The organism is Brotaphodocola sp. (assembly GCF_050873365.1).
Lineage (GTDB): Bacteria > Bacillota > Clostridia > Lachnospirales > Lachnospiraceae > Brotaphodocola.
The window spans coordinates 1-42,676 of record NZ_JBNMIQ010000028.1 but is presented as its reverse complement, the minus strand read 5'-3'; the positions used below and the strand labels follow the sequence as shown (position 1 = coordinate 42,676).

Here is a 42,676-nt window from a genome sequence, read left to right as displayed (position 1 = left end):
AGTCGACGCTCGCGGAGACTTGGCGCGTGATTTTGGTCAGCTCTGCTGACATCTTCTTATCAAAATCACTGCGCATCCACGCGGAGCGTATAACTCAGAAGGGGATTGTCTCCCCTCCTGAGAAAGTTTGTGATACCCCCCACCTATAGAGGAGGGGGACATCCACTCTGAGTTATAAGATTTCTCGGAGGGGAGCGAATTCCCTTCTGAGAGATCTGCTCTGTGTATCAATGTCTGGATTCTGTGTGGGGAAATGTGCGAGTGATGCCTGGCGAGTAACTTGGTTTGGGAATCGCTCGAAATGGAATCCTTTTCCTTGGAAAAACGGGAAAAAACGAGCAAAAATAGGGAAAAGAAAAAAATAAAAAAAGTTTTGCAAAAAGTGTTGACAAATACCGATGTGTGTTTTATAATGATACTCGCGTTGTTCGACAGCGGTTGGAACGAAAACAGAGCTGGAACAAGCGATTTCAAAACATCCGGGGTGTGGCTCAGCTTGGCTAGAGCGCCTGGTTTGGGACCAGGAAGTCGCAGGTTCGAATCCTGTCACCCCGACTGTGTGAGACAACACAACAAAGTAGATTGTAATGATCTGCGGGCGTAGTTCAATGGTAGAACACCAGCCTTCCAAGCTGGATACGTGGGTTCGATTCCCATCGCCCGCTTCCGAAAAACTTTTGTTTTTCGAGAATGAGTCTGTAGCTCAGCTGGATAGAGCAACGGCCTTCTAAGCCGTGGGTCGGGGGTTCGAATCCCTTCAGGCTCATTACATACCGAAAGGTATGGAAAAATGATATATGGTGGGTATAGCGCAGTTGGTTAGCGCGCCAGATTGTGGCTCTGGAGGCCAAGGGTTCGAATCCCTTTATCCACCCTGAGAAATCCCTTTACGGGATTTTTTTTGTATCAGAGAAAAACAGGAAAATATGATAGGAAAGACAGTAAATTTGTTTTTCTGAATATTTTTATATTTTTATCATGTTTTATCGTGGAAATCAGCGGGCGTGGCGGAATGGCAGACGCACCAGCCTTAGGAGCTGGCGGGGAACCGTGCAGGTTCAAGTCCTGTCGCCCGCATTGAAAAATGGCTTAAAATCGAGGTTTTTCAGAATTCGTGTTGCATTTCGTGTTGCAAATTTTCTGATTATAAGGTATAATTACCTCCTATGGTAAAAATGATATGAATTATTGGGCTATCGCCAAGCGGTAAGGCACAGGACTTTGACTCCTGCACTCGCGGGTTCGAATCCCGCTGGCCCAGCTAAAACTGAAATGATAATATGGTATAGGGTATAGTTAATGCCATACGGAAAACGAGAGAGTACGGGAACGTTGATTTCCCGTACTCTTTTTCTCTTTATAGGTGTTAGGTCAATGTTCGCACACATTTTATATAATGTTGCTTCCTTTATGTATGGCTATGTATGGCATGAGATATTTTTTTGAGGGAGATGAGTTGTAGTTGGAAGAACTGGGCGATTTCAGCCTGAGTGATTCAGAAATTCAGTTAGAGGATGCTTGAATAACAAAGTTTGAACAACAAAAAAGCTGATACAAAACTCTGTACCAGCTTTTCTCACTTTGATGACCTCATCGGGAATCGAACCCGAGTTTACGCCGTGAGAGGGCGTCGTCTTAACCGCTTGACCATGAGGCCGAAGTCGAGGCGACAAGATTTGAACTTGCGACCTCTGCGTCCCGAACGCAGCGCTCTACCAAACTGAGCCACGCCTCGATTTCTCTTCGTTTCTGAGCTTTTGTTTTGTGCTCTCGAATCGAACTCCTATATACTATCACGGATTTCGCCTTTCGTCAAGCAAAAAAATAAAAAAAATTAAAAAAATTTCAAAATTCCCGAAAAACCTTGAAAAAACGTTGTTTTTCGCAGGTTCTTCGAGGCTTTTTCGGCTTAAAAATCTTGAAATCCCTGAAAATCTCCGGAAATCTCCCCAAAAATCCCGAAAAAAAATTTCAAAATCGGCTCAAATCGTTTTCAAAAAAGTTGGAAAAAATCAAAATCATCATAAAGTCATCATAAAATCATTGTGCGAATTATAAGGCGAAAGACAAAACTATCGAAAATTGCATATAAGGGATATACAGCTTTATGTATTTGGAAAATGCATTTCCTATTGATAAAATAGAATCATAAAAAATGCATGGAATTAAAAATAGATTAGTCAGAGGGCAGAGGGAGAGATTCAGTAGATGGAAAAGAAGATAGAAGAACTGGTTAGACACTTGAGAGAGTTTACGACGCCGGAGCTGTGTGACGGAGCAGGTCTGTATCACTCGATGAGTTATCAGATCAAGCAGAGAATCGGAAGAAAGAAGATTGTGGGACCGGCTGTGACTGTCGATGTGCCGAGTGGAGAGGGTGCGATCGTCGCCGATGCAATTCTCAAGCTCGAGCCGGGTTCTGTGCTCGTGGTCGCAGGAAAGGGAAACTGTGACTGTTCCTACTGGGGCGATCACCGAAGCATCTGTGCCGACATGATGGGCGCGGAGGGTGTCGTGATCGACGGTGCGTTCCGTGATCTTGAGGACTGTGAGCGCGCAGGATTTCCGATCTATGCGAAGGGACTGACCTGCGGAACAGCTGCCAAGAGCGGTGCAGGCGCGATCAATGTGCCGGTCAGCTGTGGAGGCGTTTGCGTGAATCCGGGAGATCTGATTATCGGGGATGTGAACGGAGTCTGCGTGCTTCGACCGGATGAGGCGGAAGCCGTGATGGAGCGTGCGATGAAGAAACGAATTCTTCAGGAAAAGGTGATTCAGGAAATGAGACAGACCGGAGTTGTGAATCCGAAGGTAAAACTCAGAAATCCGGAAGATTAGAATTTCAAAATTTATTGGTCAGAGTATGATTGACAGAAGTTGATTGAATCGGATCAATTCAAAATAGAAACGAAAATAAAAACGAAATTTGATAAAAACGAAACTTGAAGGAACTTGATTTCAGAAAGGCAGAAGAGGGAGAAGACAGAGATGGCAAAACTGACAAATCATGGGGTATGTTTATCGGAACATTATGAGGTGACACCAGCGGGCGAGGAGAAGCGCGCAGAGGGAAGAAAGAAGACGATCGCGTATCGAATTCTCGAGGCGCACAATCACAGTGGGAATATGGATCAGTTAAAGTTGAAGTTCGATGCGCTGGTGTCCCCGGACAACAACTACGTCAATATTTTGCAGACGGCGCGTGCGAGCGGAATCAAGAAATTCCCGGTTCCGTATGTGCTCTCTAACTGCCACAACACGCTCTGTGCGGTCGGCGGAACGATCAATCAGGATGACCATGTCTTCGGACTTGGAAATGTGAAAAAATATGGCGGAATCTTTGTTCCTCCGTACCGTGCTGTTCTCCACCAGTATATGAGAGAGATGATGGCAGGCTGTGGCAAGATGATCCTCGGTTCGGACAGCCATACGCGCTACGGAGCCGTCGGAACGATGGGAATCGGCGAGGGCGGTGGCGAGGTAGCAAAGCAACTGCTCGGCAGAACGTATGACATTGCGTGCCCGCCGGTGATTGCAGTCAAGCTGACCGGTGCGCCGAGAGATGGCGTGGGACCGCAGGATGTGGCTCTGGAGCTGATTTCCGCGACATTCGCGAACAACTTTAACAAGAACAAGATTCTGGAGTTTGTCGGCGACGGGATTGCGAACCTCAGCATGGAATACCGAATGGGAATCGATGTGATGACGACGGAGAGCGCAGCACTCTCAAGCATCTGGTGCACCGATGAGAAGACGCAGGAATATTTCGAGGATCACGGACGTGCGCAGGAGTATCGTCCTCTTCGCCCGAAGGCAGGCGCTTACTACGACGGTCTGATCGAGATCGATCTGTCAAAGACCGAGTGTATGATCGCGCTTCCATTCCATCCGAGCCATGCCGTGCCGATCCGCGAATTTAAAGAGCACATGGAGGAGATGCTTCTCGAGGTGGAGAAGAAGGGTCAGGAGATCAAGGGAAAGAATGGCAAGCCGTTCTCGATCATGTCTCATATCCGTGATGGCGAGTTTTATCCGGATCAGGCACTGATCTCCGGTTGCTGTGGCGGTCTGTTTGAAAATATTGTCGCAGTTGCAGATATCCTCAAAGGTTATGGAATTTCAGGAGAAAAGCTGAATCTCGGTGTCAATCCGGCGAGCCTTCCGATCATGGCAGATCTGATGGATCAGGGAATTGCGGGCGAGCTTGCAGTCTGCGGAGTCACCCTGCGCCCGGCGATCTGTGGTCCGTGCTTCGGTGTGACCGATGTGCCGGCGAACAATGAGATCAGCATCCGCCACATGACGAGAAACTATCCAAACCGCGAGGGATCAAAGCCGGGACAGGGACAGATGGCGGGAGCCTGCCTGATGGATGCGCGCTCGATCGCAGCGACCGTCCGAAACGGTGGACGTCTGACTCCGGCAACCGATCTCGTCGATGTCGAGTACCGTCACCTGAAACCACATTTTGACCCGCAGATTTACAAGAATCAGGTCTTTGACAATTTCGGAAAGGGCAATCCGGACGAGGAGCTTGTGATGGGACCGAACATTGCGGACTGGCCGGAGATGTTTCCGCTGACCGATCATCTGCTTCTGCGCGTTGCAGGCTCGTACAAAGGCTCTGTGACAACCGATGAGCTGATTCCGTCGGGCGAGCCGTCGTCGTTCCGCTCAAATCCGGAAAAGATTTCCGAGTACACAATGATCAGCCGTGACAAGGACTACGTCGGACGCGCAAAGGCAGTGCGCGCGCTCGATGAGGCGCGAAGAAGCGCAGTGAGCGAAGCCCGTGGAGAAGAGGAAGAATGGGAAAAACAGGGAGAAAATAAAACCGGTTTGGAGCATGGCACAGAAGGTTCGATCACCGGAGCGCAGGATTGCGATGCGATTTTGTCGGCGCTGATGAAGAGAGAACACTGCACGGCAGACAAGGTTACAATCGGAAGCCTTATGGTCAGTGACCAGATCGGTGATGGCTCCTCAAGAGAGCAGGCGGCGAGCTGTCAGAAGGTGCTCGGTGGATTTGCAAACCTTGCAAATGAGTATGCGACGAAGCGATACCGCTCAAACCTGATCAACTGGGGTCTGCTTCCGCTTCGCACGGAGGAGAGCCTCGATCTTCCGAATGGAACGTGGATTCTCGTCGAGAACATTCAGAAAAAACTGGAATCCGGCGAGAAAGAGTTTTCCATCGAGGTGCTCGGAAATGGAGCGGACTCTGCCCGCATTGCCGAGGAGGGAAGCGGAAGAAAGATTTCCTGTACGCTTGACAGTCTGACGGAAGATGAGAGAAAGATTTTATCAGCGGGATGCCTGATTAACTATTATAAAAATTAAAAAGAGATTTTTATGCCCCCGTTTCGATTCCCCAAATGGGAATGCTTGCACAGCCCTGCAAAAAACGGTATACTAATTGGATAGTGAATAATCATGATACATTGATCGGATGGATTTTTTGATTGATTTTGATTTGATTTATGAAAACAGAAATTCGCTGTTCATGTGCCGTTTTTTGCGGGGGCGCGTGACGCGATAGCACAGAAGAAAACGGGGGCAATTTTATGGATTTTCGGGAGCTGGTTTATGTCGTTACCGTAGCGGATCTCAAGAGCATCACCGCGGCATCGAGGAAACTCTACATCTCACAGCCCTCCCTCAGCTATATCATTTCCAAGGTGGAAAAAGATCTGGGGGTGAAGCTGTTTGAGCGCAAGAATTATCCGTTGACACTTACCTACGCCGGTGAAAAGTTCGTGGACACGGCAAGAAAAATTCTGATGATGAATGACAATATGAGGCGGGAACTGATGGATATCAGCTCGGGACAGAAGGGAATGATCAGTTTCGGAATGCCGACGGAGCGTGCGGGATATATGCTTCCGAAGGTTGTCAGTGAGTACCAGAAAACGTATCCGAAAGTCGAGCTTCGCGTGATGGAGGAAAAGTCAGATGAGTTGATTCAGGCGCTTGTGCGGGATGAGATTTCGTTCATGATTCTTCCGAGAGATGGAGGAGAACTTCCGTCAGGGCTCAAGACGGAGCTGATTTATCAGGAAGAGCTCTTCTTTGTGACGGCGAGAGATCTTGTCACCGATGAGATGCGCGGGGGAGAGGATGGAAATGAGGCATGCCCGCAGGCGATGGCACAACTGCCGTTTATTCTGCTCAAGCGGGGACATGCGCTCAGAAAGAAGACGGATGAGCTGATGAAACAGCACGAGATCTCCCCGCATATCGCAATGGAAGTGTCGAGCTGTCTGTCAGCCGTTCAGCTTGCAGCAGTCGGACTCGGTGTGGCGATCGCGCCGAAACGTGCGGTGGAAGTCCTCTCAAACGGTCTTACGCAGGCGTGCTGTCTGCGCGTTCCAAAGCCCGGGAGCTGGAATGTCAATGCCGTCTATAAAGAGGAACTTTATCTGGATCAGGCGGAACGCCATATGATTGATCTGATGAAGCAGGTTTTCGGTCAGAACCAGAGTCCGAGGATCTGATTGGTTCCAAATGATATAAGTTGTATAAGTGATATCGTTTTTACAGATGAATTACGGTTGCGCCGAGTGCTTCTGCATCTTCTGCCTGATGGGTGGAGATCAGGAGCACTTTTTTCTTTGCAAAAGGTTTCAGAAACTCAATCACTTCCAGCCGGGTCTCTTCGTCAAGCCCGGTGAACGGTTCGTCCATCAGAAGAATCGAGGACGGGGCGAGAAGCGCCCGACAGAGCGCCACACGTCGTTTTTGACCGCCACTTAGTGTTGAGGTAGGACGAAATACCGCTTCGGGTGGAAGAAGGGCACAGAGAGCCTGATACGCGTCCTGACGGGAGAAGGTGTTGTGGGAGACGAGCATCACATTGTCAAGCGCACAGAATTCCTCGCAGAGCCGGTCTTCCTGAAACACGGCGGAGAAGCGGGGCAGAGGAGTTGCGGAAGTGTCCGCCGGTTGCCTGTGCAGACTCACCGTTCCGCTGTCTGCGGAGTCGAGACCGAGAAGAATCCGAAACAGCGTCGTTTTTCCTCTTCCGGACGGAGCCATGAGACAGAAAATTTTTCCCGATGCGAGACTCAGCGAGAGATCCGAGAGGATCGTCTGCTCACCGAAAGATTTGCGGAGATTCTGAATTTCCAGAGCGAAGGGTTTGCCTTCGGTCTTTGCCCGGAGGGCAGAACGTGTGGAAGTTTCAGAAAACAAGGCGGATGGGGCAGGTGAGGATGAAGAGGGTGCCGGTGAAGCAGGTGTCTGGAAAAACGCTTCCGAGGTCCGATGCGTGCGAGAAAGACCGCGCCGGTTGAGCATTTCTGCCAGACGCAGGATTCCTAAAAAAATCTGTTCGGTCAAAAGACAGATCAGGATGATCATCAGCGTCCACGCGAAGAGATCGGCGGTTGCCAAATAGATTTTTGACATGTAAAGGTGCTCTCCGATGGTGTGGGAGGGAACGCCGATGACCTCTCCCGCAATTCCGGATTTCCAGCCCATTCCGAGTGCGATCCGACAGCCACTCGAGAGATAGGGAAAGAGTGCCGGAAGATAGAGAAAACGGATGCGATTCGGGAGGGAGAGGTGAAAGACCTTTGCCATCTCAAGCAGTTTGGGATCGGTGCCTGCAAGACCGGAGCGTGTATTGACATAAATGATCGGAAACACGACAAAGAAGGAGATGAAGATCGAAAGGTTTTCCGAGCCTGCCCAGATCAGTGCGAGGATCACGAACGAGGCGACCGGCACGGATTTCATCAGTAAGAGCGGGGGATTAAGGATTTCGCCAAGAAGCGGAAAGCGGAAAGAGAGACTTCCGATCAGGATTCCCGCAAAAAAGGCGAGAAGGAATCCGCCCATGATTTTTGAGAACGACATCGCGATCGAAAGCCAGAAGTCCGAAGTGAAAATCTGCATAAAAAGGGAGCGGATCACGTCCGCCGGCCCCGCAAGAAGAATGTCGTTTGCGACGATGGTTGCTGTGATCTGCCAGATGGCAAGCCACGCGAGCACAATCGCCAAAGTTCTCAGAGATAACCGGTGATGCATGAAAACCGCTCCTTTTGTTTGAAATTTTTTTGTGATTGTCTATTGTTTATAACATTATGTTATAACGTTATAGCGTTATAGCGTTACGACATTGCGACCGTTCGCTTCGTTTTAGTTCTGCTCAGACAGATAGTAGAAATCATCTGCCGGAAGTGTTCCTCCAACGGAAGCCGGGTCCTGATCATACAGAACCTGTAAATAACCGCTCAGTGCAGTCTTCATCTCCTCGCCGGTGAGGCAGGTGATGTTGCAGAACGGAAGGGCCTTCTGTGCGACCGGTGCCTTCTCGATGATGCCTGCGCTCACGATCAGATCTGCGGTCTCCTCCGGATTTTCATTTGCAAACGTAGCGGAAGCGCTGTGATCATTTAAGAAGGTTTCAACTTCTTCCGGATGCTCCTTGAGGAACGGGGTGCGGACAACGGTGACGCCGGTTACGAGCTGGCTTCCGTTCTCGCCCTGGACATTCTGCCACTGCTCCGTCAGATCGAGAACGATCTTTAAGGCCTCATTCTGCATGCAGGTTGCGGTGACAAACGGCTGAGGAAGAACGCCGATTGCGTCTGCATTCTCTTTCAGAACAGCAGAAACCTCAGCCGGCTCAGATTTGAACTCGAGAGTGACATCGCTGTCGCTGAGTCCATTTGCGCTCAGCAGGTAATGGAAAACGTAGTCCGGGGTCGTTCCCTTTCCGGTCATGTAGATCGTCTTGCCCTTTAAGTCTGCGATCGACTGGATCGAATCATCGGAAGCAACGACGTCGAGAACACCGAGGGTATTGATGTCAATGACAGAGATACCGCCCTTTGTCTTGTTGTAGAGAACGCTTGCGGTGTTTGCCGGAATCAGAGCGATGTCGAGATCGCCGGATGCAACCTTGCCGAGAAGCTCATCGGCAGCGGTGACCATCGTAAACTCATAATTTCCACCCGCTTCTCCGTTCTCATTCTCATCCATCAGATGAACAAGACCCATCGAGGTTGGTCCCTTCAAAGAGCCGACACGGACGAGACCGTCTGCGCTGTCGGTCGTCTCGGCAGACTCCTCAGATTCAGAGGCAGATCCTGCGGACTCAGAAGTCTCGGAATTCTCGGAAGCGGATTCTGCGCTGGATTCCACTGCCTCGGAAGATGCGGTTGTCTCAGCGGTCTTCTGACCGGAACATCCGGCAAGGACGGCTCCGGTTGCCAGTGCCAAAAGAAATGGTGCGTATTTTTTCATAATTTTTCCTCCTTGTAAAAAACAAATGCCTGCGCCCATTATAGCACCATTTAAAATTTGTGTACAGAATACAAGGCGGAAAAAACATGAGAATAAATGACTAATGTCTCCGGTCGTGAAGTTTTTCTGCCGGAAGTTTCTCGCACAAAAGTTCCCAGAGCGCATCTGCCGACACGGTTGCCTGACCGTCCGGGAGCAGGAATGCCTGACGCTCGGAGGAGTAAAAATAGATCGCTCCGTTTACCCGCCATGCGCCGAAGAGATTTCCCCAGTTTAAGCGGAGTGTGCCTTCGGAGGTGTTCGGGGAGATCACTGTGATGCCGTCCTCTGCCCGGGTGAAATTCAGCGTGTAGACGAGGCGAGGCGGATCAAGTTTCAGTTTTTTCGCCTGTGCCCGCACGGAGAGATAGAAGTTGAGCAGGTATCCGACGGGGAGGAGGACACCAACGCCGAGGAGAACATTTCCCATGAGAACTGCCTGATCGGCGTGAGAGCGGAAGACATAGCAGATCAGCGCAAAAAATCCCATGATGCAGAAAAAGAGGATCGGCGAGCGGAGGCGTTTCTGGCGGATCAGGGTGTCAAACATCGCAAAATCGCGAAACATCGTCGGTCCGACACGACAGGGGATCGTGATGGTTTCCTCGGAGTGATCCGGGGCGGAAGTGTTTTTGTTCATAATAAAAAGTCCTTTCTTCTGAAAATTTTGAAATCTCTGAAATTGGAGTTTGCAACTCAAATGACCGTTTATGCATGATACAAACGATGCCAAAATTTGACTTGCGTTTTTCATTTCTTCCCCATCATATCGCAAAGTGTAGAAAACAACAATGAAAATGGAAAAAATATTCGTCATAAATACAAAATAAATACTAATATATTAGTTGACCAATGCCGAAAACCATAGTATAATGAGGCTAACAGAAGAAAAGACACACATAAACGAACAAAACAAGAAGCACGCATCGCGCAATACAAAATATGCAACAAACGATGTGCAACAGGTAACAAGTAACAAACAATAAGTAACACGCAATAAGTAACGAGCAACAAACAACAAGCAATAAGTCTGAGCCACGAGCGACCGATAAAAGGTGACAGGCAGAGCGCAACAGACAACAAAGAAATCAAATCTATAAGAATGTGTAAGGAGGAAATGAACAATGAAGATGACATTTCGCTGGTACGGAGAAGGCAATGACCCGATCTCTTTAAAGCAGATCAAACAGATCCCGGGAATGAGCGGTCTGATGGGACTGCTTGACTACAAGGCAGCAGGTGAGGTTTGGACCGAGGAGGAGATCAAGCCGTACATGGAGCACGTTCATGAGGCTGGTCTTGAGTGCGAGGTTATCGAGAGTGTTAATGTCCATGAGGACATCAAGATGGGACTGCCGACCCGTGATGAGTACATCGCAAACTACATCACCACGATCCGCAACCTGGCAAAGTATGGCGTAAAGGTTATTGTATACAACTTCATGCCGGTATTTGACTGGCTTCGTACCGATCTGGCTCGCCTGATTCCGGAGGATGGTTCTAACAGCCTGTACTTCGATGAGAAAGAGCTTGGAGAGATGACTCCGCTTGATCTGGTAAAGAAGACCGCAGAGGACAGCAACGGCTTTACTCTTCCGGGCTGGGAGCCGGAGCGTCTGGCTGAGCTTGAGAAGACCTTAAAGCAGTACGAGAGCATCACTCCGGACGATCTGCGTGCAAACTACAAGTATTTCCTGGATGCGATCATCCCGGTATGTGAGGAAGTTGGCGTGAAGATGGCTTGTCATCCGGATGATCCGGCATGGCCGATCTTTGGTCTTCCGCGTATTGCACACAGCCAGGAGGACTATGACAAGATCTGTGCGCTTCATGAGTCTCCGGCAAACGGACTGTGCCTGTGCACCGGTTCTTTAGGTTCTAACCCGGACAACGATATTCCGGCAATCATCCGTCACTTCGGTGAGAAGAACCGCATCAATGCGATGCATGTCCGCAACGTAAAATACCTTGGCTATCACAAGTTCCGTGAGGCAAGCCATCTGTCTTCCGACGGCGATCTGGATATGTTTGCAATCATGAAGGCAATCTATGACACCTGCCCGGATACCTACATTCGTCCGGACCACGGAAGAATGATCTGGGATGAGGTTGGTCGTCCGGGATATGGCCTGTATGACCGTGCACTCGGAGCAACTTACCTGAATGGTCTGTGGGAAGCCATTGACAAGATGAGCAAGAACGGCGATAAGTAATAAAATAAGTAACAGAGAAAAACAAACGCAGACTGCTGTCGGGAAAAGGGGGAGTTCGGTATGAAGATTGCAGACCGCCATCCAAGGGAAAATGGAAGAGATTATGCGATGCGTGTCATTCGTGACGGCATCATCAGTCTGGAATTGGAGCCGGGATCTGTGATCAGTGACCGGGAACTCGCGACAGAGATGAACCTTTCCCGGACTCCGGTCCGCGAGGCACTCCTTGAGCTGGCGAAGGTCAAGATCGTGGAGATCTATCCGCAGAGGGGGAGCATTGTGGCGCTGATCGACTACAATCTTGTCGAGGAGGCGCAGTTTATCCGGAGTGTGCTGGAGACGGCGGTGGTACCGCTTGTCTGCCAGAAAGCGACTCCGGATGACATGAAGGCTCTTCAGGAAAATATGGATCTTCAGGATTTTTATCATGAGCACAACGGCGAGGAGAAACTTCTTGAGCTTGACAATGAGTTTCACCGGATGCTGTTTCAGATTGCAGGGCGGATGCAGGCATACGAGATGATGCAGAGCATGACGGTTCATTTTGACCGTGTGCGTAGTATGGCAGTTGCCTCTGTGAAGGAACAGCACTGGATTGAGGATCATCGCCAGATCTTAAAGGAGATTCGTGAGAATCACCCGGAGGAAGCGAAAAAGTGGATGGAAAAACATCTGAGCCGTTATCAGGTCGATGAGACAGAGGTGCGGGCAAAATATCCACAGTTTTTCAAATAGATTTTAAATAGAATTCAAATAGGTTTTCAATAAATTAAAATTACAAATAGAATTTAAATAGCATTCAAACAGATTTCAAACAGGTTTCGAGCATTCTATTGATTTAGAGGAGAAATAAGAGATGAAACTGACACTGGAAGGATTAAAAGAGAAGAGCAGTTGGGAAGCAGTCGGTGTGGCTCTCCCGTCCTATGACGTAGCATCTGTTGCAGAAGAGACAAAGAAAGCACCGGTATGGGTACATTTTGGAGCAGGAAATATTTTCCGTATCTTCATCGGCGGACTGGCTGACAAGCTGATCTCCGAGGGTGAGATGAACAAGGGAATCACCTGCGTGGAGACCTTTGACTTTGACGTGATCGACAAGATTTATCGTCCGTATGACAACCTGGTTCTCGGCGTTACGCTGAAGGCAGACGGTTCTACCGACAAGCAGGTGATCGGTTCTCTGACCGAGGCAATCAAGGCACAGGCTTCTGACGAGGCTGAGTGGAATCGCCTGAAAGAGATTTTTGTAAATCCGGTTCTCCAGATGATTTCCTTCACGATCACGGAGAAGGGTTATGCGCTGAAGAATGCAGAGGGTCAGTACTTCCCGTTCATTCAGGCTGATATTGACAACGGTCCGCAGAAGCCGGGCTCTGCAATGGCAGTTGTATGTGCCCTGCTGTTTGAGCGTTACAAGGCAGGAAAGTATCCGTTAGCAGTCGTATCGATGGATAACTGCTCTCACAACGGTGAGAAGCTGATGAGCTCGATTCTGACGATGGCAAACGAGTGGGAGAAGAAGGGCTTTGTCGATGCAGGTTTCGTAGCATATCTGTCCGATGAGAAGCAGGTTGCATTCCCGTGGAGCATGATCGATAAGATCACCCCGCGTCCGGCTGAGTCTGTATGTGAGGAACTCAAGAAGGCTGGCATCGAGGATATGGACCCGGTGATCACCTCCAAGCGCACCTACATCGCTCCGTTCGTAAACGCAGAGGGACCGCAGTACCTTGTCATTGAGGATAAGTTCCCGAACGGTCGTCCGGCACTGGAGAAGGCTGGCGTATACATGACCGATCGGGACACTGTAAACAAGGTAGAGCGCATGAAGGTAACGACCTGTCTGAACCCGCTTCACACCGCTCTGGCAGTATACGGTTGTGTACTTGGCTACACCCTGATCGCAGATGAGATGAAGGATGCAGAGCTGAACCGTCTCGTTCATGAGATCGGACCGGTTGAGGGAATGCCGGTTGTAACAGACCCGGGTATCCTCTCCCCGAAGGATTTCGTCGATGAGGTTATCAACATCCGTATTCCGAACCCGTTCATGCCGGATACGCCACAGCGTATCGCAACCGATACCTCCCAGAAGGTAGGCATTCGTTACGGCGAGACGATCAAGTCCTATGTTGCAAAATACGGCGATGCAAAGAAGCTGACCGCAATCCCGTTAGCAATCGCTGGTTGGTGCCGTTATCTGCTCGGTGTGCAGGATGATGGCGAGAAGTTCGAGCTGTCCGCAGATCCGATGGCAGGAGAGCTGACCGCAGAGCTGGCAGGCATCGAGGTAGGAAAGCCGGAGACCTATACCGGTCAGCTGAAGGCAATCCTTTCCAACGCAAATATCTTTGGAATCGATCTGTATGAGGCAGGAATCGGTGAGAAGGTTGAGGAGATGTTCAAAGAGGAGATCGCAGGAACTGGTGCAGTTCGCGCAACTCTGAAGAAGTATCTGGCGTAAAGTTGGTATAGTTTTAGCTCTTTAAGTTTTGGAGGCTGTCGCAAAATTATCTAAGATAGATGATTGAGCGACAGCCTCTGTTTTTATGTAAAAAATGAGAGTGATCGTTCTCAAATGCAAATAAATACTTTTTTATCGGTTCAAGAGATGGTATGATAATAACCAGAAAGCAAATCACATTCAAACTTACAGATTTATGTTGGAAGGGTAATATAAAGTATTATGGATGAAGAGAAAAAATGTAGCTGACAAAAAGAAAAGAACACTTAACGAGATTATCAGTGATTTTGGTATTAAGTGTATTGCTGATATGACACCTGAAGAAAAAGAAGATTATTTTAGAATTCGCTAGGAGTTTTCTGATGAAGAAATCGAAGACGATGAATAAAATGCAAAGGGGATTGAGTTATGAAGAAACGTAAGGTATTAGCAATAATGTCTATTTTATTGGCATTAAGTTGCACGCAACCAGTATTTGCCAAAGCTCACACAATGGATTCTAGTGGCGGAACGTGGTATCAGGAAGATGGAAAATGGAAATATCGTTTACCAGATGGATTTATTGCCTATTCACGAATAATTACAATAGATGGATATGAGTATTGGTTTGACGAAAATGGTTTTATGCAAACAGGATGGTTCAAACATGGTTCATGGGATTATTATGCAGATGAGAATGGTCACGTTTTGATGAATACAATGACACCTGATGGTTATTGGGTAGATGAATATGGTCAATGGGATAAGAGCGTTCCAAGATGGACAAATCCAAATGAGCAAACACAACAGGAAACAAGCGCACAGGAGGGATCTGAAAAGACTACTGACGAACGAATAAAAGAATTCGAGGATCGTCAAAATAGTCTAACTGATGACCGTAAACAGAGAATATGGCAAGATGTAAAAGCAAAAGCTAAGTTACAATTAAAATACAAACATACTGCAAAATTCCCGGAATGGAATCAGGAAGACATTAGATATTTCGTCTTTGAGGATGGTACAATTATGGTTGACGGTTGGTGTGAAGCTAAGAACAAGATTGGAAATTATGGTGAGGTTGAAATTCATGCTATTTTAGATGCAAATGATAACATAACAAGCATATATCTTACGGATTAATCCAATAAAAGAGGCGTTGCCGTTGTGACAGCGCCCCTTTTTTAATTCTACAAGAGTTTAACAAACGATACAAAATGTATCGTCTAATTTTTGTTTATAAATAAAATCATCGTCTAAAGATTGCATGTACACCAAATTGCGTATATTCACCGATATGATAACCATTTACAAACGCTCTATCAGCCTTCCATTTTGATATTGCATTTTTCATATTGGTCTGACGGATTCTTTGATTAATAAAAAAGTCTAAATATCCAATAATTTCAGTCTTTGATAAAAGATTATTGTCTAATAAAATTGCTAAAATACTTCTTCTTTTTTCTTCTGATATATCGTCTGTTTGAGAGACATTATATCCGTATTGCATCAAGATAGATTCTTGTGCCAGTTTCGCATTATTGAAATAATCAGATTTCTTATACGTCTTTTCGTCTGATACCCTGCACAAAATATAACCTTGTGATTTTAGTTCTTGATATGTTGATTCTAAGATGAAATAAATTTTGCAGTCAGGGCAATAACCTGCTGGAATCTTAACTTTTTTCTTTTGTCCCTTGAAAGGCATAATATTAACCACAGCCTCTATATCTATTAATGTGTGATTGTCATGCCTACATTTAAAGACAGCTTGTCGTACAACGAAATCTTTCATTCCTATTTCGTGTTCGATAGCAGCGGAAGTCATTTTTGTTTTATCTTGAGGGTGTGTTTTTACGTACTTTTCGATGTATCGAACTAAGTTTTCTAATCGTTTTATATTTGACTGGATCTGCTTTGTTGGCTGATCTATATAATTAAAACAGATGCCAATATCTTTATTTCTTCTAATATACAGGTTATACCTAGAAACTTTGGCTTCAGATATATTTGGCTTTATTTGAATAGCTGTTTTGCCATATGCACAATAATAGTTATTTGGGGTTTTATGCCATACGATACTATCATTTTTAGCTGAAATCTCAAGTATTGTAAGCCATTCATTAAAACGAGGATCTTCATACGGATAGCTCAATATTAGATGATCTTCATCCCACGCCAGATTCATCTCTTTTTCAAATAAATCAGCTAAGGATCCATTTTCTTCTTCTAACAATAAAATACTTGTTGAAGAAGATTGTGTTAAATTTCCCCATGAGATTATATTATGAAAATGTTCTCGTGTTTCAAATGAAATGCTTATTGGTAAACAAATTTCAAAACTATAATTATAAAAATCATTTCCTAAAAAGTGTTTTGTTATTTGATATTTATATCCAGTTAGACCAAAAAGTCCAAGATCAGTTACTGTATTAATATCTGTATAGTCTGGAATTTTTAAATTCATTTCAATCCTGTCAACCGTTTTATCTTCATCATTGCATAAATATAATGAAATATCACTGAGATATTCCAATTTTAAGATTTTACTAAAGGCTTCGGATGTTTTTTGTGGTGAAGTAAAAAATAAAGAACTTTTACATTCCAACGATGCTGCAAAATATTCTGCCACATAATCTAAATAAATATTTTTTGTTTTAAATCCTTTGCTATTAATACATTCATCTAATTCAACACTTGCTTCTGCAATTTCTAGAAGTATTTGTAGAAAATCAACTTTTTTGTGAATACACTCTAACAAAATGTTTCCCATTAGAAAGTTTTGTTTTGAAGAATTATAATATCGATTTAATTTTTCTAGGATTAATGGACAAGTGCCTCCATTATGATTTTCACCACAAGCAACGCACAGTCTTATTTTTTCTGGTTTGTTTTTATTTTTGCTCATTTTAGTCCTCACAGTACAATTTTCTTTCTTGATTGTACCATAATATCAGAAAATAAGGGTAAAAAATAGAAACACTAGAGAAAGTTTGGTATACATGTAATCAATTATACTGAGGTACGATGGTATCAGGAGAGATTTTACATTTTAAAGATTATTCTGAAGTTTGTCATTGGTGAGCCGTATTTCCATTATATGAAACTTTCAGTTTGTTTGAGTGCATTTTATCTTGTTAATTAATTGTCGTATTAATAGTCTGGTGTGGTATAACTCACTAAATGAAAATAAAAAATATATTGTAGATGTGTACTTAGTAAGAAAATTGTATGCAACGAATAATACATACACATTAATAAATATTGAATTATGAGCGAAAAAGGATGAGTTTCTATTTTATTACAACAAAAAGAATGTTGAAAGTATGTTTTTCAACACACCCCAACATTCAGTATAGAATCACAAATATAAGGTAAACGAATATATTGTCCAACCGTCTAACGGTTTTTGCTTGTGTATTTTCATTTTTATTATATAGTATCATTATAACAAAATCAAGGGTCTAATGTACGAAATTCGTACAGTTCGTTGTGAGAATCATTGCTAAGATTTGCGACCTTCTCTGTTTTCCATTTTTTATAAAACTTGCTAGTCATTTGAGAAAATCTTGATTTTATTTATAAAAACAAGACTTTTTATGATCTCATATGGTTCATACAGGAGTATGATATAGCCATTTGTCTATGATAGATATAGTTATATAGCAAATTTGATTATAGGATAAGCATCGGCTTGGTGCGGATGATTCAGGTTAGCTTGTTGATGCTTTCCAATCCTCCATCATGGATTTATTTTCCGGTCTGTCTGTGGGACGATTTTCAGGAATTCGCGGACAGCAAGTGGCTGGTAGCGGTTTCTGCGGTAATAAAAATAGACATCGCGGGAGGCATCCTGGTTGTCGAGTTTGTAGAAGAGAAGCGACTCTTCTTCTGGCACATGGCGGATCAGGATATCGCCACAGAAGGAGACGCCCATCCCGTAGCGGGAGAGGTTGTAGGCAGTGATCTGCTGTTCGGTCTCCAGCTTGATTTTCGGGATGAAATGACCGCTGTTTAGGCAGATTTTTTCAGCGCGGGTGCGGGTGTCATTTCCACTCTTTAGAAGGAGAAACGGGGCATCCTCAAACGTGTTCAGCGGAACCGGAGGAATCCGGGAACTCAAATGGCGGTCTTCCCGAATATCCGAGGCAGTCAGGGCATAATTGCGGACATGCTCATTTTGAGGAAAACGTGCGGGAACAGCGAGAAGCAGATGTTCCTCACAGAAAAATTCACTGCCATAAACGGAAGCATCAAGGGCCTGGTTGTCGATCAGCAGGTCGAGCGTTCCAGCATAGAGTTTCTCTGTCAACTCTGAGGTGGATGCTTCAACGAGATCGATGTGAATCGCCGGAAATTTCTCGGTAAACCGGGACAGAAGCGGTGGAAGCACATAGGAGGCAAAGAGATTTGTACCTCCGATTGAGAGCGAACCGCTTTTTAATTCCTGCATGTCATTGACGTAATTTTGAAATCCGTTTTCCACATCCATAATCGTCTCGACCGCGCGGATGTATTCCCGACCAAGCTCGGTCAGCTGGATCGGATTGCAACTCCGGTCAAAGATCGGAAATCCGATCTGTTTTTCTTCTTTTTTGACAGCTGCGCTCAGTGAGGGCTGGCTGATGTAAAGGTTTCGTGCCGCTTTTGAAAAATTCATTTCTTTGTATACTTCGTAAACGTATCGCATTCCGAGAAAAGTCATAAAAATCTCCCAATATCCATGATGTACAAATCTTTTGTAGAGGAATGTATGATAGACAAATATATTATAGATAAATGTCTATATAAATTATCCTATTATAAGTATTTGAAAATATTGTAAGCAGATTTTATACTGATGTCAAGGGCAGAGATAAAATGGGAGTCTCTGGTCAAATCGATAGAAAAAAGATAGAGAAAAGACGGAAAAGAAATTTAAGAAGAAATTAAAAGAGAAAATTTAAAAGAAAATTTAAAGGGAACTCTAAGAAGACAGACAAGACGAGAGATAAGGGAGAGACAGAAGATGAAAGACGAGCAGATTAGATATAGATTGGAACATGATTCGATTGGAGAGAAGGAAGTTCCGGAAGATGCGTATTATGGCGTGCAGACGCTCCGCGCACACGAAAACTTTTCGATCACGGGACTTAAAATGCATCCGGAGCTGATCAACAGTGTGGCGCAGATCAAAAAGGCGGCAGCGATCACAAACTTTGAAGTCGGGGAGCTGGACAAGAAACGCGCAAATGCGATTGTGCAGGCGTGTGATGAGATCATTGCAGGCAAACTGCATGACCAGTTTATCGTAGACCCGATTCAGGGCGGTGCGGGAACTTCTCTGAATATGAATGCAAATGAGGTTATCGCAAACAGAGCGATTGAGATTCTCGGCGGAAAGAAGGGCGATTACTCGATTGTCAATCCGAACGACCATGTCAACTTTGGTCAGTCGACGAACGATGTATTTCCGTCCTGTGGAAAGATGGCAGCGCTCAAGTTGATCACAAACGCGCAGGAACAGCTCAAACGCCTCGATGAGGCACTGACGGCGAAGTCCAAGGAATTTGACTCAGTGATCAAGATGGGAAGAACTCAGCTTCAGGATGCCGTTCCGATCCGTCTCGGTCAGGAGTTTCATGCGTATGCATCTGCAATCAAGAGAGACATCAGACGGTTTGAGAATGCAAAAGAAGAGATTCGTTGCCTGAATCTTGGCGGTACGGCAATCGGAACCGGACTCAATGCGGATGTGCAGTATTATCGCCGTGTCGTAAAAAATATGTCGGCGCTGACCGGAGAGGATCTCGTGCAGTCCTACGATATGATTGATGCGACCCAGAACCTTGACAGCTATGCATCGGTGTCTGGAATTGTGAAAAACTGTGCGGTCAACCTTTCAAAGATGTGCAATGACCTGCGCCTGATGTCGTCTGGTCCGCGCACCGGATTCGGGGAAATCAACCTGCCGGCGAGACAGAATGGATCGTCGATCATGCCGGGAAAGATCAACCCGGTTATCCCGGAGGTTGTAAACCAGGTTGCATTTAATATCATCGGAAATGATATGACGATCACGATGGCAGCGGAGGCAGGACAGCTTGAGTTGAACGCATTTGAGCCGATCATTTTCTATAACCTGTTCCAGTCGATTGAGACACTGACATCCGCAGTTAGAACACTTGTGGACAACTGTATTGTGGGAATCACGGCAAACCGGGAGCACTGCAAAGAGATGGTGGAAAACAGCATCGGAATCATCACGGCGATCTGCCCGTATGTGGGATATGAGACGGCAGCCAATATCGCAAAAGAGGCGCTGAGGACGAACCAGTCGGTCAAGAAGCTGATTCTTGAGAGGGGACTCATGGATGAAGAGCAGTTGAAGACGGTTCTTGATCCGTTCACGATGACAGAGCCGGGAATCTCTGGAAAAGACCCGCTTGAACAGTTGAAAAATTAAAAAATAGGATATTCAGAGTAAGATAAAAAAGATTGATTGAGGATGGTGAAACCAGAACCACAGTCATAAAAAACAATGAACTCAGAATCAAATCATAAAAAATAGTTCCATAAAAAATGGTCATGGGAGCGAAAATCTCGTATTTCCCATGACCATTTTTTATTTCGTTGAGTTACAAATTCATTCATTTCATTCATTCAATTTATGGATTCAATTCATTTGTTTTATTCATTCATTGAACCCATTCGCTTGATGAATTCGTGAGAGGATAATCAAAGTTATACGGTCTCAGCGATCTCGTACAGCAGACGCTCGGAATCATCCCAACCTAAGCACGGGTCGGTGATGGATTTTCCGTAGCAGTGCTCACCAATCTTCTGGTTGCCCGGCTCGATGTAGCTCTCGATCATAACGCCCTTTACGAAGTTTGCCAGATCCTCAGAGTGACGACGGCTGTGCATAACCTCTTTGACGATTCTGATCTGCTCCTTGTACTGCTTGTTGGAGTTGGAGTGGTTGGCATCAACGATACATGCCGGATTCTGCAGGTTGCGCTCCATGTAGAGCTTGTGCAGAAGAACCAGATCTTCATAGTGGTAGTTCGGCAGGCACTGACCATGCTTGTTGACAGCACCGCGCAGGATGGTGTGAGTCCACGGGTTTCCGTCGGTCTTTACTTCCCAGTCGCGCATGATGAACTCATGACCGTGCTGAGCTGCCTGAACGGAGTTGAGCATAACGGAGAGGTCTCCGCTGGTCGGGTTCTTCATTCCTACCGGAACATGGCATCCACTGGAAACGAGACGATGCTGCTGGTTCTCAACGGAACGTGCGCCTACGGCGATGTAGGACATGATGTCGTCAAGGTAGGAAACGTTATCCGGGTAGAGCATCTCATCTGCGGTGGAGAATCCGGTCTCTTTCAGGACACGCATATGGAGGTGACGGATTGCATGAAGACCGTCAGCCATGCTCGGGCGCTTCTCTGGGTCTGGCTGATGGAGCATGCCTTTGTAGCCCTCACCGGTGGTTCTCGGCTTGTTGGTGTAAACACGCGGAACGATCAGCAGTTTGTCCTTGGTTGCTTCCTGAACTTTTACAAGACGGCTGGTGTAGTCGAGCACAGATTCCTCGTTGTCAGCGGAACACGGTCCGATGATGACAAGAAACTTGTCGCTTTTTCCTGCAATGATGTTTTTAACTTCCTCATCGCGCTGTGCCTTGATGGCAACGCAGGACGCCGGTAACGGGAACTGTTCTTTGATTTCTGCCGGGGTCGGCAGTTTGTTGATGAATTCGAATGCCATAATTTTCTCCTCGTCTTCCGATACATTTTCGCGAAAAGTGTCGCGCTTGTGTTTCATTATAATATGCAGAAAATGAAAATGCAATGAAAAGCGAAAAAAGCCGACAATTTTCGCAAATTTTTCGTTCCTGTACCGAATGTACAGAAGCAGGTAGTTGAGAAACAAGTATCTGAGAAATAAATATCTGAAGCAAGCATCTGAGACAAATATCTAAGAAATGCGTGCTCTCTGTTTTTCTTTGCGTCCGAGAGGGCTGAACACCAGATAATAAATCAAAAACAGGATCGTGGTGCACACCCAGGTCAACGGATAGCTGAACATGATCGTGTACATGTTCCGATAAATTGGAACGATCGCAATGATCCAGAAGACGCGCAGAACGCAGACTCCGAAGGCGCACAGAACCATAGGGATGAAACTGTCGCCGACACCGCGCAGAGCACCCGAGAGGATCTCAATTGCGACGTAAGTTGTGTAGAACGGAGAGAGATAGCGCATCATGCAAATTCCGATCTCGATAACCTCCTGGTCGGTTGTGAAGAGTGCGTAGGCGTAAATTCCAAGGAAGTACACAAGCGCAGAGATCATAACGGAGGAAAGGATCGTCATTCCCATGCAGACGCGCACTCCGCGGTGGATGCGCTCGCGCTTTCCGGCACCGTAATTCTGACCGACAAAGGTTGTGATTGCGATTCCGAAGGAGTTGATGATCATCCAGAAAATCGAGTCGATCTTTCCGTAGGCAGCCCAGGCGGCAACCGTGTTTGTGCCGAGGGAATTGATGCCCGCCTGAATGATGACGTTTGACAGACCGTACATCACGGACTGGAGTCCGGCGGGAAGACCGATGCGGATCATTCGCTTGAGCATTCGCGTGTCAATGCCGATCTGGGCGAGATGGACGCGGTACATATCTGAGCTTCGACACAGACATGAGAGGACGAGGAGGGCACTGAGGATTTGGGAGCAGACCGTTGCGATGCCGGCTCCGCGGACTCCAAGACGGAGAATGACGACAAAGAGCAGGTCAAGCACGATATTCGTCATACAGCTGACAATCAGGAAATACAGCGGTCGGCGGGAATCTCCAACTGCACGCAAGATCGAGGAGCCTGTGTTGTACAGCAGGTTTGGAATCATGCCAAGAAAATAGATTCTCAGGTATAAAATCGAGAGATCCATGATGTCCTCCGGTGTGCTCATTGCGTCAAGCATCCACGGTGCGAGGATAATTCCGATGATCATAATAAAGGCACCGGAGAGCAGGCTGAATGCGACTGAGGTGTGGACGGCATAACCGACCATCTCAGGGCGTTTTGCGCCGTAGTACTGGGAAATGATAACTCCACATCCGGCGGAGAGACCGACGAAGAAGCCGACGATCATCTGGGTCAGCATACCGGCAGATCCGCTGACAGCAGACAGGGCTTCTTTTCCGACAAAACGACCGACAATCATTGCGTCGGCTGTGTTGTAGAGCTGTTGGAAAAAGGTTCCCATCAGGATCGGGAAAAAGAAGAGAAGGAGTTGTTCCCCGATGACACCCTCGGTGATCTGATTGGTCGTTTTTTGTGTCGAGGAGGAGCCAGTGGAGCTTCCGCTAGGTTGTATTTTTTTTGAGGTTTGCATGTGAGTGAGGTCTCCTTTGTTTCAGTTGTTTTAAGTCGCGGTACCGTTGTTTCATGGATGTATTTAAAAATATAATTTTACTTTAGATTTTGAAGTTATTTTAAGTTTAATTTGTATCATGTGTATCATAATTATAGCACAGGAAATGGGGCGGGTGAAAGGGGGAGTCTGCAATCGAAAATGATCGTTGAACGACGACGGCGAAGCAAGTCCATGAAAACACGCTCTCGCTCCGAGTTTCGACGTAGCGGTGCATAAGGTTGCAAACTACGCAACCTAAGCACCAACGTCGAAAACGGGTTTTCCTGCGACTTCTTCGCCTTACGTCGTATGGATGACTTAATAAGATTGCGGAGCGTTCAGAAAAAGATTGACATGACAGAGGACAAAAGTTGCGCTATACTGAAACAAAGAGTTCTATCTTAAAAGAAATTTTGGGATAGGATAAAAACAGATTCAAACAAGGAGACGAGAAAGATGAAAACACGGGTTGAAGAAACGATTGGTCGTCATGACAAGGGATATAACTGTGCGCAGGCAGTTGCATGTACCTACTGTGATCTGGTAGGAGTAGACGAGGAGACAATGTTCAAGTTGACGGAAGCTCTTGGACTTGGAATGGGCGGTATGGAAGGTACCTGTGGTGCAATTACGGGTGCCTGCGTGCTTGCCGGAATGAAGAACAGCACCGGCAATCTGGAAAAGCCGAACAGCAAGGGTGCTTCCTATAAATTGTCCCGTCAGATCGTGGAAGAATTTAAGAATCAGAACGGGGCAACTCAGTGCCGGGAACTCAAGGGTGTGGATACCGGAAAAGTTCTGCGTGCCTGTCCGGATTGTATTCGAGATGCAGCTCGCATTGCGGAGAGCGTGCTGTTTGCGGATGAGGAGAAATAAGACAAAAGAGTGCGCTGTTGTGACAGGGCGCAGATTTCTATAATGAGTGGATGTCCCATCTTTAGGTGGGGTGTAAAATACTAGAAAAGCTGGGAGAAGCGAACGTTTAAAAACGTCCGCCTCGTCCCAGCTTTTTCATGTGTGTGAGAAGGTACTGCGCGCAGTGACCGGTAAAGAATCCGCTGATAATGCCGGAGACCATCAGAACCGGAAGATACCAGAGAATTTCCGGGGTTCCGGTGATCGCGATGGCAACGCCGATCTGCCCGATGTTGTGGAAAATTGCTCCGATCACGCTCAGAAGCCAGAGACGTTTTAACGGAAACAGCGGGAAGAGCAGGGCGCAGACCAGAAAGCAGAGAAGGCCTCCGCTTAAGCTGTATGGAAGCGTCATGATCTGACCGCTTGCGAAAGCACCGAGTACGACGCGGGTGAGAAGAACCATCAGGGCATCTTTTCGTCCATACAGGTAAAAAACAGAGAGGGTGACGATGTTGGCAAGTCCCATTTTCACTCCGGGAACGGAGGTCAGAGGCGGGATGTTTGCTTCGATCACAAAGATGATGAGGGCGACTGTTGTCAGGAGCGCAAGCTGGGTCAGACGGGTCGTTGCCGAACTGTGCCCGCTCATCGTCCGGTCACCGCATCCAGTGCCTGATTGTCATCAGTCCCTTCCGATCCGTCCGAGGATTCTGTGGAGTCTTTGAAACGGATGCTCAATTTGTGAGGAAGACAGACGATCGGTTCCGGTCCGTGGGAGCGGATACCCTGCTTGACACAGATCTGATCGCGACAGTCTGCCTCAATGACGCCGATGCCGTCCGGGGAAATCTGAATCGTGTTCTGCGCCCCTGGTTCGCCGACGGTGAACGTTTCCGTCTCCTTAACCGAGGAGAGGTCAACCGTGCGGATCAGTTCACCCTGATAAACGATTTCCGCAAGGTTCTGGGAGTTACCTTTCTGGCGAAGAATCATCCATGCGCCGAGGAGTCCGATGCAGAGAACGGCAAGGGCGAGGGTGATCAGGAGGTTTGTCTTTTTTCTCAAGAAATCACCCGAACCTTTCCGCCATTTGTGACTTTACAGCGGTCTGCAAGTCCGGAAGTCACAAGAACCTCGCCGTTTTCTGTCATCATGATCGCTTCAAACTTGTCACGGTGATTCTGCCAGAAAGCGGAGGCATCATCCGGTCCCATGATAAAGAGAGAGGTTGAAAGTGCATCTGCGAGTGTGCCGTCCGGGCTGATGATCGTCACGGAAGTCAGTCCGCTCTCTGCCGGGTAGCCGGTGCGTGGATCGATGATGTGGTGATAGTGAACTCCATTTTCTTCAAAGTAACGCTGATAAGCGCCGGAGGTGATGACTGCCTCATCGGAGACTTCCACGACGGCAAACATTGCGTTTAAGTCATTCGGATCCTGAATGCCGACGCGCCAGAGCTTTCCGTCCGGTTTTGTTCCAAGTGTCTGGACATTTCCACCGAGGGAGATGATGCCGGAAGTCACACCGCTGTTTTTGAAGACTTCCATGACGCGCGCGGAGGTGAAGCCCTTTGCGATACCGCCAAGGTCGAGCTTGACATCTTCAGGAAGCGTGACATGATTGCCGGATAAGGTCACAGTTGAGGCATCGACATGGGAGAGAAGTTCCGCAAGTTCAGAGTCAGACGGAACGCGGTAATTTTTTGTGGTAAATCCCCAGGCTTCCATGACCGGCTCGATCGTGCAGTCAAAAATGCCGTTGGTGTCTTTTCCGTACTCGAGTGCACTTGCGAGAAGACTTCGTGTGTCTTCAGAGAGATCTCCCTCTCCATCTCTGTTTATACGGTAAATATCGCCGGTCTCGCTCGAGATCGAGAACAGCTTGTCAAGGCGCTGAATCTCAGCACTTGCAGAGTCGAGTGCCTCGCGGGCGTGAGAGCCGTAGGCAGTCAGGGACATTACCGTATCCATAGCGTAGAGTTCACTGCTCTCGCTCTCATTTGCCTTTGGATCAGGAGCTTCATTGTTGCTGTTTTCTGAAACGGACTGGTCGGATTCCTGAGAATCTTGAGAATCTGATGAAGCGTTCTCTGTGACAGCCTGATTTTCTGCTTGGCTGGAATCCGCAGATTCAGAGGCGGATACGGTGGACTCAGAAGCAGATACCGCGGAAGAGTCTGCGGTCTGATTTTTGGAATCTCCTGCACAGCCGGATGAGAGAAGGGCGGTACAGAGTAAGGTTGCAGTAAGTGTTTTTCTTATGATTTTCACAAAATTAATCCTCGGTTTCTTTCGCGTGTCACTCAGAGTGGATGTCGCCCTCTTCTATAAGTGGGAAATTGCAAACTTTTTCAGAAGGCGAATATCCGCTTTTGAGTCATACGATTTGTAATCATACGGTTCATATTAACATCGGCTAACTGGCTTGTCAAGCGCGAGAAATCAGTCAAAATCAGTAAAAAAAAGAGAGAAAAATGATAAAGAAAGCAATGAAAAAATTAATGAGAAAAATAGACGAATAGGCATGATTGGTATTCGTTGACAGAAGAGTTTGCTATTGCTAACATGGGAGATACAAATGCAGTTAGATACAACTAACTACTTAGTGGCTGTTTTAAGCTATTTTAATAGTTATCTGACTGCATCACGACGCAGGGATAAGCAATTGAGAACCGTGACTGGGAATGGGATTTGGACACGTTTCAAACTGTGGATGGACAATAGACAAAGGAGGGCGACATGAAAAAAGCACTGAAAAAGCAGGCGGTATTTATGATGCTTTCGACGGCGGTTGCAGTACAGACCGGATTTCCGGGATATGCACAGACGGCTGTCACAGGAAACTGGGCAAACGAAGATGGTGGATGGAAGTTTTACAATTCCGATCATCAGGCATATACGGGTTGGGTAAAGACCGAGAGTGGATGGTATTATCTGAATCCGGCGGACGGAAAAATGGTGACCGGATGGCAGAAGATTGATGGTTTCTGGTACTATTTTGAGACTGCACAGGAAGGCATTGAGGGACGGATGCATACCGGATGGTACAAGTCCGCAGAAAATACCTGGTATTTCTTTGAGAATGGCGCAGGAACGGCAACGGAGGGTCATATGGTGACCGGATGGCAGTGGGTTGATGGATACTGCTACTATTTCTCCGCAGAATCTTCCGATCAGCCGGGCGTTCAGGGATCAATGTATGCAGGACGGCGCACGCCGGATGATTATCCGACAAATGCAGATGGTCAGTGGACGCAGGAAGATCAGGCAGTTTATCGTCCGGGTCTCGGATTCAGCACAAAGACGAGTTCTTCCTCTGGAAGCAGCGCCAATCCGAGTCATTCAGGCGGTGGAAGCAGTTCCGGTGGAAGTTCCAGTGGTGGAAGCAGTTCCGGTGGAAACTCCAACGGTGGCTCAAATAATGGCTCTGACAACAACGGTTCTGACAATAATGGCTCAAATAATGGCAATAATGGTTCTAATTCCGGCGACAATGGATCAAATGAGAATCCGAGTAATCCGGACAACCCGAGCACGCCAGATACGCCGGACAAACCGGATCAGCCAGACAAACCGGAACAGCCGGACAAACCAGATACTCCGGATCAGCCGGATACCCCAGATCAGGAGGAGTACCAGTACCTGCTGATGAATATTCCGTATGAGGCATTCTACGAGGCGGAGATTGAGGGAAATGAGACGCCGGTCGATGGCGTTTCCTCTGCAACGAAGACAAAGACGAGAACAGGAAGCCTTGTAGGTGGTTCTTACCATGTAAACAGCGATGGAACAGACATCAGCGGTGTGATCTTCCCGGTTAAGGTTGCAAAGAATGCAGATCTAAGCAAATTTAAGCAGATCACGGACAGCGATTCTGTGAGCATCACGGTGACGAACCGCGGACAGACAAACACGACGGAGTATAAGGGCAAGGATGCATTGTTTGAGAGCGCAGATTACTCCTACTATGTTCTTTCTGAGACTCCGGATTATTACAAAGAGTTGACGATTGACGAGAATGGAAGTCTTTCGTTCGGCGAGGTTCAGGGCAAGAAGAAGAGCGTTTCAAGTGGTGTGAGTGCAACCCTTTCTACCGAGAGCAAATACGGTGACTACCAGCTGAGCTTTACCGGACTTCCGTCCGCAATCGACAATGACACGACCGTTTACGGTGTCGTTCTTCACACCGATAAGGGGGAGGACTACGGTCTGCGTCACCTTGAGAACATTTGGCTGAGAACAAACCTTGCATGGTCCGCAGGTGTTGTGACGACGACACATGGAAATACGCTTGCACCGGAGCATTACAAGTCGATGATGGGTAAGACAATCACCGGACTGACCTACTACACAAGCAATGGAATTTTAGAGATCACACTTGACGATGAGCTCTATGTACCGTTCAAGTTTGCTCATGCGGAGTTTGGTGTTGCAGGTGCGACCGTTGAGGCTGGAAAGACGGCGATCACCGGACTTGATGCAATTCCGGAGGACTATGAGGCAGAGTACACGATCACCGATCCGAATGGAAACATCGCAGATGGATTTGCGGTTGAAAACGGCGAGCTTGTGTGGAGCGGAAAAGCAGTCGCAGGAACTTACAAGCTGACCGCAAAGGACAAGAGTGGCAAATATGCAGACCTGACTGCAAGTTTTGTTCTGACCGAAAGCGAAGTTCCGAAGCCGGAGGGAACGGTCGTTGAGGGATCGGCAACCGTGGAGACGTTCGGATACGAGGCAAAAGTAAAAGTAACCTATGATTCCGAGTCCGGCAAGATCATCAAGGTAGAGGACAATGGAACCGATCCGGGCAATTCGATGAACGAATCGTTCTGGAAGAATGCAATCAACGGAATTCTCTCGAGATTTATCGGAAGAACGAGAGACGAAGTTGGAAGCGTCGATAAGGTTTCCGGTGCAACCCTCTCCTCCAATGCAATCAAGAAAGCCGTTCAGAATGCTCTGCCGGAGCCAGAAAAGCCGGAAGACACGAACATGAATGTAATGAAGTTTGTTGTGGACGGAGTGGAGCATACCTACTACTATGCAACCTATGTACCGCTTGAGACGCCTACGCTGATTGTAAATGGTGAGGATGTCACGAAGAAGGCAAAGACCATTCGTGCAAATTACAGCGGAAAGGCTTACTACTATGTAGAGGATGACCAGAAGCTGACGGGAACGATTTACGGTCTTGCAGATGTGCCGTATGCAGAGTTCTATGCAGGAGAGAAAACCGGTTACACGGGACCGTGGACTTCCTCCGAGGATATCAGCACAAGCGAGCATATGTACAACACCGTGATGCGTAACGGCGGATACGATGCGATCAGTTCTGCGACAACCGCAAAGTACGGTCTGTATACAGAGGCTTCCTACGGGGAGGAGACAGACAATGGATACAAGATCAACGGTGTTCAGACAAATGTCGGAATCAGCGCAGACCTCTTTGTGAGAGCAAGAATTCTCTCTGAGGTGGGTGTGAGCAGTCAGGGAAATACGTTCAGCATTTTGAACAGCATGACGAGTGGTGGTCGTGAGCTGACCGCAAAGGAGCCGACGTCTTACAAGACGATGTACTACGATGGCATGCTTTCCGAGATGCAGTACAGCGCAGAGGCACCGGAGCTTAACACGGATGGAATCACCGCAACGCTGAGTGATAAGAGCCGTTATGGTCATTACCAGATTGAGGTGGAGAACCTGCCGTCTGAGATCAAGGGTACTACCAACGTGCTCGGAGTTCTCGTGAAGACGGGCAACCGGATGGCAGACATTTATGGTCTTGCACATTTGGAGAATATCTGGAAGGATGCAAATGAGCTTGCACTTGCAGTGAAAGATGGAGTGGTATCCCACGGCAATAAGATCAGCTATGAGCGTTATTCTACATTGGAAGGTCAGACGATCGAGAGCATTGTTTATCTGCTCAGCGATTATCAGGCTGTGGAGATTCCGGTAAATCTGTACTGCCCGAAACTTCTCGATGATGGTCAGGGTATCGAGGCGGAGAGCGTTTCCTATCAGGCAGATGCCGATATGAGCGTTTCGATCAAGCTGAATCTTCCGTCTGATTATGATCCGCAGATTGACGGCGTGATGGTTGGAAGCAAGGAACTTGATGCAGATGCTTATCGCTATGCAGACGGTGTTCTGACTCTGAAGGCAGGCATGGTGACGCCGGGTGGTTATACCGTAACGATTCGCGATGGAGAGGCAGGAAACAAGGGCTACCAGAGTGTTCAGGCAACCTTTGCAGTGAACAGTGCGCTTCAGGCAGAGGACGTGAAGTTCTGGAACAATCGCCTTGTGATTTCCGGAAACAGCGGAGTGACGGTTGATGAGTACAGAAAGGCAATCACGGCGGTCTATGTGGATGGAGCACAGATGAAGGGGATTCCGGTTGAGCAGTTGATTCTTGAGGATGGTTCGATCAACTTTGATCTGGAATACCAGAGAAAAGGCAAGACGATCAAGGTGTTTAAGAATGGCGCAGAGGGAACCTACAAGCTCAAGCTCGAGGCAGACGGTTATCCAACGATTGAGGCGGAAGTTGGTTCTGGAAGCGCACTGGAGAATACGCTTGCAGATGGTGTTTGGTATGGAACGGCGACCGAGAGCTTCTACTACGAGAAGAACGGTCCGGATACGATCAAGGCAGTTGTTAAGGACGGCAAGATTGAATCCGTAGAGTCCGTGCTTTATAAAGAAGATGCTGTATATCGCAGAGGAACGAAGATTCTCGATTTTGCAGTTGGACTCAGCGATGTCAGCGATTTGAGACAGCAGTTGACGGATCGAAGCGGTTCCGGTTACGATGCAATCAGCGGAGCAACACAGACCGCAAAGAGCCAGATGAGTGCACTCGAGAATGCGCTTGAGCGTTCTGCAAAGTATCAGAAAGATGGTGTTGAGCAGAACATCAACTACATGGAATTTGAGACGCGCCCGAAGGCAGAGTCCGCTACCACGACTCTGGATCTGAGCGATTCTGTCCTGAAAGTACATCTGAAGGATGGAAGCACAAAACTTGTGAACTTTGATGAGTTTGAGGACTATGGAATTACGACGAATCCGGAAAATGGAAGCAAGATTCCGCAGAACGGACAGACAATCGAGATTAAGTTCCAGAATGAGGATGGTCTGATTGCAATTCCGGCATACGTTTATGCGAAAAAGACTCTTGTCTACCGCTATCCGACCCGCATGCAGGTAACTTACGCTGACCAGAGCACGCAGGATATCGAGCTGGATCAGAATAATTTCCGTTACAAGTTGAGCTCTGAAAAGACAATCGAGTCGGTAGATCTCTATGATGGCGACGAGAAGATTGTTTCCGGTGTATTTGATTCGGTATCGAGTGAGTGGAGAATGGAACTTGATGCAGTGAATGCAGGCGCAGAGTATACTGGTGGTTGGAAATACAGCCTGTATAAGCTCGTTGTTCAGATGGTTGCAGACAACTCTGCAATTGTCAGCGCAAGCATTGATGTGGATTCTGCGAAGACCTCCTATGTGGTAGGCGAGGAGCTGGATCTGAGCGGAGTGAGTGCCGTTGTCAAGACAGAGAAGGGAAATGAGAAGACGCTGTCTTCCTGGAGCGAACTTCAGAAGAATGGTTTCACTTCCAGTCTGAACAATGGATATGAGTTTACCGCAGATGATATTGGAACAAAGACGATCACGATCTCGGTTGTGATCAACGGCGAGACGATCAAAGAGAGCTTTGAGATTGAGGTCGCAGAGAAAGAAGTTGACGCGGATGCACAGATCCCGGCAAAGATTGTTCTGTACAGTGGCGACAGAGTGGTAAAAGAGATTGAGGTTGATAAAGATGCCTTTGTTGAGAGACAGGGTTATCTGATTCTGAGAAATGAAGTGATTTCTTCGGATTATAAGGATACCTGGAAAGAGTTTACTGCTGAGGTATTTAACAAGGGCGGTGACTTGTTGAACATCAATGTTGTTCCGAGATCAAACAATCTTCGCATTGAACTTCCGGATTACAAGGATTACGATCCGGAGTATGGCGGTTACATCATGATTGTATTCTCAGCAACCGGCGATCCGCTTGAGCCGGAGGAGATCAACCAGACACCGGCAAGAGTGGTATTCTCCGTAGATGGAGAGGATCTTGCGGAAGTCACGATTTCCGAGGAAGATCTTAAAAATGGTGGCGGATATGTAAGAAAGAGTGGTGTAGAACTGCCGGAGACTTACAAGGGAAACCTCGATAAGCTCACCGTTACGGTTTACAATGAGGATGATGATATCCTTGAGAGCACGATCGGAAGTGTCCGTGCATTTTACATGCAAATTCAGTTCCCGGAATATACAGAGTATGACTCAGAGGGAGGAGCTCTCACGGTTGTATTCAGCTTTGTGAGTGCGGAAGATGAGAATGCACTTGAAAGCGATGTGATCGATGTGGCTGACGAGGCAACTGATGAAGTTACAGATGAGGCACAGGAGAGCAAGTCTGATAAGTCAGATTCCGAGAAATTAAAGGATGTTGTTGAGACGGACGAAGATGAGGTCGCGGAAGATGATCAGATTGCTGATGCGGATTTGGTAACTGACGAGGTGGCAGATGAGGTTGAGGATGATTCTGAGGAGTCTTCCGATAGCGATCAGGCTGAAAAGTCTGAGGATTCCGAAAAAGAATCAGAGGATGAAATCGTAGCAGACGATGAGGATGCAGACGAAGCGGTTCAGGACGATAAGGAGAAGGATTTCGAGGAGAAAGTTTCATCTGAAAATGATACAGAAGATGATTCTGAGATCTAAGTCGTCATAAAAATTAAATTCAAAAAATTTTAGAGAAACCAGAGATTTCGCGGGTTCACCTGAAAGGGAGCGGACCTACGGAATCTCTGGTTTCTTTTATTTTGTAGAAGTCACTGAAAAAATATCGAAAAAGTCATGAGGAATCGAATTGGAAAATCGGGCTCACAGAGAATTCTGAAAAATGGAAAAATAGTAGGAAAAATAAAACAAAAACAGAAAGAAATTGAGAAGAGAAAGACATTGATAAAAATAGTCAACAAGAAACTGTAAAGAAGTTGACAAAGAAGGTTTGCTATTGCTAACATAAAAACCATAAAGGTAGTTAGTATCAACTAACTATTTGTGGCAAAAGGAGGAGAACATGAAAAAAGCACTGAAAAAGCAGGCAGCATTTGTCATGCTTTCGGCAGCGGTTGCAGTTCAGACCGGATTTCCGGGATATGCAGCAACCTCTGTTACAGGAAGCTGGGCAAATGAAGATGGCGGATGGAAGTTCTATAATTCCGATCATCAGGCTTATACCGGTTGGGCAAAGACTGAGAGCGGATGGTATTATCTGAATCCGGCGGACGGAAAAATGGTAACTGGATGGCAGAAGATCGATGGCTTCTGGTACTATTTTGAGACCGCACAGGAAGGCATTGAGGGACGGATGCATACCGGATGGTATAAAACCGCAGAAAATACCTGGTATTTCTTTGAGAATGGTTCTGGAAGTGCTACCGAGGGTCATATGGTGACCGGATGGCAGTGGATTGATGGATATTGCTATTATTTTTCCGCAGAATCTTCTGATCAGCCGGGCGTTCAGGGCGCTATGTACGCAGGACGTCGCACACCGGATGATTATCCGACAAATGCAGATGGTCAGTGGACTCAGGAGGATCAGGCAGTTTATCGTCCGGGTCTCGGATTCAGCACGAAGACGAGTTCTTCCTCTGGCAGTAGTTCAAGTGGAAGTTCCAGTTCGGGAAGCCATTCTGGTGGTGGAAGCAGTTCCGGCGGAAGCTCCAGTGGTGGCAGTAGCTCAGGTGGAAGTTCCAACAATGGCTCGAATAATGGTTCCAACAACAATGGTAACAATGGATCAAACAGCGGAGATTCCGGCAATAATGGCTCGGATAATGGCAATAACGGATCAAATGAAAATCCGAGTACTCCGGATAAACCGGATACGCCGGACAAGCCAGACACCCCGGATAAACCGGACAAACCAGATACCCCAGATCAGCCAGATACCCCGGATCAGGAAGAGTACCAGTACCTGCTGATGAACATCCCATATGAGGAGTTTTATGAGGGAGAAATCGAGGGCAACGAGGCTGGCGTCGATGCCGTTGCGTCTGCAACAAAGGTAAAAACGAGAAATATCAGTGTTGTTGCGGGTTCCTATCATGTGAACAGCGACGGAACAGACATCAGCGGTGTGATTTACCCGGTTAAGATCAAGAAAGATGCAGATCTTAGCAAGTTCAAGCAGATCACAGATGACGATTCTGTGAGCATTGAGATAAATAACCGTGGTCAGTATGTGCTGACTCAGTACAAGGGCAAGGATGCTCTGTTTGAGAGTGACGATTACTCTTATTACGTTCTCTCTGAGACCCCGTCCTACTACAAGGAAGTGTCTGTTGATGCAGATGGAAATCTGAGCTTTGGCAAGACGGAAGGCACAGAGAAAAACATTGAGGGTGTTTCGGCAAAACTTTCCACGAAGAGCAATTACGGCGATTATCAGCTGAGTTTTAATGGCATGCCGGATATGAGCGCAGATATTGTTTACGGAGTTGTGCTTCACACCGAGGAGGGCGAGGATTACGGTCTGCGCCATCTTGAGAACATCTGGAAAAAGACAAATCTTGCATGGTCTACGGGCTTCACAACCACATCGAAGGGGAATCCGCTTTCCTTTGAGCATTATCAGTCGATGATGGGCAAAAAGCTGACTGGAATGACCTACTACACAAGCGCAGGAATCATGGAAATTCCGTTTGCTGAAGATGTATATGTTCCGGTGAAAGTGGCATCCGGTCTGACGATTGAGAATGGAGCAGTCGATGCAGGAGAGGCAGGAATTGCCGTCAGCGGAGCAGAGATTCCGGCTGACTTTGATGCCGAGTATGTAGTAAAGAATTCTCTCGGCGAGAATGCCCCTGTTTCTTATGATGCAGAGAGCGGAAAACTGACCTGGAAAGGAAAGCTGAATGCAGGAAACTACACGCTGACAGTAACCGATAAGTCTGGCAAGTATGCACCACTCACTGGAAACTTTGTTCTTGAGACGGAGGCAGTTCCGGCAGTATTTACGCTGACTGAGGATGGCTGGAAACTTGCAAAGCCTGAAGGTGTTTCTGATGAGGAATTCCATGCATACCTGTCCGCAATCGCAAGTGTGAAAGTTGGCGATACCGTATACTCCGCAACTGGACGTAATGCGGTGAAGATCATTGACACGGAGACCGGAGCAATTGATTTTACGGTCAAGGTAAATGACGAGGCAATCTTTACAGAAGGTGAGACATATGAGCTAGAGATCACGGCAACCGGATATAAGGAGAATGTAGTCGGAACCGTGACCGCAGGAGAGAAGAAGCAGACGGAGCCGGTGATTGTTGAAAAAGAGGGCGAGGCAACTGTCGAGGAGAGCGACGATTACGATGTAGATGGAAGCTACCAGGCAAAAGTTATCGTCACGACTGATGGAAATGGCAATATTATTTCTGTCAAGGATAACGGAACCGTTCCGGGCAGTGGCAACCGTTCTTTCTGGAATAGGGCGACAAAGATCTTTGAGAGCTTTGCAGGAAAGACTGCCGATGAGGTAGATGATATTGATATTATTTCCGGAGCAACCGTTTCCTCAAATGCAATCAAACAGGCAGTCAAGAATGCACTTCAGAAGAGCGATGTCACCGAGGAGTATCAGTACCTGCTGATGAACATCCCGTATGAGGAGTTCTATAAGGCAGAGGTTGAAGGCAACGATGAGAGTGTCGATGCCGTTACTTCCGCAACGAAGGTGAAGACGAGAAATGGAAGTCTTGTTGCAGGTTCCTATCATGTGAACAGTGACGGAACGGACATCAGTGGTGTGACCTACCCGGTTAAGATTAAGAAAGATGCAGATTTAAGCAAGTTTAAACAGATTACAGACAACGATTCTGTGACGATCACTGTGAACAACCGTGGTCAGGATGTGACAACCACATACGAAGGCAAAGATACTCTGTTTGAGAGTGCAAACTACTCTTACTATGTTCTCTCTGAGACCCCGTCCTACTACAAGGAAGTGTCTATCGATGCAGATGGAAATCTGAGCTTCGGCAAGACTGAGGGAACAGAAAAGAACGTTGAGGGTGTATCCGCAAAACTTTCTACGACGAGCAATTACGGCGATTATCAGCTGAGCTTTGATGGAATGCCGGATGTGAGCGCAGATACGATTTACGGTGTCGTTCTTCACACAGAGGAGGGCGAGGACTATGGTCTGCGTCACCTTGAGAATATCTGGAGACAGACAAGTCTTGCATGGTCTGCCGGATTTACAACCGCATCTCACGGAAGTCCGTTGCAGTTTGAGCATTACAAGTCGATGATGGGCAAGAAGTTGACTGGAATGACCTACTACACGAGTGCAGGAGTCATGGAGATTCCGTTTGCTGAAAACGTGTATGTTCCGGTGAAACTGGCATCGGGTCTGACGATCGAGAGTGGAGCAGTCGATGCAGGAGAGGCAGGAATTGCCGTCAGCGGAGCAGAGATTCCGGCTGACTTTGATGTCGAGTATCAGGTGAAGAATTCTCTCGGCGAGAACGCCGCTGTTTCTTACGATTCAGAGAGCGGAAAGCTGACCTGGGAAGGCGCACTGACCGCAGGAAGCTACACATTGACTGTGACCGATAAGTCCGGCAAGTATGCACCTCTGACTGGAAACTTTGTTCTTGAGACGGAGGCAGTTCCGGCAGTATTTACACTGACCGAGGATGGCTGGAAGCTCACGAAGACGGATGATGCTTCTGACGAGGAATTCCGTGCGTACCTGTCCGCAATCACAAGCGTAAAAGTTGGTGAGACCGAGTACTCTGCAAGCGGGCGTGGAGCTGTGAAGATCATCGACACGATGACCGGAGAGATTGACTTTACCGCAAAAGCAAACAATGAGGCAATCTTTACGACCGGCGAGACGTATGAGCTTGAGATCACAGCGACCGGATACAAGAAGAACGTAGTTGGAACTGTAACCGCAGAGGAGAAGAAGCCGACGACGACCGCAAAAGAGGGCGAGGCAACTGTCAAGGAGAATGAGGAAGGCGACTATGTAGATGGAAGCTATCAGGCAAAGGTTCTCGTAACAACAGATGCAGATGGTAAGATTATCTCTGTTAAAGACAATGGAACAGATTCTGGAATTAATAACCGGATGTTCTGGAACAATGCAACAAAGATCTTTGAGAGATTTGCAGGAAAGACCGTCGATGAGGTTGATGATGTCGATATCATCACCGGAGCAACCGTTTCCTCGAATGCAATCAAGCAGGCCGTTAAGAATGCACTCAAGAACAATGAAGTATCTGATGAGTATCAGTATGTGCTGATGAACATCCCGTATGAGGCATTCTATGAGGCAGAGGTCGAGGGCAATGAGATGCCGGTCGATGGCGTTTCTTCTGCAACAAAGACAAAGACGAGAACAGGAAGCCTTGTAGGTGGTTCCTATCATGTAAACAGCGATGGAACTGACATCAGCGGTGTGATCTTCCCGGTTAAGGTTGCAAAGGATGCAGATCTGAGCAAGTTTAAGCAGATCACAGACAGCGATTCTCTGACGATCACTGTGACGAACCGCGGTCAGGAGCAGACAACCGAGTACAAGGGCAAAGACGCTCTGTTTGAGAGTGCAGATTACTCCTACTATGTTCTCTCTCAGACTCCGGATTACTACAAGGAGCTGACGATTGACGAGAATGGAACTCTTTCCTTCGGCGAGGTTCAGGGTGAGAAGGAAAATATCGCAAGCGGTGTAAGCGCAAAACTTTCTACGGAGACCAATTACGGTGATTATCAGCTGAGCTTTACCGGACTTCCGTCCGCAATCAGCAACGATACAACCGTTTACGGTGTTGTTCTTCATACTGATAAGGGCGAGGATTACGGTCTGCGCCACCTTGAGAACATCTGGCTGAGAACAAATCTTGCATGGTCCGCAGGTATTGTGACGACGACTCATGGAAATACGCTCAAATCTGCACATTACGAGTCGATGATGGGCAAGGCAATCACCGGAGTGACCTACTACACAAGCAATGGTGTGCTGGAGATCACGCTTGACGATGAGGTCTATGTACCGTTCAAGTTTGCTCATGCAGAGTTTGGTGTTGCAGGCGCAACCGTTGAGGCTGGAAAGACGGCAATCACCGGACTTGATGCAGTTCCGGAGGATTACGAGGCAGAGTACACAATCACTGATCCGAATGGAAATATCGCAGATGGATTTACGGTTGAAAACGGTGAAGTTGTATGGAGCGGAAAGGCAATCGCAGGAACCTACACGCTGACTGCAAAGGATAAGAAAGACAAGTACGCAGAACTGACCGCAAGTTTTGTTCTGACGACCGAGAGCGTTCCGGCAACTGCGACTGCAAATACAGATGGTGTATGGTCTCTGACGGCAACCGAAGATGCAACCGCAGATGAACTCAAATCTTACCTGTCCTCGATCGTTTCTGTAACTGTAAACGGAACGAAGTATCAGGCAAGCGGACGCGGAGCTGTCATCATTATCGATCCGAATACTGGAATCATCAATACCGACGCAAAGAGTGGCGATGAGGCAATCTTCGTGAAGGGTGAGAAGTATGAGATCGAGGTAGAGGCAACCGGATACGAGAAGAACCTGACGTTCGAGATGATCGCAGGCGAAGTTCCGACGCCGGAAGGCGCAGTCGTAGAAGGATCTGCAATGGTAGAAGTCTTCAATTATGAGGCAAAAGTAAAAGTAACCTATGATGCAGAGAGCGGTGTTATTGAGAAGGTAGAAGATAACGGAACAGAGCCAGGAAGCAATAAGAGCTTCTGGCAGACTGCATTGGATAAAGTTTTGTCTCGTTTCATCGGAAAGACGAAAGATACTGTTGATGAAGTAGATGCAAAGTCTGGAGCAACTTATTCGGCAAATGCAATCAAGAAGGCAGTCAAGAATGCACTTCCGGATAATGGGGTTGAGAAACCGGATGCACCGAAGCTGACGACCGCTGATTTCCGCACGAAATTCCTCTATGCAGGAACAGATACCGCAGAGCTTGCTGTGGAAGCAGAGGATGACACCGTTGTGAAGTACACGATCGATGGCAGTGATCCGTCCGCAAACGGAAGCAGTGTTCTGACTGCAGTGGATGGCGTGATTACAATCACACCTGAGACAAATGCAGACCAGACAGTCACAGTCAAGGCAGTTGCCATCAAGAATGGCGTAGCTTCCGCTGTTACGGAGCAGGAAGTTCAGTTTATTGAGATTCCGGAAGCACAGAGTGGTATGAGAGTATACGAGGGAAGCTCGATCGTCAATACCCCGTCTGGCAAGCCGTACACCGCAAAGCTCAAAGTTACGGTTGCTAATGGAAAAATTGTCAAGATTGAGGATAATGGAACGGAGACCATCGATATCCGCGATGAGGCATTCTGGGGTCCGTACATGTTCCCGAGATCTGAGCAGGGCATTTCTTCAAAGTTTGCAGGAAAAGATCTTGAAGAACTGGTAAATGCAAAGACGGTTCCAAATAGCACCTCTGATCTGCGCGTCGATGCAGTCACCGGAGCAACCGTATCTTCGGATGCAGTGAAGTATGCAGTTATCGATGCAATGCGCTCTGAGCCGATTGATTCGAGTGATGAGACCGTGATGGCACCGAGCGTAACCGCAGGATGGAGTACTCTCGTAACAAGAAAGAGCTACGGTGTAAACCTCAGAGTTTCTGCCGGTGAGAACACAACCGTTTACTACACGACAGACGGATCGGATCCGACACTGGAGAATGGAAGCAGATGCTATGGTTCTGTTACTGTTTATGCAAATGATAAAGAGAATGGTGATAAGGTTCAGGTGAAGTTTGCAGGCTTTGATGCGGATGGAAACCGCAGTAAGATCGTTTCCGTATGGTGCGCATTTACGGATAATGTTCCGAGTGCAATCTACAAGACCGGAACTTACACCGGAAGCGCCGATGATCTCGAGGCAACCGTAACCGTGACGAATGGATACGGAAGCAGACCGATTATTTCTCTGGTTAGTCTTGATGAGGAATCTCAGAAAGAATGTGAGGACTTCCTGTCAGAACTGCTTGCAGAAGTCTTCTATGAGCAGAGCACGAACATCGATCTCCTTGATGAGTACGATGCAGAGAAACAGCAGAAGGTTCTCGATGCAATCGATGTTGCTCTGGAAAAAGCTCTGAGTGCAGAAGTAAGCGTTTCCCTGAATCCGGAAAAGAAGATTTATGGAACACGTTACGGTAAGTATGAGTTTGATGAGGCACCTGAGGTAACGCTGAGTTGTGCAGTGAAGGGTACTGAGATTTACTATCATGAAACGGATTCCTCTGCAACGGAGACTCCGGATGCAGATACTTGGACGCTGTATGACGGATCATTCACTCCGACATTCACAAATGAGCAGGGCGGTACGCTTTATATTAATGTGGCATCGACGAAGGATGGAGAGAACTGGCTTGATACAAGACAGATTTCAATCACCTACAAGGAGAAGCCGGATGAGAATACCGTTATGATCGGTGATACCGGTTACACCAGCCTTGAGAAAGCATTTGCAGAGGTTGAGGACGGCGACACGATTGTTCTGAATAAGGATATTAACCTTGAAGACAGTGTGGAGATGCCGAAGGCAAGCTTTACGATCACTTCCGCAGAGGGCGAGTGCTACAAGCTCGAATCCAAGTATGCACTTGAGCTGAACGGCGATCTGGAAATCTCCAATCTTGACTGGGATGCAGAGGCATATCTCAACGGTCATAACTTTACTGCCGGTGAGGGTCTTGCAGAAAGCGAGTGGAGTTACATAACGCTCTATGCTAGCTCGAAGACAGGCAGTGTTGAGAGAAATCCGGAGATCAATATCCAGTCCGGACAGTTTGAGATTTACGGAGTTGCAAGAAATGCAGAGTTGATCGGTGATCTGACTGTTTCCGTAAGCGGAGCATCTAAGATCAAGTTCATCGGTGCACAGTACAGCGGTAAGCTCGATGGAGATATCTCTGTGACGGTCAACGGTGATGAAGGCGCAATGCTTTACTCCTTCGTCGGAAGACAGAGCAGTGGAGAGGTAACTGGTGATCTGAACCTGAAACTGGAAGGTGCAGTTGAGCTTAACAGTGGATGGTTAGCAACTTACCAGACTGTTCAGTATAACGATGATGCAAGCTGGGGAACTCTTGATCTGTCAGAGGCAGATCTCACTGAGGATGAGGTAAAACTCTTCAAGGGATTTGAGAATGTAATCAAAGCTAATGAGGATGAGATTACTGAGGAAGTTCCGGCAACCGAGGTAGCTGAGAAGAAGACTGAGGTTGAGAACGATCAGACAGAAGAAATCGCAGAGGACGGCGAGACCGCAAAGGATGAAACCACAGAGGAGGATTCCAAGAAGGATGAGACGGCTTCTGATGAAGAGGAGATCACCGGCGACGACGAGATCATTGATTCTGATGAGATCACAGATGAAACTGACGATGAGGAGAAAAACAATTCTTCCGAGTCTTCCGATGGCGAGCAGGCAGATGAGAATGAGAAATCTGAGGAAGATTCCAAGGATAGCAATTCCGAGGAAGTTGATTCTGAAGAAAAGTCCGATGAGGATTCCGAAGCTGACACAGACGAGGTAGAAGAAGATACAGAGGACGCAGAGATCGAGGATGAGAGCGATGTCGAAGAGACAGTCGAAGAATCCGAGCTGGTCGAAGAGGACTCTGAGAACTAAGTCATTATCGATGAAACAAGTTCTGATTGAATGAATTTTTTCGATGTGAAATAGTGGAAGAAGTTTTCTTATCGTGAAGAATTGTCAGGATTGGCAATAGGGCGACGAAGGCGAGAAAGCAGGTGCAAACCCGTGTGAATCGCCGGTGCTTAGGCTGTGTGTTTTACAGCCTTATGCACCGTTGCGATGAACCCGGAGCGAGAGCGAGTTTGCATCGCTTTGCTCGCCGGAGGAGCCAAGTTAAGGCTAAATCACTATCAATGAATTAAAAAAAGAATCAAAAAAGAATCAAAGAAGAATCAAGAAGAATCAAAAAGAATTAATTAAAGAAGTATTTTTAAAGAGACCAGAGGTTTCGCAGATTCCCCCGAAAGGGAGAGGATCTGTGGAATCTCTGGTCTTTTGTTTTTATTGGAAATTTTTGTGGAGGATAAGGAGTTCAGTTTCATTTCGATGTTATTTGGCACGAGATTGTGGAAAACTTGTGGATAAATGAATTACCACGTCTGAAGTCTCCGTTTCCTACGCCATCAGGCGTGGTTTCCGAAAGACTACGATAAGTGGCTTATGGCTATTCACAAAGCCCTATCCCAATGGGATTACTTTTAAGCGACAGTTTGTTGCAAAGTATATTTCTTTCGTCGCTGTCGCTTTTCTTTTGATTTGCTAAATGAATTTTTTGCTTGTAATTGTTTTT

21 protein-coding genes and 8 tRNA genes are annotated in these 42,676 nt (G+C 47.1%); 17 read left to right on the top strand and 12 right to left on the bottom strand.

The window, feature by feature from the left end; translation table 11 throughout:
• Positions 1–480 precede the first annotated feature (480 nt).
• The 6 genes from ACR0QT_RS11715 to ACR0QT_RS11690 all read left to right on the top strand — a co-directional run bounded on the left by ACR0QT_RS11715 (position 481) and on the right by ACR0QT_RS11690 (position 1,261).
• A tRNA-Pro gene (locus tag ACR0QT_RS11715) sits at positions 481–555 on the top strand.
• Positions 556–594: 39 nt separating this feature from the next.
• Positions 595–665 (top strand) — tRNA-Gly (locus ACR0QT_RS11710).
• 27 nt (positions 666–692) lie between these two features.
• A tRNA-Arg gene (locus ACR0QT_RS11705) sits at positions 693–766 on the top strand.
• A 34-nt stretch (positions 767–800) separates the two neighbouring features.
• Positions 801–874 (top strand) — tRNA-His (locus ACR0QT_RS11700).
• A gap of 124 nt (positions 875–998) precedes the next feature.
• Positions 999–1,077: transfer RNA gene (locus ACR0QT_RS11695), tRNA-Leu, on the top strand.
• A gap of 112 nt (positions 1,078–1,189) precedes the next feature.
• A tRNA-Gln gene (locus ACR0QT_RS11690) sits at positions 1,190–1,261 on the top strand.
• Between the two features lie 324 nt (positions 1,262–1,585).
• Here the strand turns inward: ACR0QT_RS11690 and ACR0QT_RS11685 are convergent.
• Together ACR0QT_RS11685 and ACR0QT_RS11680 are read right to left on the bottom strand one after the other, a co-directional pair.
• Positions 1,586–1,657 (bottom strand) — tRNA-Glu (locus tag ACR0QT_RS11685).
• A 4-nt stretch (positions 1,658–1,661) separates the two neighbouring features.
• Positions 1,662–1,735: transfer RNA gene (locus ACR0QT_RS11680), tRNA-Pro, on the bottom strand.
• A 473-nt stretch (positions 1,736–2,208) separates the two neighbouring features.
• Here ACR0QT_RS11680 and ACR0QT_RS11675 point away from each other — a divergent pair.
• The 3 genes from ACR0QT_RS11675 to ACR0QT_RS11665 all read left to right on the top strand — a co-directional run bounded on the left by ACR0QT_RS11675 (position 2,209) and on the right by ACR0QT_RS11665 (position 6,494).
• Entirely contained in the window at positions 2,209–2,838 is a 630-nt protein-coding gene (locus tag ACR0QT_RS11675; protein ID WP_432630939.1) for an RraA family protein, read from the top strand.
• Positions 2,839–2,988: 150 nt separating this feature from the next.
• On the top strand, positions 2,989–5,340 hold the full coding sequence (locus tag ACR0QT_RS11670) for a hydratase (protein ID WP_432630938.1): 2,352 nt from the start codon (positions 2,989–2,991) through the stop codon (positions 5,338–5,340).
• A 224-nt stretch (positions 5,341–5,564) separates the two neighbouring features.
• The gene (locus ACR0QT_RS11665) at positions 5,565–6,494 is read left to right on the top strand and encodes a LysR family transcriptional regulator (protein WP_432630937.1); all 930 of its coding nucleotides are present in this window, start codon (positions 5,565–5,567) and stop codon (positions 6,492–6,494) included.
• A 40-nt stretch (positions 6,495–6,534) separates the two neighbouring features.
• Here the strand turns inward: ACR0QT_RS11665 and ACR0QT_RS11660 are convergent, their stop codons facing one another.
• The 3 genes from ACR0QT_RS11660 to ACR0QT_RS11650 all read right to left on the bottom strand — a co-directional run bounded on the left by ACR0QT_RS11660 (position 6,535) and on the right by ACR0QT_RS11650 (position 9,928).
• Positions 6,535–8,028, bottom strand: coding sequence for an ATP-binding cassette domain-containing protein (locus tag ACR0QT_RS11660; RefSeq protein ID WP_432630936.1), 1,494 nt, complete (start codon positions 8,026–8,028; stop codon positions 6,535–6,537).
• A gap of 111 nt (positions 8,029–8,139) precedes the next feature.
• The gene (locus ACR0QT_RS11655) at positions 8,140–9,249 is read right to left on the bottom strand and encodes an ABC transporter substrate-binding protein (protein WP_432630935.1); all 1,110 of its coding nucleotides are present in this window, start codon (positions 9,247–9,249) and stop codon (positions 8,140–8,142) included.
• Between the two features lie 100 nt (positions 9,250–9,349).
• The gene (locus ACR0QT_RS11650) at positions 9,350–9,928 is read right to left on the bottom strand and encodes a YcxB family protein (RefSeq protein ID WP_432630934.1); all 579 of its coding nucleotides are present in this window, start codon (positions 9,926–9,928) and stop codon (positions 9,350–9,352) included.
• A gap of 484 nt (positions 9,929–10,412) precedes the next feature.
• Here ACR0QT_RS11650 and uxuA point away from each other — a divergent pair, with 484 nt between their 5' ends.
• From uxuA to ACR0QT_RS11630, 4 genes are all read left to right on the top strand, one after another.
• Positions 10,413–11,501 (top strand): mannonate dehydratase, encoded by a 1,089-nt coding sequence (gene uxuA, locus ACR0QT_RS11645; RefSeq protein ID WP_432630933.1) that lies wholly within the window; start codon positions 10,413–10,415, stop codon positions 11,499–11,501.
• A 60-nt stretch (positions 11,502–11,561) separates the two neighbouring features.
• Complete coding sequence (locus ACR0QT_RS11640) at positions 11,562–12,236, top strand: GntR family transcriptional regulator (protein WP_432630932.1); 675 nt, start codon at positions 11,562–11,564, stop codon at positions 12,234–12,236.
• 121 nt (positions 12,237–12,357) lie between these two features.
• Positions 12,358–13,968, top strand: a complete 1,611-nt coding sequence (locus tag ACR0QT_RS11635) for a mannitol dehydrogenase family protein (protein ID WP_432630931.1) — start codon at positions 12,358–12,360, stop codon at positions 13,966–13,968.
• A 408-nt stretch (positions 13,969–14,376) separates the two neighbouring features.
• Positions 14,377–15,087, top strand: coding sequence for a hypothetical protein (locus ACR0QT_RS11630; RefSeq protein ID WP_432630930.1), 711 nt, complete (start codon positions 14,377–14,379; stop codon positions 15,085–15,087).
• Between the two features lie 106 nt (positions 15,088–15,193).
• On the opposite strand, the gene ACR0QT_RS11625 is transcribed toward ACR0QT_RS11630, so the two are convergent.
• Both ACR0QT_RS11625 and ACR0QT_RS11620 read right to left on the bottom strand, forming a co-directional pair.
• Positions 15,194–16,852, bottom strand: a complete 1,659-nt coding sequence (locus tag ACR0QT_RS11625) for a hypothetical protein (protein ID WP_432630929.1) — start codon at positions 16,850–16,852, stop codon at positions 15,194–15,196.
• Positions 16,853–17,686: 834 nt separating this feature from the next.
• Positions 17,687–18,634: a LysR family transcriptional regulator gene (locus tag ACR0QT_RS11620; RefSeq protein WP_432630940.1), complete on the bottom strand. Its 948-nt coding sequence runs from the start codon at positions 18,632–18,634 to the stop codon at positions 17,687–17,689.
• A 318-nt stretch (positions 18,635–18,952) separates the two neighbouring features.
• On the opposite strand from ACR0QT_RS11620, the gene ACR0QT_RS11615 reads away from it, so the two are divergent.
• Positions 18,953–20,389 (top strand): aspartate ammonia-lyase, encoded by a 1,437-nt coding sequence (locus ACR0QT_RS11615; RefSeq protein ID WP_432630928.1) that lies wholly within the window; start codon positions 18,953–18,955, stop codon positions 20,387–20,389.
• Between the two features lie 278 nt (positions 20,390–20,667).
• On the opposite strand, the gene ACR0QT_RS11610 is transcribed toward ACR0QT_RS11615, so the two are convergent.
• Both ACR0QT_RS11610 and ACR0QT_RS11605 read right to left on the bottom strand, forming a co-directional pair.
• Complete coding sequence (locus tag ACR0QT_RS11610; RefSeq protein ID WP_432630927.1) at positions 20,668–21,696, bottom strand: 3-deoxy-7-phosphoheptulonate synthase; 1,029 nt, start codon at positions 21,694–21,696, stop codon at positions 20,668–20,670.
• Positions 21,697–21,906: 210 nt separating this feature from the next.
• The gene (locus ACR0QT_RS11605; protein ID WP_432630926.1) at positions 21,907–23,325 is read right to left on the bottom strand and encodes an MATE family efflux transporter; all 1,419 of its coding nucleotides are present in this window, start codon (positions 23,323–23,325) and stop codon (positions 21,907–21,909) included.
• 477 nt (positions 23,326–23,802) lie between these two features.
• On the opposite strand from ACR0QT_RS11605, the gene ACR0QT_RS11600 reads away from it, so the two are divergent.
• Positions 23,803–24,222 (top strand): C-GCAxxG-C-C family protein, encoded by a 420-nt coding sequence (locus ACR0QT_RS11600; RefSeq protein WP_432630925.1) that lies wholly within the window; start codon positions 23,803–23,805, stop codon positions 24,220–24,222.
• 106 nt (positions 24,223–24,328) lie between these two features.
• On the opposite strand, the gene ACR0QT_RS11595 is transcribed toward ACR0QT_RS11600, so the two are convergent.
• The 3 genes from ACR0QT_RS11595 to ACR0QT_RS11585 are packed head-to-tail and all read right to left on the bottom strand — an operon-like array spanning position 24,329 to position 26,474.
• Complete coding sequence (locus ACR0QT_RS11595) at positions 24,329–24,853, bottom strand: Gx transporter family protein (protein ID WP_432630924.1); 525 nt, start codon at positions 24,851–24,853, stop codon at positions 24,329–24,331.
• A complete protein-coding gene (locus ACR0QT_RS11590; RefSeq protein WP_432630923.1) occupies positions 24,850–25,269 on the bottom strand; it encodes a NusG domain II-containing protein in 420 nt (139 codons plus the stop codon). Before ACR0QT_RS11590 ends, ACR0QT_RS11595 begins: the two co-directional genes overlap by 4 nt.
• Positions 25,266–26,474, bottom strand: coding sequence for an FAD:protein FMN transferase (locus tag ACR0QT_RS11585; RefSeq protein WP_432630922.1), 1,209 nt, complete (start codon positions 26,472–26,474; stop codon positions 25,266–25,268). The genes ACR0QT_RS11590 and ACR0QT_RS11585 overlap by 4 nt, the downstream gene beginning before the upstream one ends.
• Before the next feature lie 468 nt (positions 26,475–26,942).
• Between ACR0QT_RS11585 and ACR0QT_RS11580 the strand changes: the two genes are divergently transcribed.
• Together ACR0QT_RS11580 and ACR0QT_RS11575 are read left to right on the top strand one after the other, a co-directional pair.
• Positions 26,943–32,990 carry an FMN-binding protein gene (locus ACR0QT_RS11580; protein ID WP_432630921.1) on the top strand — a complete coding sequence of 2,016 codons (6,048 nt, stop codon included), beginning with the start codon at positions 26,943–26,945 and terminating at the stop codon, positions 32,988–32,990.
• A gap of 361 nt (positions 32,991–33,351) precedes the next feature.
• Positions 33,352–41,979: an FMN-binding protein gene (locus tag ACR0QT_RS11575; RefSeq protein ID WP_432630920.1), complete on the top strand. Its 8,628-nt coding sequence runs from the start codon at positions 33,352–33,354 to the stop codon at positions 41,977–41,979.
• Positions 41,980–42,676 lie beyond the last annotated feature (697 nt).

Excerpts from the sequence above, each read along its gene's own strand:
- ACR0QT_RS11675 (WP_432630939.1), top strand. The coding sequence starts at position 2,209 with ATGGAAAAGAAGATAGAAGAACTGGTTAGACACTTGAGAGAGTTTACG.
- ACR0QT_RS11670 (WP_432630938.1), top strand. The coding sequence starts at position 2,989 with ATGGCAAAACTGACAAATCATGGGGTATGTTTATCGGAACATTATGAG.
- ACR0QT_RS11665 (WP_432630937.1), top strand. The coding sequence starts at position 5,565 with ATGGATTTTCGGGAGCTGGTTTATGTCGTTACCGTAGCGGATCTCAAG.
- ACR0QT_RS11660 (WP_432630936.1), bottom strand. The coding sequence starts at position 8,028 with ATGCATCACCGGTTATCTCTGAGAACTTTGGCGATTGTGCTCGCGTGG.
- ACR0QT_RS11655 (WP_432630935.1), bottom strand. The coding sequence starts at position 9,249 with ATGAAAAAATACGCACCATTTCTTTTGGCACTGGCAACCGGAGCCGTC.
- ACR0QT_RS11650 (WP_432630934.1), bottom strand. The coding sequence starts at position 9,928 with ATGAACAAAAACACTTCCGCCCCGGATCACTCCGAGGAAACCATCACG.
- uxuA (WP_432630933.1), top strand. The coding sequence starts at position 10,413 with ATGAAGATGACATTTCGCTGGTACGGAGAAGGCAATGACCCGATCTCT.
- ACR0QT_RS11640 (WP_432630932.1), top strand. The coding sequence starts at position 11,562 with ATGAAGATTGCAGACCGCCATCCAAGGGAAAATGGAAGAGATTATGCG.
- ACR0QT_RS11635 (WP_432630931.1), top strand. The coding sequence starts at position 12,358 with ATGAAACTGACACTGGAAGGATTAAAAGAGAAGAGCAGTTGGGAAGCA.
- ACR0QT_RS11630 (WP_432630930.1), top strand. The coding sequence starts at position 14,377 with ATGAAGAAACGTAAGGTATTAGCAATAATGTCTATTTTATTGGCATTA.
- ACR0QT_RS11625 (WP_432630929.1), bottom strand. The coding sequence starts at position 16,852 with ATGAGCAAAAATAAAAACAAACCAGAAAAAATAAGACTGTGCGTTGCT.
- ACR0QT_RS11620 (WP_432630940.1), bottom strand. The coding sequence starts at position 18,634 with ATGCGATACGTTTACGAAGTATACAAAGAAATGAATTTTTCAAAAGCG.
- ACR0QT_RS11615 (WP_432630928.1), top strand. The coding sequence starts at position 18,953 with ATGAAAGACGAGCAGATTAGATATAGATTGGAACATGATTCGATTGGA.
- ACR0QT_RS11610 (WP_432630927.1), bottom strand. The coding sequence starts at position 21,696 with ATGGCATTCGAATTCATCAACAAACTGCCGACCCCGGCAGAAATCAAA.
- ACR0QT_RS11605 (WP_432630926.1), bottom strand. The coding sequence starts at position 23,325 with ATGCAAACCTCAAAAAAAATACAACCTAGCGGAAGCTCCACTGGCTCC.
- ACR0QT_RS11600 (WP_432630925.1), top strand. The coding sequence starts at position 23,803 with ATGAAAACACGGGTTGAAGAAACGATTGGTCGTCATGACAAGGGATAT.
- ACR0QT_RS11595 (WP_432630924.1), bottom strand. The coding sequence starts at position 24,853 with ATGAGCGGGCACAGTTCGGCAACGACCCGTCTGACCCAGCTTGCGCTC.
- ACR0QT_RS11580 (WP_432630921.1), top strand. The coding sequence starts at position 26,943 with ATGAAAAAAGCACTGAAAAAGCAGGCGGTATTTATGATGCTTTCGACG.
- ACR0QT_RS11575 (WP_432630920.1), top strand. The coding sequence starts at position 33,352 with ATGAAAAAAGCACTGAAAAAGCAGGCAGCATTTGTCATGCTTTCGGCA.